This is a genomic window from Microbispora sp. H10670, from assembly GCF_014161385.1.
In the GTDB taxonomy this organism is placed as follows: domain Bacteria; phylum Actinomycetota; class Actinomycetes; order Streptosporangiales; family Streptosporangiaceae; genus Microbispora; species Microbispora triticiradicis.
This window is the reverse complement of sequence record NZ_JABBWW010000027.1, coordinates 57,672-99,559: the sequence shown is the minus strand read 5'-3', so window position 1 is coordinate 99,559 and position 41,888 is coordinate 57,672. Positions and strand designations below refer to the sequence as shown.

The following is a 41,888-nucleotide window of genomic DNA, read 5'->3' as shown; positions in this document are numbered from 1 at the left end:
GATCGAACAACCCCTCGACATCCCAGCCACGATCAGCCGGCCAATCCGAAATCGCGTCCACACCATCGGACACCAGCCGCCACAAATCCTCCGGCGAGGACACCCCACCCGGATACCGGCACGCCATGCCCACGATCGCCAGCGGCTCGTCGACCGAACCGGCCGTGGCCGCCACCGCCGTACGCCTGGTGTCCGCACCGACCACCTCGGCCGCGATGTACTCGGCGACGGCGAGCGCGTTGGGGTAGTCGAAGACCAGCGACGCCGGCAGCCGCAGCCCGACCTGGGCGTTCAGCGCGTTGCGGAACTCCACCGCGGACAGCGAGTCGAAGCCAAGCTCACCGAACGCCCGATCGGGCTCGATCGCCTCCGCCCCGGCGTGCCCCAGCACGGCGGCCGCCTGCGTACGCACGATCTCCAGCAGCGCAGCCACGCGGTCCGCTTCGGACAGCGGCGCCAGTCGCTCGGCCAGTTGCGCCGCCGCCGCGGGAACTCCCGCCGCACTTCTGCGGGCCGGTCGCCGGACCAGGCTGCCCAGCAGAGCCGGCGCCTCCGGGCCGGCCGCGGCGAGCGCGGTGAGGTTCAGCCGGATCGGCACCACCGCGGAGGCGTCCGAGACGCAGGCCGCGTCGAACAGTTCCAGCCCCTGCTCGGCCGACAGCGGTTCCACACCCGTACGGCTCAGCCGCTGCCGCTCGACGGCGGTCAGCTCACCACCCATGCCGCCCTGGGCGTCCCAGAGGCCCCAGGCCAGTGACTGGGCGGTGAGGCCGTTCGCCCGGCGGTGCGCGGCGAGGGCGTCCAGGAAGGCGTTCGCCGCGGCGTAGCTGCCCTGACCCGGCGTCCCGAACACCCCCGACGCCGAGGAGAACAGCACGAACGCCGCCAGCTCACGATCACGCGTCAGCTCGTGCAGGTTCAGCGCCGCGTCCACCTTCGGACGCAGCACCCGATCCACCCGCTCCGGCGTCAGCGACCCGATCACACCGTCGTCCAGCACACCCGCCATGTGCACCACGGCCGAGACGTCCACCCCGGCCAGCAGAGCGGCCAACGCGTCCCGATCGGCCACGTCACACGCGGCCACCGACACCTCGGCGCCGAGGTCCGCGAGCTCTTCGATCAGGTCGGCGGCGCTCTCGGCCGAGGCGCTCCTGCTGGTGAGCAGCAGGTGACGCACCCCGTGCGCCACGACCAGGTGCCGCGCCACCAACCGGCCCAGCATCCCGGTGCCACCCGTGACCAGCACCGTCCCCTCGGCCGGGAACGACGTCACCGGCTCGACCTCGGCGGGCACGCGGACGAGCCGGGCCGCGTACATCACCCCGTCGCGCACCACGACCTGCGGCTCGCCCGACGCCACCACGACCGGCACGTCCACCGAGCCGTCGGTGTCCAGCAGCAGGATCCGGCCCAGGTTCTCCGACTGCGCGGACCGCACCAGTCCCCAGACAGCCGCACCGGCCAGGTCGGTCACGTCCTCACCGGGCAGCCCCACGGCACCCGACGTGACCACCGCCAGCACCGCATCGGCCGGCCGCTCCTCCTCCGGCCACGACTGCAACGCCGACAGCACCGCATGTGTCGCCCCGCGCACCGCATCCGCCGACACACCCGGCTCACCGCGGACCACGACCACCTCGGCCGGGTCGGTGGTGGCCGGTGACGCGCCACCGATCGGCGCCCACGAGAGCCGGAACAGCGGGGCGGCCTGCCGCGAAGCGGCCGTGTCGAGCCCGCCGGCCGGGATCGTCCGTACGGTCAGCGACTCGACCGACGCGACCGGGGCACCGGTGTGGTCGGCGACGGCGATGCTCACCGCGTCCGAGCCGACCGTGGTGACCCGGACGCGCACCGCCTGCGCGCCGGTCGCGTGCAGGGCGACCCCCGCCCACGAGAAGGGCAGCGCCGCCTCCTCGCCGATCACGCTGGTCAGCCCGATGGCGTGCAGGCACGCGTCGAGCAGGGCCGGGTGGATCCCGAACCGATCGGCCTCCTCCTGCACGGACTCGGGCAGCGCCACCTCGGCGAAGACGTCGTCGCCGCGGCGCCATGCCGTCTTCAGGCCCTGGAAGACGGGGCCGTACGTGATTCCGGCCTCGGCCAGGTCGGCGTACAGGCTGCTGAGATCGACCGATACGGCACCGGCGGGTGGCCATTCGTGAGCCGCCGCCACCGGCTCGGTCACGCCGGGGGCCAGCAGGCCGGTGGCGTGGCAGACCCACGGCGCGTCGACGTCCTCGCTCCGCGAATGGACGCTGACCGACCGGCGGCCCGTTTCGTCGGCGGCGCCGACGGAGACGCGCACCGCGACGCCGCTTTCTGGCAGCACCAGCGGAGCCTGCAGGGTCAGTTCCTCAAGCACCTCGCAGCCGACCTGGTCACCGGCGCGGATCGCCATCTCGACGAAGCCGGTGCCGGGGAACACCACGTTGCCGAGAACCCGGTGGTCGGCCAGCCAGTCCTGCGTACGTGAGGACAGCCGCCCGGTCAGCACCACGCCGTCCGACTCCGGCGACGTCACGACAGCGCCCAGCAGCGGGTGATCCGCCGAGTCCAGGCCCGCCGACGCGATGTCGGCCGCCCCCGCGAAGGCCCCGGCCCAGGCCTGCCTCCAGTAGTCGAGGGTGTCGAGCCAGTAGGACTCGCGCTGGAAGGCGTAGGTGGGCAGGTCGACGCGGTTGGCGCCGGTCTCGGCGTAGAAGGCCTGCCAGTCGACCGGGACGCCGGCGGTGTGCAGCTGACCGAGCGCGGCGACAACGGTGTCCGCTTCGGGCCGCTCTGCCCGCATCGTGGCGGTGAAGACGGCAGTGTCGGCCTCGTCGAGGGTCTGCTGGGCCATCGCGCTCAGCACCGCGTCCGGGCCCAGCTCCACGAACCGGGTCACCCCCTGAGCGGCCAGGGTGGTCACCGCGTCGGCGAACCGCACCGCGCCCCGCACCTGGTCCACCCAGTAACGCGGCGTGCCGAACCCGTCGTCGGCCGGCGAGCCGGTGACGGTGGACACGATCGGGATGGACGGCCGCCCGTAGGTCAGCGACTCGGCCACTTCGGCGAAGTCGGCGAGCATCGGTTCCATCAGCTGGGAGTGGAAAGCGTGGGAGACCCGCAACCGGCGCGTCTTCCGCCCCTGCTCCGCCAGCCGCGCCGCCAGGGCCAGAACCGGGCCCTCCTGCCCGGAGACGACCACCGCGCGCGGCCCGTTGACCGCGGCGATGTCCACCCCCTCGGTGAGCAGGGGGGTCACCTCGTCCTCGGTGGCCTGGATGGCGACCATCGCCCCACCCGACGGCAGGGCCTGCATCAACCGGCCCCGCGCCGCGACCAGGCGGCACGCGTCGGCGAGCGACAGCACCCCGGCCACATGCGCGGCGGCCAGCTCACCCACCGAGTGCCCGGCCAGGTAGTCCGGCCGCACCCCCCACGACTCCACGAGGCGGAACAGCGCCACCTCCACCGCGAACAACCCCGCCTGCGCATACGCCGTCTGGTCCACCAGATCGGCGTCGGCGCCCCAGATCACCTCACGCAACGGCCGATCCAGATGCCCATCCAGCTCAGCGACGACCGCGTCGAAGGCTTGGGCGAACACCGGGAACGCCGCGTGCAGTTCACGGCCCATGCCGAGCCGCTGGGCGCCCTGACCGGTGAACAGCACACCGACCTTCCCACCGGAACGGGCGACACCCCGCACCACCCCAGGTGCGGTACGGCCCTCCGCCAGTGCCGCCAGCCCCGCCAGCAGCCCGGCCCGATCCCCACCGGTCACCACCGCCCGACGCTCGAACGACGCCCGCGTCGTCGCCAGCGACAACCCGACATCCGCGACACTCAGGGCGGGACGGTCCTGCACGAAGGCAAGCACCCGCGCCGCCTGCCCGGCCAGCGCATCCGGCGTCTTGCCCGACACCACCCACGCCACCGGAGCCCCGGCCTGGACCTCGCCCTCGGCGACGACGGAGGCCACGCCCTCACCGGACACCGGCTCAACGGCAGCACCGGCGAGCGCCAAGCCTTCGCCCGCCGCTGCGGCGTCGGCGGGCTGACCGCTCTCGGCCAGGACCTGGGCGGTGCCGGCGAGCAGGGCCGGGGAGGGGGCCTCGGTGAGGAGGACATCGGCGGCGAGGTCGGCGGGGGCCTGCTCGATGATGACGTGGGCGTTGGTGCCGCTGATCCCGAACGACGACACACCCGCACGACGGGGGCGGTCCACCTCCGGCCACGGCATCGCCTCGGTCAGCAACCGCACCTGACCCGCCGACCACTCGATGTGCGGAGAGGGCTCGTCCACGTGCAGCGTCTTGGGCAGCACCCCGTGCCGGATCGCCTGCACCATCTTGATGACCCCGCCGACACCGGCCGCCGCCTGCGCGTGACCGATGTTGGACTTCAGCGACCCCAGCCACAGCGGCCGCTCCTCAGGCCGATCCTGACCATAGGTCGCCAAAACCGCCTGCGCCTCGATCGGGTCGCCGAGAGTGGTGCCGGTGCCGTGGCCCTCGACCACGTCGACGTCCTGCACCGACAGCCTGGCGTTGGCCAGGGCCTGGCGGATCACCCGCTCCTGCGACGGACCGTTCGGCGCCGTCAGACCATTCGACGCGCCGTCCTGGTTCACCGCCGTACCCCGCACCACCGCGAGCACCCGGTGCCCGAGCCGACGGGCGTCCGACAACCGCTCCACCAGCAGCACACCGCAACCCTCGGCCCACGCCGTACCGTTCGCGCCCGCGCCGTACGCGCGGCACCGCCCATCGGGCGACAGCCCGCGCTGGCGGGAGAACTCGATGAAGGCCTCCGGCGTGGCCATCACCGCCACACCACCCACCAGCGCCAGCGAGCACTCCCCCGACCGCAGCGCCTGCCCGGCCAGATGCAACGCCACCAGCGACGACGAGCAGGCGGTGTCGACCGTGACCGACGGGCCCTCGAACCCGAACACATACGACACCCGGCCCGAAGCGATCGACCCGGTGCTGCTGTTCGCGGCGTAGTCGTGGTACATCATCCCGGCGAACACCCCGGTCGCCGACCCCCGCAACGAGCCAGGGTCGATCCCCGCCCGCTCCATCGCCTCCCACGAGGTCTCCAGCAGCAACCGCTGCTGCGGATCCATCACCAGAGCCTCGTTCGGCGAGATCCCGAAGAACCCGGCGTCGAACTCCGCCGCCTCGTGCAGGAACCCACCCCGCTTCACATAACTGGTGCCGGGCCGGGCGCCGTCGGGGTCGAAGAACTCCTCGACGTCCCAGCCACGGTTCACCGGGAACTCGGAGATCGCGTCCACCCCGCCCGCGACCAGCCGCCACAGGTCCTCCGGCGAGGACACCCCGCCCGGATACCGGCACGCCATGCCCACGATCGCCAGCGGCTCGTCCGTCGCGTCCGTGGCGGAGCGTACGGCGGTGATCTTCCGGCCCGTTCCGGTGAGTTCGGCGGCGAGGTGACGGGCGAGCGCGGTCGGGGACGGATAGTCGAAGACCAGCGAGGCGGGCAGCCGCAGGCCGGTCTCGGCGTTCAGCGCGTTTCGGAACTCCACCGCGGAGAGCGAGTCGAAGCCGAACTCGCCGAACGCCCGGTCCGGCTCGATCGCGTCGGTCGAGGCGAAGCCCAGCACCTGCGCCACGTGTCCGAGCACGAGCCGCAGCAGCATGGGCTGCCGCTCTTCCTCGGGCAGGTCGGCCAGCCGCCGCGCGAGCGCGCCGTCGGCGGATCCGGCCCCGGCGCTGCGCCGGCGGACCGCGGGGACGACGCCGCGCAGCAGCTGGGGCAGGTTCTCGGCCTGGGCGCGCAGGCCGGGGAGGTTCAGGGTCAGCGGCGCCAGCACCGGCTCGGCCGTCGTGAGGGCGGCGTCGAAGGCGGCCAGCCCGGTGTCGGCGTTCAGCGGGACGAAGCCGCCCTGGGAGAAGCGCGACTGCTCCAGGGTGCCGGCCATGCCGGCCGCCCACGGGCCCCAGGCCAGTGACTGGGCGGTGAGGCCGTTCGCCCGGCGGTGCGTGGCGAGGGCGTCCAGGAAGGCGTTCGCCGCGGCGTAGCTGCCCTGACCCGGCGTCCCGAACACCCCCGACGCCGAGGAGAACAACACGAACGCCGCCAGCTCACGATCACGCGTCAGCTCGTGCAGATTCAGCGCCGCGTCCACCTTCGGACGCAGCACCCGATCCACCCGCTCCGGCGTCAGCGACCCGATCACACCGTCGTCCAGCACACCCGCCATGTGCACCACGGCCGAGACGTCCACCCCGGCCAGCAGAGCCGCCAACGCGTCCCGCTCGGCCACGTCACACGCGACCACCGACACCTCGGCGCCGAGCCCGGCGATTTCGTCGCGCAGTTCGGCGGCGCCGGGCGCCTCCGGGCCGCGGCGGCTCACCAGCACCAGGCGGCGCACGCCGTGCCGGGCCACCAGGTGCCGGACCACGAGTTCGCCCAGCGCGCCGGTGCCGCCGGTGACCAGGACGGCTCCGTCGCCGAACCCGGCGGGCCCGGCCTCCGGAGCGCCGGCCGGCACCCGGACCAGGCGGGCCGCGTACATCACCCCGTCGCGCACCACGACCTGCGGCTCGCCCGACGCCACCACGACCGGCACGTCCACCGAGCCGTCGGTGTCCACCAGAACCACCCGGCCGGACAACTCCGACTGCGCCGAACGCACCAGCCCCCACACCGCGGCACCGGCCAGATCGGTCACGTCCTCACCGGGCAGCCCCACGGCGCCCGAGGTGACCACCGCCAGCACCGCATCGGCCGGCCGCTCCTCCTCCGGCCACGACTGCAACGCCGACAGCACCGCATGCGTCGCCCCACGCACCGCATCCGCCGACACACCCGGCTCACCGCGGACCACGACCACCTCGGCGGGCGACGGCTGGGCCGTGCTCACCGGGAGGGGCGACCACTCCACCCGGTACAGGTTCTCCGGCAGGGCCGGCGACGACGCCTGCTCGGCGGAGATCGGGCGCAGCGTCAGCGAGTCGGCGGACAGCACCGGCCGTCCGCTCGTGTCGGCGACGTCCAGCGTCACCGTCCCGGCGCCGGCCGGGGTCAGCCGTACGCGGACGGCGGGTGCGCCGGCGGCGTGCAGGGTGACCCGTGACCACGCGAACGGCACCACGGCCTGCTGCTCGAACAGCCCGGCGAAGGCCGCGGTGTGCAGGCAGGCGTCCAGCAGGGCCGGGTGGATGCCGAAGTCGGCGGCGGCGGACGCCGCCTGCTCGGGCAGCGCGACCTCGGCGAACACCTCGTCGCCCGAGCGCCAGACGGCACGCAGGCCCTGGAAGACCGGGCCGTAGCCGAGGCCGGCTTCGGCGAGGTCGCCGTACAGGTCGCCGAGCTCGACCGGGACGGCCCCGGGCGGCGGCCACTCGGCCGTCGCGTCCTCGGCGGGGGCGGCCCCGGCGGTCAGCACGCCTTCGGCGTGCAGGGTCCACGGCAGGTCCGTGCCCGGTTCGTCGAGACGGGAGTAGATCGCCACCGTACGCGCGGGGGACGCGGCGTCCTGCGGGCCGAGCACCACCTGGATCCGGACGCCGCGATGGACGGAGTCCGCCTCCGGCAGCGCCAGCGGCGCGTGCAGGGTCAGCTCGTCGAGCACGGCGCAGCCGACCTGGTCACCGGCGCGGATCGCCAGTTCGACGAACGCCGTCCCGGGCACCAGGACCCGGCCCATGACGCGGTGGTCGGCGAGCCACGGCTGCGCGCGGGTGGACAGGCGGCCGGTGAGGACGACCTCCCCGGAGTCGGGCATCTGGACGACCGCGCCCAGCAGCGGATGCCCCGGGGCGTCCAGGCCGGCGGCGGCCACGTCGGCGGTGGGAGCGGCCTCCACCCAGTATCTGCGCCGCTGGAACGCGTACGTCGGGAGGTCCACCCGCACGGCGCCGCTTCCGGCGAAGACGGCCTGCCAGTCCACGGGAAGCCCGCTCGTGTGCAGCCCGGCGAGGGCGGCGATCATGGCGACGGGCTCCTGCCGGTCCTTGCGGAGGGTCGGGAGGAGCGCGCCGGTTCCGACGGTCTGCCGGGCCATCGCGGTCAGCACCGCGTCCGGGCCCAGCTCGGCGAACCGGGTCACTCCCTGCCCGGCGAGGGTGCTGACGGCGTCGGCGAACCGCACCGCGCCCCGCACCTGGTCCACCCAGTACCGCGCGGTGCCGAAGCCGGAGTCGGCGAAGGCGCCGGTGACGGTGGACACGATCGGGATCGACGGCCGCCCGTACGTCAGCGACTCCGCCACCTCGGCGAAGTCGGCGAGCATCGGTTCCATCAGGTGAGAGTGGAAGGCGTGGGAGACCCGCAACCGGCGCGTCTTCCGCCCCTGCTCCGCCAACTGAGCCGCCAAAGCCAGGACCGGGGCTTCCTGCCCGGAGACCACCACCGCGCGCGGCCCGTTGACCGCCGCGATGTCCACCCCCTCGGTCAGCAGCGGCAGCACCTCGTCCTCGGTCGCCTCGACCGCGACCATCGCCCCACCCGACGGCAGCGCCTGCATCAGCCGGCCCCGCGCCGCGACCAGGCGGCACGCGTCGGCGAGCGACAGCACCCCGGCGACGTGCGCGGCGGCCAGCTCACCCACCGAATGCCCGGCCAGGTAGTCCGGCCGCACCCCCCACGACTCCACGAGGCGGAACAGCGCCACCTCCACCGCGAACAACCCCGCCTGCGCATACGCCGTCTGGTCCACCAGATCGGGGTCCTCGCCCCAGATCACCTCACGCAACGGCCGATCCAGATGCCCATCCAGCTCGTCCACGACCGCGTCGAAAGCCTGCGCGAACACCGGGAACGCCGCGTGCAGTTCACGGCCCATGCCCAGGCGCTGGGCGCCCTGACCGGTGAACAGGAAGGCGGTGTCGCTCTCGGCCGCCGTGCCCCGCACGATGGCCGCCGACGGCTCGCCCGCGCTGAGCTCGGCCAGGCCACGCAGGACGGACTCCCGGTCGGTCGCGAGCAGCACCGCCCGGTGCGCGAGCGCGGCCCGGCTCGTCGCCAGGGAGTAGCCGAGGTCGACGACGGACGTGTCCGGCGACCCGTCGAGGTGCTCCAGCAGCCGGGCCGCCTGGGCGCGCAGCGAGTCGGCGTCGCGTGCCGAGACCGGCAGCGGCACGGGCGTCGCGGCCGGCCACACCGGCGCGCTCGCGGGAGTGCTCTGCGTCACCGGCTCGGCGGGGGGCGCCTCCTCCAGCACGACGTGGGCGTTGGTGCCGCTCACGCCGAACGACGAGACGCCCGCCCGGCGAGGCCGGTCACCCGACGGCCACGGCCGCCGCTCGGTCAGCAGCCGGACGTTCCCCGCCGTCCAGTCCACGTGCGAGGACGGCTCGGTGACGTGCAGGGTGCGCGGCAGCACCCCGTGCCGCATGGCCATGACCATCTTGATCACGCCGCTGACCCCGGCGGCGGCCTGCGCGTGGCCGATGTTGGACTTCACGGAGCCCAGCCACAGCGGCTGGTCGGCCGGCCGGTTCTTGCCGTAGGTGGCGAGCAGGGCCTGCGCCTCGATCGGGTCGCCGAGGGTGGTGCCGGTGCCGTGTCCCTCCACCGCGTCGATGTCCGCCGTGGTCAGTTCGGCGCCGGCGAGCGCGTCGCGGATCACCCGCTGCTGCGCCGGGCCGTTCGGCGCGGTGAGGCCGTTGCTGGCGCCGTCGGAGCCGACCGCGGAACCGCGGATGACGGCCAGCACGTGGTGCCCGTTGCGCTGCGCGTCCGACAGTCGCTCCAGCAGGAGCAGACCGGCGCCCTCGGCCCAGCCGGTGCCGTCGGCGCTGTCGGAGAACGCCTTGCACCGGCCGTCCCGGGCGAGGCCGCTCTGCTTGCTCATCCCGATGAACGGGCCCGGCGTGGACATGACCATCACGCCACCGGCCAGCGCGAGCGCGCACTCCCGGTTGCGCAGCGCCTGCGCCGCCAGGTGCAGCGCCACCAGGGACGACGAGCACGCGGTGTCGACCGTGAGGGTCGGCCCCTCCAGGCCGAGGGTGTAGGCCACCCGCCCGGAGATCACCGCGGACGCGGTGGCCGTGCCCAGGTAGGCCTCGGCCACCTCGGGGGCCGCGTCCAGCAGGCCCGCGTAGTCCTGCATGCCGGAGCCGACGAACACGCCGACCCGCTCACCGCGTACGGAGTGGGGGTCGAGGCCGGCGCGTTCGAGCGTCTCCCAGGCGACCTCCAGCACCAGGCGCTGCTGCGGGTCCATGGCCAGCGCCTCGCGGGGCGCGATGCCGAAGAAACCGGCGTCGAATCCCGCCACGTCGGCGACGAAGCCGCCCTCCCGTACGTAGCTGCGCTCGGTGTCGAGGTCCCAGCCGCGGTCGACCGGGAACGGGCCGATGGCGTCGACCTCGTCGGCGACGAGCCGCCACAGCTCCTCGGGTGAGGTGACGCCGCCCGGGTAACGGCAGCCCATGGCGACGATCGCGATGGGTTCGGTGGCATCGGCCTCCACCTGGCGCAGCCGCGAGCGGGTCTGGTGCAGGTCCGCCGTGACCTTGCGCAAATATTCAAGGAGCTTCTCGTCGTTGCCCATCAGCGAGTCCCCAGTTAGTCCTCAGTCGGTGCCACGTTGGTGCTGGTCGGTGCTGGTCGGTGCCGGTCGGTGCTCGGTCAGTGCTCGGTCATCAGTTCGGAGTCGATGAAGGCGAACAGGTCGTCCGCGGACGCCGTGGCCAGCCGCTCGGCCGTGGTCGCCCCCTCCGGCGCGGACGTCAGGCCGTCGAGCAGGGCCTGTAGCTGCGAGGCCACCCGTGCGCGTTCCTCGGGCGGCAGTGCGCCCGCCTGCGCGCCGATCCTGTTGAGGTCGGCGAGCACGACGTCCGCGGACGGCTCCTCCGGCGCGCACAGCGTGGCGCGGAGGTGCTCCGCGAGTGCCTTCGGCGAGGGATGGTCGAACACCAGGGTGCTCGGCAGGTTCTCCCCCGTCGCGGTGTTCAGCCTGGTGCGCAGCTCGACCGCCGCCACCGAGTCGAAGCCCATGTCCTCGAACGACCGGCCGGGCTCGACCTCGGTCGCGTCGCCGTAGCCCAGCACCGCCGCCACCTGCGTACGCACCAGGTCGAGCAGCGTGCGCTGCTGTTCGGCCGGGCCCATCTCGCGGAGGCCGGACAGCGCCGGAGACGGCCCGGCCGGCTGGGAGGCGAGACCGGAGCCGGGCCCGGAACCGGCGCCTGCGTCCGCGCCGGCCGGCGGCAACGCGTTCAGCAGGGGCCGCGGCCGGGCAAGGGTGTAGGCGGGGACGAAGCGCGGCCAGTCGAAGTCGGCGATCACGACCTCGGTGTCGTCGTGGTCGAGCGCCTGGCCGAGGGCCTTGACGGCCCGCTCGGGCCGCATCGCCGGGGTGCCGATCCGGCGCAGCACCGCGCCGAGCTCGGCGTCGACCATGCCGCTCTCCCAGGGGCCCCAGGCGATGGAGGTGGCCGTCAGGCCGCGGGCCCGCCGGTCGCGCGCGAGCGCGTCCAGGTAGGCGTTGGCGCTGGCGTAGGCCGTCTGCCCGCCGCTGCCCCAGATCGCCGCGCCCGACGAGAACAGCACGAACGCGTCGAGCGGCCGGTCGGCGAGCAGCTCGTCGAGGTGCCGCGCGCCCGCCACCTTGGCCTCGCCGACCTCGGCGAACTCGTCGACGTCGAGGTCGGCCGGCGACGCGATCCGCTGCAGGACCCCTGCGGCGTGCACGACGGCGGTGAGCGGCGGCTCGGCGGGCAGGTTCTCCAGCAGGTCGCGTACGGCGTCCCGCTGGGCGACGTCGCAGGCGACGACGCTCACCCGGGTTCCCCGGGCGGTCAGCTCCTCGGCGAGCTCCGCCGCTCCGGGGGTGGCCGCACCCCTGCGGCCGGCCAGCACGATGTGCTCGGCGCCGCGGCCCGCGAGCCAGCGCGCCACGTGCGCGCCCAGCCCGCCGGTGCCGCCGGTGATGAGGATGGTGCCGCGCGGCCGCCACGACCGCGCGGGAGCGGTCCCGCCGAGGCCGGCCGGCACCATGCGCCGGCCGAGAATCCGTCCGGACCTGACCGCGACCTGGTCCTCCCCGGTGGTCCCGGACAGGACGGCGGCGAGCCCGTCGAGGGCCGCCTCGTCGATCGTCTCGGGCAGGTCGACCATGCCGCCCCAGCGCTCGGGGTGGTCGAGGGCGACACCGACGCCGAGGCCCCAGATCGTCGCCTGGTCCGGGCTCGGCGGCGCGTCCGAGGGGCCCGTGCCGACCCCCCGCCGGGTGACGCACCACACCGGCGCGGTCACTCCGGCGTCGCCGAGCGCCTGCACGAGGGTGAGGGTCGCGGCGGTGCCGGCGGGCAGCGCGTCGTGCCGGGGATGCGGGCGTTCGTCGAAGGCCAGCAGGGACAGCACCCCCGCGAGGGGTGTCCCGCCCGCGAGGGCCCGGCGCACGGCGTCGGCCGTCGCGGCGCGGTCGGCGCCGGTCTCCAGCACCTCGACGGTCGCGCCCCGGCCGGCGATTCCGGCCGTCAGCGTCGCGACCGCCTCGCGAGCACCGTCCCCGATCTCGCCGCCGGGCACGGCGACCAGCCACGCGCCGGTCAGCGCGGGAGCGCCTGCCGGCACCTCGTGCCAGTCGATCTTGTAGCGCCACGCGTCCAGGTCGGCGTCCGGCAGGGCCGGGGTCTCCCGCCAGTACTGCTTGCGCTGGAAGGCGTACGTGGGGAGCTCGGTCCGGGTGCCACCGGTGCCCTCGTAGAACGCCCGCCAGTCGATCGCACGGCCGCGCACGTGCAGGGTGCCCAACGCCGAGACGACGTCGTGCGCCTCGCCGGCGCTGCGGGAGGACCCGCGCAGCAGCGGCACGTACGCGCGGTCCTCGCCGGGCGCGCCGTCGGCCGCCAGCGCGGTGAGCACGGCGGCGGGACCGAGTTCGAGGAAGGTGGTGACGCCGCCGTCCGCCAGCCACCGCACGGCCTCGTGGAAGCGCACGGTCTGCCGCGCGTTGCGGAGCCAGTAGTCGGCGTTGGCCAGCTCCGCGGCGCCGACCGGCCCGCCGGTGACCGTCGAGACGAGCGGGACCCGCGGCGGGTGGTAGGTCAGTCCCTGCGCCACGGTGCGCAGTTCTGCGAGCATCGGCTCCATCAGCGGCGAGTGGAAGGCGTGGGACACCCGCAGCCGCCGGATCTTGCGGCCCTTGGCCTCGAACCGCGCGGCGAGCTCGCTCACGGCGGCGTCGACGCCGGAGATCACCACGGCGGACGGCCCGTTGATCGCGGCCAGGCCGACCCGGTCGTCGAGCAGCGGCGCGATCTCCTCCTCGCTCGCCTGCACGCTGATCATCGCCCCGCCGTCGGGCAGCGCCTGCATCAACCGCCCGCGCGCCGCCACGAGCTCGGCCGCGTCCGCGACCGACAGCACGCCCGCCGCGTGCGCGGCGGCCAGCTCGCCGACGGAGTGACCGGCCAGGTAGTCGGGCCGCAGTCCCCACGCCTCCAGCAGCCGGAACAGCGCCACCTCGATCGCGAACAGCCCGGCCTGGGTGTAGAGGGTCTGGTCGATCGCCCCGGTGTCGTCGCTCCAGAGCACCTCCCGCAACGGCCGGGCCAGGTGGACGTCCAGCTCGGCGGCGACCTCGTCGAACGCCTCGGCGAACGCGGGGAACGCGGCATGCAGCTCCTGGCCCATCCCCGGCCGCTGCGCCCCCTGGCCGGTGAACAGGAACGCCGTCCCGCCGCGGGGCTGCGCCACGCCGCGCAGCACGTCGGGGCCGTCGGTGCCGTACACCAGGGCGGTCAGGCCGCGCCGCAGGTCCTCGCGGTCGGCCGCGACCAGCACCGCACGGTGCGGCAGCGCCGCCCGCGCGGTCGCCGAGGTGAACCCGATGTCGGGCAGTGACAGCTCCGGCCTGGAGTCCAGGTGGGTCAGCAGCCGCACAGCCTGCGCGGGCAGCGCCGCACCGGTGTGCGCGGAGAGCAGCACCGGCAGGACCGGCACCGTCGAGGCCGGCGGGCGCGAGAAGACCTGCGGGTCCTCCTCGGCCGTCGGCGGCTCCTCGATGATCACATGCGCGTTGGTGCCGCTGAGCCCGAAGGAGGAGATCCCCGCGCGGCGCGGGCGTCCGGAGGCGGACCAGGGAACCGGCTCGGTGAGCAGCCGGACGGCGCCGGCCGACCAGTCCACGTTGGGCGAGGGCTCGTCGACGTGCAGCGTCTTGGGCAGGACGCCGTGACGCAGCGCCATGACCATCTTGATGATCCCGGCCACTCCAGCCGCCGCCTGGGTGTGGGCGATGTTCGACTTCAGCGACCCCAGCCACAGCGGCCGGCCGGCCGGGCGGTTCCGGCCGTACGTCGCGATGATCGCCTGCGCCTCGATCGGGTCGCCGAGCGTCGTTCCGGTGCCGTGGCCCTCGACCACGTCCACGTCCTGGGCGGACAGCTGGGCGCTGGCCAGCGCCTGCTGGATGAGCCGTTGCTGGGACGGCCCGTTCGGGGCGGTCAGGCCGTTGCTCGCGCCGTCGGAGTTGACCGCGCTGCCGCGTACGACCGCGAGGATCGGGTGGCCGTTGCGCTCCGCGTCCACGAGACGCTCGACCAGCAGCAGGCCGACGCCCTCGCCCCAGGCCGTGCCGTCCGCCGCCGCCGCGAAGGACTTGCACCGGCCGTCGGCCGCGAGCCCCCGCTCCTGGCTGAACCCGACGAACGAGTCCGGCCCGGCCATGACCGTCGCGCCGCCGACGACGGCCAGCGTGCACTCACCGGCCCGCAGCGCCTGGATCGCCCAGTGCAGCGCGACGAGGGAGGACGAGCAGGCCGTGTCGACGGTGACCGCCGGGCCCTCCAGGCCGAAGCTGTAGGCGATCCGGCCAGACGCCACGCTGGCCAGCCCGCCGGCACCGCCGCCCGGCGCGTAGTCGTGGTAGACGATGCCGGTGAAGACACCGGTACGGCTGCCGCGCAGTGACGCGGCGTCGATCCCGGCGCGTTCGAACAGCTCCCAGGTGGTCTCCAGCAGCAGCCGCTGCTGCGGGTCGGTCTCCCGCGCCTCCCTCGGGCTGATCTTGAAGAAGTCGGCGTCGAACTGGCCCGCGTCGTGCAGGAAGCCGCCCATGGTGGTGTAGGTCTTGCCGGGCGCGCCGGGTTCCGGGTCGTAGAGCCCGGACACGTCCCAGCCGCGGTTGACGGGGAACGACGAGACCGCGTCGCCCCCGCTGGCGACCAGCTCCCACAGGTCCTCCGGGGAGGAGACGCCGCCCGGGTAGCGGCAGCTCATCGCGACGATCGCGATCGGCTCCCCCTGCCGCGCCTCCATGTCGCGCAGCAGCCGCTTGGTCCGGCTCAGATCGGCGGTCGCCCGCTTCAGGTAGTCCCTGAGTTTGTCGACGTCAATCATGTCAATCTCCACTGGAAGGGACTGTCGGCGAATCGACGCCGAGTTCGCTGTCGATGGCCGCGAACAGTTCCTCGTCGCTGGCGTAGCTGAAGTCGTTGTCCGCGGCGATGCCGCCCATCACCCGGGAGTCCTGCCAGCGGCGCAGGAGCGCCTCCAGGCGGGCGGTGATCCTCCCGGACTCGTCGCCCATCACGTCGCAGTTCTCCAGGGCCGTCTCCAGCGCGTCCAGCTCCGCGAACACCGGCGAGGCCGAGCCTCCCGCGCCGATCTCGCCGTCCAGGTAGGCGGCGATCGCCTGACACGTCGGATAGTCGAAGACCAGGGTGGACGGCAGCGAGAGCCCGGTCATCGCGCTGAGCCGCTTGCGCAGCTCGATCGCGGCCAGCGAGTCGAAGCCGAGCTCCGACAGGGCGCGGTCGGCGTCGACCGGCTCCTGCGAGGAGTGGCCGAGCACCACGGCGACCTGTTCCTGAACCAGGTCGAGCGCCGCCTGCGCCCGCGCGACCCCCGACAGGCCGCCGAGCCGCTGCCGCAGCGCCGCGGCGGCGTCCTCGTCGATCGGGGGCAGGTCGACCGCCATCCTCCCGACGGTCGGCCGGTCCGCGTCGATCCAGTAACGCTGACGCTGGAAGGCGTAGGTGGGCAGGTCGACGCGGTTGGCGCCGGCCTCGGCGTAGAAGGCCTGCCAGTCGACCGGGACGCCGGTGGTGTGCAGCTGCCCGAGCGCGGCGACGACCGTGCCCGGTTCGGGCCGTCCGGCCCGCATGGTGGCGGTGAAGATCGCGTTGTCGGCCTCGTCGAGGGTCTGCTGGGCCATCGCGGTGAGCACCGCGTCCGGGCCCAGCTCCACGAACCGGGTCACCCCCTGGGCCGCCAGGGTGGTCACCGCGCTGGCGAACCGCACCGCCCCGCGCACCTGGTCCACCCAGTACTCGGCGGTGCCGAACCCGTCGTCGGCGAGGCCGCCGGTGACGGTGGACACGATCGGGATCGACGCCGGAGCGTAGGTCAGCGACTCCGCCACCTCGGCGAAGTCGGCGAGCATCGGCTCCATCAGGTGGGAGTGGAAGGCGTGGGAGACCCGCAACCGGCGCGTCTTCCGCCCCTGCTCCGCCAGCCGCGCGGCCAGGGCCAGAACGGGGGCTTCCTGCCCGGAGACCACCACGGCGCGAGGGCCGTTGACGGCGGCGATGTCCACTCCGTCGGTGAGCAGGGGGGTCACCTCGTCCTCGGTGGCCTGGATGGCGACCATCGCCCCACCCGACGGCAGGGCCTGCATCAACCGGCCCCGCGCCGCCACCAGCCGGCACGCGTCGGCGAGTGACAACATCCCGGCGACGTGCGCGGCGGCCAGCTCCCCGACCGAGTGACCGGCCAGGTAGTCCGGCCGCACCCCCCACGAGGAGACCAGGCGGAACAGCGCCACCTCCACCGCGAACAACCCCGCCTGCGCATACGCCGTCTGGTCCACCAGATCGGCGTCGGAGCCCCAGATCACCTCACGCAACGGCCGATCCAGATGCCCATCCAGCTCGTCCACGACCGCGTCGAAGGCCTGCGCGAACACCGGGAACGCCGCGTGCAGTTCACGGCCCATGCCCAGGCGCTGGGCACCCTGACCGGTGAACAGCACACCCACCTTCCCACCGGAACGGGCGACACCCTGCACCACCCCAGGTGCGGTGCCGCCCTCAGCCAGTGCCGCCAGCCCCGCCAGCAGCCCGGCCCGATCCCCACCCGTGATGACCGCCCGCCGCTCGAACGACGCCCGCGTCGTCGCCAGCGAGTAGCCGATGTCGGCCACGCTCAGGGCGGGACGGTCCTGCACGAAGGACAGCACCCGGGCCGCCTGGCCGGCCAGCGCGTCCGCCGTCTTGCCTGACACCACCCACGCCACCGGAGCCGCGCTCTCGTTCTCGACCGGGACCTGCGCGGTGCCGTCGGTCAGCTCCGGCGTGGCGGGGAGGACGGTGCCGGTGAGCAGGGCCGGGGAGGGGGCCTCAGCGAGGAGGACATCCGCAGGGGCGAGGTCGGCGGGGGCCTGCTCGATGATGACGTGGGCGTTGGTGCCGCTGATCCCGAACGACGACACACCCGCACGACGGGGGCGGTCCACCTCCGGCCACGGCATCGCCTCGGTCAGCAACCGAACCTGACCCGCCGACCACTCGATGTGCGGAGAGGGCTCGTCCACGTGCAACGTCTTGGGCAGCACCCCGTGCCGGATCGCCTGCACCATCTTGATGACCCCGCCGACACCGGCCGCCGCCTGGGCATGACCGATGTTCGACTTCAGCGACCCCAGCCACAGCGGCCGCTCCTCAGGCCGATCCTGACCATAGGTCGCCAAAACCGCCTGCGCCTCGATCGGGTCACCCAGCGTCGTCCCGGTGCCGTGACCCTCCACCGCATCGACGTCCCGCACCGACAACCGCGCGTTGGCCAGCGCCTGGCGGATCACCCGCTCCTGCGACGGACCGTTCGGCGCCGTCAGACCATTCGACGCACCGTCCTGGTTCACCGCCGAGCCCCGCACCACCGCGAGCACCCGGTGCCCGAGCCGCCGCGCGTCCGACAACCGCTCCACCAGCAGCACGCCGACGCCTTCACCGAGTGAGGTGCCGTCCGCGCCCGCGCCGTACGCGCGGCAGCGGCCGTCCGGCGACAGGCCCTGCTGCTCGCTGAAGTCGACCAGCATCTCCGGGGTGGCCATCAGCGTCACCCCGCCGGCCAGCGCGAGGGAGCATTCCCCCGACCGCACCGACTGGACCGCCAGGTGCAGCGCCACCAGCGAGGACGAGCACGCGGTGTCGATCGTGACCGACGGGCCCTCGAACCCGAAGACGTACGACACCCGGCCCGAGGCGATGGATCCGGTGCTGCTGTTCGCGGCGTAGTCGTGGTACATCATCCCGGCGAACACCCCGGTCGCCGAGCCCCGCAGCGTATCCGGGTCGATGCCCGCCCGCTCGATCGCCTCCCACGAGGTCTCCAGCAGCAGCCGCTGCTGCGGGTCCATCGTCAGCGCCTCGTTCGGCGAGATCCCGAAGAACCCGGCGTCGAACTCGGCTCCCTCGTACAGGAAGCCGCCGCCCTGCGCGTACACCTTGCCCGGCGCGCCGCGCTCGGGGTCGTACAGCGCGTCGACGTCCCAGCCGCGGTCGGCGGGGAACTCGGAGATCGCGTCCACGCCGTCGGCGACCAGCCGCCACAGGTCCTCCGGCGAGGACACCCCACCCGGGTACCGGCAGGCCATGCCGATGATCGCGATCGGCTCGTCCGCACCCGGCGTGACCGCCGACGCGGGCACCGGGACGGGGGCGGACGTGGCCGCCGGGGCGAGCAGCTCGGCCAGGCGGTTCGCCGCGGCGCGGCTCGTCGGATAGTCGAAGATCATCGTGGCGGGGAGCCGGAGGCCGGTGGCCGCGTTGAGCCGGTTGCGCATCTCCAGCGCCGTCAGCGAGTCGAAGCCCAGCTCCTTGAAGGCCCGGTCCGGCTCGATCGCGTCGGCCGACGAGTGCCGGAGCACGTCCGCGACGCAGGTCCGCACCAGGTCGAGCAGCGTACGGGTGACCTCGTCGGGCCCGAGACCGGCCAGCCGGTCGGCGAGCGAACCGTCGGCCGTTCCCGAGTCGCGCGCGGCCCTGCGCGGCGGCCTCCGTACCAGGTCGCCGAGCACGGCGGGGAGCGCGTCGGCGGACGCCTGGGCGCGGAGCCCGGCCGGGTCCAGGCGGACCAGGGCGAGATGGGCGTCCCCGGCGGAGAGCGCGGCGTCGAACAGGATCAGGCCCTGCTCGGGAGTGAGCGGCGGAAGCCCGTCGCGGCGCAGTCTCCGCGCGTGCTGGTCGTCGAGCGCGTCGGCCATGCCGACGCCGGTCCACGGGCCCCAGGCCATCGAGGTCGCCGGCAGGCCCGAGGCGCGCCGGTGGGCGGCGAGCGCGTCGAGGAACGCGTTCGCCGTGGCGTAGTTGGCCTGTCCGGCGGCGCCGATGGTGCCGGCGACCGAGGAGAACAGGGCGAAGACGGCCAGGTCGAGGTGCTCGGTCAGCTCGTGCAGGTGCCAGGCGGCGTCCGCCTTGGGCCTCAGCACGGATTCGAAGTCGTCCGGCGTGAGGGTGGCGAGCACCCCGTCGGCGAGCACGCCCGCGGTGTGCACGACGCCGGTGAGCGGGTGCCCGTCCGGGATCGCGTCGATGACGGCGGCGAGCGCGGCCTTGTCGGCGACGTCGCAGGCCGCGATGGTGACGTCCGCTCCCAGGCCGGTCAGCTCCTCGCGAAGCTCCGCGGCACCGGGCGCGGCGACGCCCCGGCGGCTGGTCAGCACCAGGCGGCGCACGCCGTACGCGGTGACCAGGTGCCGCGCGACGCGCCCGCCCAGGCCACCGGTGCCACCCGTGATCAGCACCGTGCCGTCCGGGTCGAGCACCCGACCGCCGGGCACCGCAGCGTCGAGCGCCGCGCCGTCCTGCACAGCACCGTTCTGCACAGCGCCGGCCGGGGCGAGCGAGGCACCGGGGACGCCGTCCGTCTCGGGGACGACCGCCAGGCGTGGCACGAGGAGTTCGCCGCCGCGCAGCGCGAGCTCGGGCTCGCCGGTGGCGGCGGCGCGGGCCAGCGTCTCCGGGGTGACATCGGGATCGTCGGCGTCGACCAGCACGAACGCGCCGGGGTTCTCCGCCTGGGCCGCCCGGACCAGGCCCCACACGGGCGCCTGGGTCAGCTCGACCGGGCCGCCGTCCACGGCGACGGCCCCCCGGGTGACCAGCACCAGCGGGCCGGTCGCGGCCCGCTCGTCGGCGAGCCGGTCGCGCAGCGCGCCGAGCACCTGCTGGACGATCTCCCGCACCTCGCCCGGCACGGCATCGCCGGCCGGGACGGGGCAGTGATAGACGGCGACCTCAATGCTTTCCGCCGGGCCCTCCGCGGGCGCGGAGACCGGCCGCCAGACGATCCGGTACGGCGAGAGCGCCTTCGTCTCCGCCGCCGGGGCCAGTTGCTCGGCGGAGACCGGCCGGCTGACCAGCCCCGCCACGGTCAGCACCGGGCGGCCCGCGGCGTCGGCCGCCTCCAGCCGCACCGCGTCCGGCCCCTCCGGAGTGAGCCGCACCCGCAGTTCGGTGGCGCCGACCGCGTGCAGCGTGACATCGGTCCAGGCGAACGGCAGGACGGTGTCACCCGACCCGGTCACCAGGGCCGTGTGAAGAGCGGCGTCCAGGGCGGCCGGGTGCACCGCGAACCGCTCGGCGTCGCCGTGGGCCTCCTCGGGGAGCCTCACCTCGGCGAACAGCTCGTCGCCCCGCCGCCAGGCCGCCCGCAGGCCCTGGAACACCGGGCCGTAGGCGTACCCGCGCTCAAGGAGCCGGTCGTACGCGCCGTCGAGCGCGATCGCGGTCGCGTCGCGCGGCGGCCAGGTCGCCAGACCGGCATCGGACGGTGTCGCGGCACGGTCCCGCAGCGCGCCGGACGCGTGACACGTCCACGGCCCGTCGGGGTCGTCGTCCCGGCGCGAGTGCACGGCGACCGGGCGGGCGCCGGACTCGTCGGCGGGCCCGACGACGACCTGCACCAGCACGTTCTCGTCGTCCGCGAGGATCAGCGGCGCCTGGATGGTCAGCTCTTCGAGCACCGGGCACCCGGCCTGCTGACCCGCGATCAGCGCCAGGTCGACGAAGCCGGTGCCCGGCATGAGCACCGTGCCGAGCGCGTCGTGGTCGGCCAGCCAGGGGTGGGTGCGCAGCGAGACGCGGCCGGTGAACAGGTGCCCGTCGCCGTCGGCGAGGGTGACGGCGGCGCGCAGCAGCGGGTGCTCGATCGGCTCCTGGCCCAGCGCGGTCACCTCGACGGCCGACTCGGGGTTCTGCCAGTAGCGCTCGCGCTGGAAGGCGTACGTCGGCAGGTCGACCACGCGCGCGGCGGGCCGTCCGGCGGTCCAGTCGACCTTCGCCCCGCAGACGTGCGCGTTCGCGAGGGAGGTCAGGAACCGGGTGAGGTCGCCCTGGTCGCGGAGCAGCGACCCGACCACCGCGGCGTCGGCCTCCTCGGCCTCGAAGGTCGCCTCCACGCCGTGCCGCAGCACGGGGTGCGGGCTGCACTCGACCCAGAGGTCGAATCCGTCCCGCAGCAGCGCCCGGGTGGCCTCGTCGAACCGTACGGTCTCGCGGAGGTTGGTGTACCAGTACTCCGCGCCGAAGGCGGTGGTGTCGGCGAGGTCGCCGGTCACCGTGGAGTAGAACGCGACGGACGCGGGCCGGGGGGTCACCGGGGCGAGGATCTCGATGAGGCTCTCGCGGATGGCCTCGACGTACTGGGAGTGGGACGCGTAGTCGACCGGGATGTTCTTGGCCCGCAGGCCCTCGCCGGTCAGTTCGGCGAAGAGTTCGGCCAGCGCCTCGGGGTCTCCGCAGACCACCACGGAGCCGGGGCCGTTGACCGCGGCCAGGCACAGCCGGCCGCCCCAGCGCTCGATGCGGGCGGTGGCGGCCTCCGCGCCGAGCGGGACGGACATCATGCCGCCCTGTCCGGCGAGTTGCTCGCCGATCAGCCGGCTGCGCAGGGCGACCACCCGCGCGCCGTCCTCCAGGGACAGTGCGCCCGCCACGACGGCCGCGGCGATCTCGCCCTGCGAGTGGCCGACGACGGCCTCCGGGACCACCCCGTTGGCCCGCCACAGCTCGGCCAGCGACACCATGACGGCCCACAGCACGGGCTGCACGACGTCCACCCGGTCGAAGCCCGGCGCCCCGGGCTCGCGCCGCAGCACGGCGAACAGGTCCCAGTCGACGAACGGCTCCAGCGCCCGCGCGCAGGCCGCCATCCGGTCGGCGAACGCGGGCGCCTGGTCGATCAGGTCCGCCGCCATCCCCGCCCACTGCGACCCCTGACCGGGGAAGACGAAGACGGGACGGCGCGTCACCGGCGCGACACCGGTGACGACCTTGGCGTCGTTCTGGCCGGCGGCGAGCGCCGCCAGCCCCGCGACCAGTTCGTCCCGGTCGCCGCCGAGGACGACGGCCCGGTGCTCGAAGCGGGCGCGGGCCGTCGCGAGCGAGTGCGCGACGTCGGCCGCCTCCAGCTCCGGGCGGACGTCCAGGTGGGACCGGAGCTGCCCGGCCTGGGCGCGCAGCGCCTCCGGGCTCTTGGCCGACAGGATCCACGACGTCACCGGGGACGCGCCGGCCTCCGCCGGGGAGTCCGACGGGGTCTCGCCCGTGGCCTCTCCCGGGGTCTCGCTATGGGAAGCGGCCGTGGAGTCGGCCGCCTGTTCGATGATCACATGGGCGTTGGTGCCGCTGACGCCGAACGACGACACCGCGGCACGCCGCGGCCGGTCGACCTCGGGCCAGGGCGTCGCCTCGGTCAGCAGCCGGACGTTGCCCGCCGACCAGTCCACGTTCGGCGTCGGCGCGTCCACGTGCAGGGTCCTGGGCAGCAGCCCGTGCCGGATCGCCTGCACCATCTTGATGACCCCGCCCACGCCGGCCGCCGACTGGGTGTGCCCCAGGTTCGACTTGAGGGAGCCCAGCCACAGCGGCCGGTCGTCCGGGCGGTTCTGGCCGTACGTCGCGATGATCGCCTGGGCCTCGATGGGGTCGCCGAGCTTGGTGCCGGTGCCGTGTCCCTCGACCACGTCCACGTCCGCCGGCGACAGCCCGGCGTGCTCCAGCGCGCGGCGGATGAGCCGCTGCTGCGACGGCCCGTTGGGCGCGGTCAGCCCGCTGCTCGCGCCGTCCTGGTTCGTCGCCGTCGCGCGCAGCACGGCCAGCACGGGGTGGCCGTTCGCACGCGCGTCCGACAGCCGCTCCAGCAGCAGCACGCCGCAGCCCTCGCCCCAGCCGGTCCCATCCGCGGCCGCCGCGTACGACCGGCACCGGCCGTCCGGGGAGAGCGCCCGCTGCTTGCTGAACTCGACGAAGGCGTCCGGGCTCGCCATCAGGCACACGCCGGAGGCGAGGGCCAGCGTGCTCTCCCCCGCGCGCAGGGACTGCGCGGCGAGGTGCACCGCCACGAGGGACGAGGAGCAGGCCGTGTCCACCGTCACACAGGGGCCCTCGAAGCCGAAGATGTAGGACACCCGGCCCGAGGCGACGGAACCGGTGCCCTGCGCGTCGGCGTAGTCGTGGTACATCATCCCGGTGAACACGCCCGTGGCGCTGCCCTTCAGCGTGCCCGGGTCGATGCCGGCGCGTTCGAACGCCTCCCAGGTGGTCTCCAGCAGCAGCCGCTGCTGGGGGTCCATCGCCAGGGCCTCACGGGGCGAGATGCCGAAGAAGGCCGCGTCGAAGTCCCCCGCGTCGTACAGGAACGCACCCTCACGGGTGTACGCCTTGCCGGGTTTGCCGGGTTCCGGGTCGTACAGGTCCTCCGGCCAGCCGCGGTCGGCGGGGAACGCCGACGTCGCGTCGACCTCGTCGACGACCAGGTTCCACAGGTCCTCCGGCGAGGACACCCCGTGCGGGTAACGGCACGCCATCCCGACGATCGCGATGGGTTCGCCGGAGGACCGGTGTTCCAGCTCGGCGAGCCGTCTCTTGGCCTCCCGCAGGTCGGCGGTGGTCCGCCTGAGGTATTCGAGCAGCCTCTCCTCGTTGCCCATTTCTTCTCCGCGAGGTCCCTATGCCGTGGTCTGGGAAACGGCCGAATCAGCGGGCGCGGCGTCGAGGACGCCGGAGAAGCCGGGATACTGCGCGATCGCCTCGTCGGCGGTCAGCGGCGGCAGCTTCGGTCCACGCATCATCGCCACCAGCAGCGGCAACGTCATCATCTTCTTGGGGGTGATCACCAAGGACGCCGCGCTGTAGGTCGCACGGGCCATGGCGGGGTGCTCGGTGACCACGCGGCCCCAGCGGGCGGCCATCTTGAGCTGCGATGGGCCGCCGCGGAGGGTCAGGTTGGTGCGCACGTTGGGGAACCACCGGTCCTGGCCGATCGCGACCTCCCACCAGGGCTCGCCGGCCTTCGCGATACGCTGCTGCGCCCGCCGGGCCAGGCCGTCGGTGAACCCCGTACGCTCCACTTCCTCCCGCAGCGCGAGCGCGCCGAAGGCCGAGATCGACATCCCGGTGGCGTAGTTGGGGTTGAGCGTCATCGCCGCGTCGCCGAGCACGACGAAGCCCTCCGGGACGATCCGCTCGAAGTGCCTGCGCCGGTTGGCCAGGCCGCGGTAGGCCCGGATCTCGCCGAGCGGCGTCGCGCCCGCGAGCAGGTCCGCGATGATCGGGCTCCGCATGCTGCGGGCGAACTCGAGCCAGCCCTCCTCGTCGGTGGGCGGGTGCGCGCCCCTGGTGCCGATCAGCGCGACGATCCAGCGGCCGTCCTCGTTGGGGAGCAGCGCGGCGCCGCGGCCCGGCTCTCCGGTGCTGTTGTCGGCCTGGATCAGGATGCCCGGGAAGTCGTCACCGGCGGACGGCGGCGCCAGGAACGACCGTCCCGCGTACGCGAAGCCGGCGTCCAGCGTGTCCTCGGCGACCTCGGGCAGGCCCAGGTCGGTGAGCCAGCGGGGCGAGTCGGAACGGCGGCCGGCCGCGTCGACGACGAGGTCCGCCTCGATCGTCTCCGCCGGCCCGCCGTCACGCTCGACGCGTACGCCGGTGACCCGGGAGGCGTCACCGGTCAGCCCGACGACCTTGGCCGACTGGATGAGGGTGATCCGGTGATAGCTGAGCGCCTGGCGGCGTACGACGTGGTCGAGCAGCGGGCGGCTGCAGGTGACGACGAAGGGGTCGCCGTCGAAGCGCCGGCTCCAGCCCTGCGGGGACAGCATCGCCATCCGCTCGCCGAGCCGCAGGTGATGCGCCCCGTGCGCGTACAGCAGGTCGGTCGTCTTGGGCAGCAGCGTGTCCAGCGCCATCGCCCCGCCGCCGAACAGCATGTGGTTGTGGTGGCCCTGGGGAAGCCCGCGCCGCTGGGCGGGCGAGGTGGGAAACGTGTCGCTCTCGATGATGGTGACCCGGTCGACGTGGCGAGCGATCGCAGTCGCCGCCAGCATCCCGGCCATCCCACCGCCGATGATCGCCGCGTGGGTCATCGTCGCACTCCCGGTTTCAGACGCTCGCCGCTCGGCGCTGGGCCTCCTGCTCCAGCGCCGCGAAGGTGTGGTGCATGTCGCGTGCCATGCCCTTGGCCCAGAACAGCTTGAAGACCGGCGTGAACCAGCCGGTCAGCTGGACCCGGCGGGTCACTCTGACCTGGCCGGCGCCGATCTGCTCATAGGTGTTGGTGATCGCCATGGCCCCGCCGGGCATCGGCGACTCGGTCGAGTACTCCTTGCCGGGGATCACCGCGACGACCTTGAACGGGCCTCCGGGGGCGCCGCGCGGCTTGGTCCAGCCCTCCGCGCCCGGCACGAAGTCGCCCTCGAAGCGCGACACGTCGACGTGCGGGTCCCAGCTCGCCCACGAGGCCGGGTCCGACACGGTCTCCCAGACTGAGGCGATGTCGCCGGTGATGGTGGCTGACTCCGTAAGGCTCAGCATGAGGTACCTCTTCACTCATCAGGGTTCTTCGGGTGAGCTGGCCGTCGACCACGGCGGCGAACGCTCATTTGCTGATTCATTGAATCGGGATGCAACCCCGAACCGCCAGAGGATTCGCCCCCTATCATTGGCTTAGCAGGGATAGGGGTCTATTGCCCTTTTCAAGGGGAAACGCCCTGAGTGGCAACAGGGTGAAATCGCCTGCAAATGGGGCTAATAGTGGGCGCGTACGCGATATTCATCGCCGGCCGCTCGTCGCCTCGCGCCTGACGCCGGGCGAGGGCGGCCGGGCAGCTCCGTGAGCCGCCGGCTCACACGCGGGGCGGCCGGCCGGAGCGCCACCCCCGGGACGCCACAACCGGGGCACCCCAACCGGGGCGCTCCTCTCCGCGGGGCCGTCGCGCCGCGGTCCGTACGCCGTGGTCTATACGCGGCGGTCTGTACGCCGCGGTCTATACGTCGCGGTCCGTACGTCGCGGTGCTCGCGCGCGGCGCATGCGCGACTCGCGCGGGGTCCCGTCGCGGGCTCGATCCTCATCCGCGCGGCTCGTCCGCATGCCGCTCCACGCGGCCCTCGCATGCGGGACCGTCGTGTGTGCGGCCGGTTCTCGCGTACGGCCGGCGCGAGCGTGGTGGCGGTGCGCGCGTCCGTCGTTCAGGACGCCGGGACGCCGGCCGCTCTGGCGGCCGTGGCCGGGCAGGTCACGGCGCGGGTCACAGCGCGGGGCACAGTGCGGGGCACGGCGCGGGTCACAGCGCGGGGCACGGTACGGTGGCGCCGAGCCCGGTGACGTGCGTGATGCCGAGCCGCATGACGTGCCTGGCGGCACCCCTGGTGACGTGCCTGGTGGCGTCCCGGTTGAGGTGCCTGGTGGTGGATGCGGCGCCGGGTGTGGGGACGGAAGGCCGGTGACTCACACCGGCTCGCGAACCACGACGGCCTCCCTGGCCGGCAGGGCGAAGTCACGCTGGTACCACAGCAGCGGCGTGCCGCCGACGTTCAGTCGCGTCGCGACCATCGACCCGACCAGCAGGTCGTGGTCCCCCACCGCGAGGGTGCCGCTCGACACGCAGCGGAAGGCCGCCTTCGCGTCCAGCAGGCAGGGCAGGTCGGAGTCGGGCCAGAAGCCCAGCTCCCCGCCCGCGAAGCGGTCGACGCCGTGGGTGGCGAAGGTCCTCGCGAGGTCGCGGTGCTGCTCGCCGAGGACGTTCACCACGAACTCCCGGCAGGAGGTGATGGCCTCGTGGCAACTCGATCGGCGGTCCACACCGACCAGCAGCAGCGGCGGCTCAAGGGACCCAGAAGTGACGGAACTGGCAGTGAAACCCCAGCGACGCCCATTCTCGTCCACTGTCGTGACGATTGTGAGCGGTGCCACGAGTTCCGCCATCGCCTGGCGAAAGGCGCCTGCGTCTATAAGTGATTCCACTTGCATTGTCACGATTTGAGTTTCACATCATGCCATCGCCGGGCACATCCCCTGCCGACCCCTAACACCGACCGTTATTCGGTCGCCGACGGCCCGCGGGGAGCCCACGGCGGCAACGATGGCGACGATCAGGCGGACGGACAACCCCTACCGGGATCACCCCTGCCGGACCCTGCAGATGCGCCCGCTCTGCCCCGAGATCGGCCTCCGACGCTTTCTCCCGGGGCGCCGGCCCGCTTAACTGGCACCATGAACGAACCTGCGGCGATCAGGAGCATCCTGCCGCCCGGAGTGGTGGCGGTCGACACCTTTCACGACGCCCACGACGGGATGCTCTTCGCGGCGGAGGAGAAGGCCGTGAGCCGATCCGTGGACAAGCGCCGCAACGAATTCACCACCGCGCGCATCTGCGCGCGCCGGGCGATGAAACTGCTCGGCGTCCCCGAGCAGCCCATCCTGCGGGGCGATCAGGGCGAGCCCAAGTGGCCGGCGGGCCTGGTCGGCAGCATCACGCACTGCGCCGGCTACCGGGGGGCCGTCCTCGCGCCTCGCGGCGAGGTCGTCACCCTCGGCATCGACGCCGAACCCGACGACGCCCTGACGAACGGCGTGCTCGAGGCGATCTCCCTGCCCGAGGAACGCCTGGCCCTGCAGAAGCTGGCCCGCAAGCATCCCGGAGTCGCGTGGGACAGGCTGCTGTTCTCGGCCAAGGAAGCGGTCTACAAGGCGTGGTTCCCGCTGACGAAGCGCTGGCTCGACTTCGAGGACGCGATGGTGACCATCGACCCCGACAACGGCCGCTTCACCGCCGCGCTGAAGGTGAAGGGACCGTACGTCTCGGGGGCGCAGCTCACCGGCTTCTCCGGGCGCTGGGTCGCCACCAACGGCCTGCTGCTGGCCGCCATCGTCGTGCCCGCCCAGTCCCGCTGAGCCGGGCCCACTGAGCCGGGCCCACTGAGCCAGGCCCACTCAGCCGGGCCCACTGAGCCAGGTCACTCAGCCGGGCACCTCAGCCGGGCACACTCAGCCGGGCGCACTGAGCCAGACCCGTTGAGCCGCGGTCTGCTCTGGTTTCGGGCCGCCCACGCGGCCTCGGCACGCGCGGCGGGGTGACCTCGCGCCGGTCCCCCGCCGGTCAGCGGGCCCGTCGCGACACACGGGAAGCCTGTCGCGACACGCGGGAAGACGGCGTGCGGCCACCCCGGTAATGTGCGCCCGCCCATGTGCGCCCGCCCATGTGCGCCCGCCCATGTGCGCCCGGTCGGGGCGCCACCCTTCGGCTCGCCGCCATCCCGGCGAACAGCACGGCGGACATCGCGGCGACCATCACGGCGACCATCACGGTAGGCATGGCGGGGCGGGCCCGTCCGCCGGCGGGGTTGACCGGGCGCGCGCCCGCGCACCCGGTCGTATGATCGCCGCCGACGCGGTGCGGGCCGTCCGCTTCCGGGAGGAGAACCGGCCCACCCCGCCGTACCGCAGTGCTCGGATGAATGTCTCACTCCTGCGGCGTCGCCGGCACCACTTCTGTGCTCGCCGATTCCCGCTTCGCCGCACTCAACGCGCGCGCCCGCCAACCCTCCGCGTGTCCCGCCCGAGGAAATGAGTCATGCTTCTACCAGCCATCACAAGGAGGGAGCGCCGTGACCGACACCCCGCGCGAGGGCGGATACCGGCCGGGCTACGAGGTGGCCGCGGAGCAGGTGCTGGAGTTGATCGCCCGACTTGGCCTGCGTCCGGGTGACCGCATGCCGACGGAGAACGACCTGGCCGGACAGCTGGGCACCAGCCGCACCGTCGTGCGCGAGGCGGTGAAGATCCTGTCGGCGCTCGGCCGGGTGCGCGCCCAGAAGGGCCGGGGCCTGTACGTCGCCGACGACGAGGGAATGCTCGGGGCCGGGCGGCTGGCGTCGTTCTTCCTCCCCACCGACCTCGACCACGTCTACATGCTGTTCGAGTTCCGGCGCGCCCAGGAGATGGAGACCAGTCGGCTGGCCGCCCGCCGCGCCACCCCCGCCGAGCTCAGAGCCGTCGAGGAGGCCGCCGCCGTGTGCCGCCACGGCTTCGAGACCGGACGCGAGGACCTGTTCAACGAGGGCGACGACGCCTTCCACACCGCCATCGCCACGGCCTCGCACAACATGTTCCTCCAGATCGCCGTACGCGAGGCGCGGCGGCTGCAGGTCCAGTCCAACATGATCGGGCTGCGCGGCTCGGTCGGCGGGCACACCGCCAAGGCCGTCGAGGAGCACGACGCCATCTACCAGGCCATCTGCGCCGGAGATCCGGCGGCCGCGGCCCACGCCGCCGCCGCGCACATCGACAACACCCTGGACGACTACCGCAGAGAGATCCAGCATCGCCTCTTCTCCCCGGCCGACCGGCCCGGCCCGGCGGTCAGCACGGGCAGGTCTGGGTGAGCGGGGCGGATACGGGCGACGCGGTTCAGGGCGGACCGGTCGGCACGGGGTTGCTCCATAGGCGCTCCGGTGCGTCGCACGACTGAGTCGCGGAGTCCGACTCTTCGTCCTGGCAACTCGTCGTGACGGTGGTGGTGTGAGGCAGAGCAAATACCACGTGTCCGGAGCCCGTCAAGTAGACGGCATGTGCGGTCCCGCCGCCCGCGCGACCCCACCTGCCCTTATGGAGCGAAGATCACCTCGCCCGGAGAGCGCCGCGTGAAAGTTTCACCGGCGAGGGGATCACGGTCGGCCCGCCGCGACGATCTTCCACTGCCGGCTGGCGCTGCCGCTGCCGGCGTACAGGCCGGTGCTCGCGTTGCGGATCCGCACATAGGCGCCGCCCCGTCGCCCACACCCCAGGCATACCGCAGCCAGGTCACCCGTTTCGACACCGCCCGCGCCGCCTGGGCGGCCAGTCGCCCCATCCGGTCGATCCCTCCGAACCGGCTGGTGGAGGCCTTGGCCGCGGTCGGGACGACGGTTACCGCGCCCTGGCCAGCACCAGCGCAGCCAGAAGTCTGAACATCCGACCACTGCTTTCGGGCGAACGTAGCGGCCGAACGAATCCGGCACCGGGAAGGCCGTCAAGAGCCCGCACTCGGGCCTTTCCGGTGCTTCTCCCGGCCTCCGGACACCGCCCATGCGCTCCCCCTGGGGCTGGTCAGGCCTCCGCCGGAGCCGATCAGTATGAAACATTCATCCGTGACGAACCGGGACGCGGCCGGGCGAGCAGCGGGTCAAGGGTCCGATGACGAGTGTGAAACTTGGGGCTTGACGGACCGTTATGTTCCGCTGATAACTGGTAGCCAGACCTCAGAGGCCGGCCCTCTCCGGACCCCGCCTCGCGGTCCGACCATCACGCCGGGCCCGGGAGCCCCCCGGACCTCCCCGCGGTGGCCGCAAGCGTCGACTGCCCCATGGCAGTCATTGTTAACGCTAACATTGCGAGCCCATGAGGAAGGACCACCTAATGAGCCGGCGAAAAGAGAATCCGGTGCGCGGCGTCATGAGTGTCGTCGTCGCGCTCCTGGCGGTCGCGATGTCCCTGGTGGCCGTCGCCCCGGCACACGCGGCCGTCGGGATCACGATCAACGGCGGTTCCGGCGGCCGTACGTTCGACGGCGTCGGCGCGATCAGCGGTGGCGGGGGCAACAGCCGCCTGCTCGTCGACTATCCCGAGCCGCAGCGCAGCCAGATCCTCGACTACCTGTTCAAGCCCGGGTACGGCGCCTCGATGCAGATCCTCAAGGTCGAGATCGGCGGTGACACCAACTCCACCGACGGCGCCGAGCCGAGCCACCGGCACACCTCCGGCGACATCGACTGCAACCGCGGCTACGAGTGGTGGCTGATGGAGCAGGCCAAGGCCCGCAACCCCAACATCAAGCTGGTGGGCCTCGCCTGGGGCGCCCCCGGCTGGCTCGGCAACGGCAACTTCTGGTCGCAGGACACGATCAACTACCTGGTCGACTGGCTGGGCTGCGCGAAGAACAGCCACGGGCTGACCATCGACTACCTGGGCGGCTGGAACGAGAAGGGCCGCGACACGAACTGGTACATCAACCTCAACTCGGCCCTGGACTCCCGCGGCTACAGCAACGTGAAGATCATCGCCGATGACAACTTCGGCTGGGGCATGGCCGACGACGCGGTGAACAACAGCGCCTTCCGCAACGCGGTCGACGTGTACGGATCGCACTACGTCTGCGGCTACCGCGGCGCCCAGCAGAACTGTCCCAGTTCCACCAACGCGATCAACTCCGGCAAGGCGCTGTGGGCCAGCGAGAACGGCTCCGACGACTACAACGACGGGGCCAAGGCGCTGGCCCGCGGCATCAACCGCGACTACATCGACGGCAAGATGACCGCGTACATCAACTGGCCGGTGATCGCCGCGATCACCCCGAACCTGCCCTTCGCCACGATGGGCGTGGCAGTGGCGCCGCAGCCCTGGTCCGGTTACTACGCCGTCGGCAAGAACGCCTGGGCGATGGCGCAGACCACCCAGTTCACCGCCCCCGGCTGGAAGTACCTCGACTCCTCCAGCGGCTACATCGGCGGCAATCGCAACAACGGCAGCTACGTGTCGCTGAAGTCCACGAACAACACCGACTACAGCACGATCATCGAGACGATGGACGCCACCTCCGCCCAGACGCTGAACTTCAGCGTCACCGGCGGCCTGTCCACCGGCCAGGTGCACGTGTGGGCGACCAACCTCAACTCCGGCAACTCCGCCGACTACTTCGTCCACACCGGCGACCTCACCCCGTCCGGCGGCAACTACTCCCTGACCGTCCAGCCGGGGTACGTGTACTCGATCACCACCACGACCGGACAGGGCAAGGGCACCGCGACCAGCCCGGCCCGGGGCTCGATGGCCCTGCCGTACTCCGACACCTTCGACTCCTACGCCGTGGGCCGGGAGGCGAAGTACCTCATGGACATGCAGGGCTCGTTCGAGGTCGTGGGCTGCGGCGGCGGACGGTCGGGCCGGTGCGTGCGCCAGATGGCCCCGCGCCAGCCGATCCTGTGGACCGGCGGCTCCCACCCGTACGCCCTGCTCGGTGACCTGGGCTGGAGCAACTACACCGTCTCCACCGACGTGATGCTGGAGCAGAGCGGCTACGTCGAGGTCATCGGCCGGGCCGGCGCCCAGCACTCCTTCGGTCCCGAAGGACTCAACGCCTACTACCTGCGGGTGACCGACGGCGGCGCCTGGCAGATCATCCGCAACAACGTCGACAACGCGATGACGACGGTCCGCAGCGGGAACGTCGCCGGGCTCGGCACCGGCCGCTGGCACACCCTGGCCCTGACCTTCTCCGGCAGCACGATCACCGCGAGCATCGACGGGACGCAGGTGGGCTCGGTCACCGACGGCACCTGGGGCGCGGGCCAGATCGGCGTGGGCACCAGCACGACCGAGACCGCGCAGTTCGACAACCTCACGATCACGCCGGGCCAGGGCGGCACCGGCAACGGCAACCTGCTGCGGGGCCTGGCGAGCGGCCGGTGCGTGGACGTGCCGAACCAGTCGCAGACCAACGGCACCCAGGTGGCGCTGTGGGACTGCAACGGCGGCACGAACCAGCAGTGGACCTACACCTCCGGCAAGCAGCTCCAGGTGTACGGCAGCAAGTGCCTCGAAGCCGGCACCACCAACGGCGCCGCGGCCGTCATCAACGGCTGCTCCGGCGGAGCCTCCCAGCAGTGGAACCTCAACGCCGACGGCACCGTCACCGGCGTCCAGTCCGGGCTGTGCCTGGACGCCAACGGCGCCGGGACCGCCAACGGCACGAAGGTCATCGTGTGGTCCTGCAACGGTGGAAGCAACCAGCAGTGGAGCCGTAACTGACCCTGCCCGGTCGCTCGCCCCGGCGGTCCGCCGCCGGGGCCCGGCCGGCCCCCGCTCCCCCGCCCGGCCGTGCTCCGGGCGGGGGCCCGGCGTCTCCTGGACCGCGCCTCCGCAGGTCGAAGCGTTTCGACGAGAGACGTGCCGTCAGGGCGTGTCGGGCGTCGCCCCCTCCCGGCGCTCGCAGGCGGCGGCGAGGATGAGATAGGCGCTGGCCGTCCAGGTGTAGGCGCGGTCGCGGAGACCGGCGCCGCTGCGGGCGTCGAAGTTCTCCGCGAACCCCGACTTCTCGCACAGCATCCGGAAACGGGCGCTGATCTCGTCGGCCTGCTCCGCGTACCCTGCGCGGCGCAGGCCGTCCTCGATCAGCACGGTCGAGGGCGCCCAGATCGGGCCACGCCAGTAGCCGTCGTCCTGGTAGTGCGGGGAGGCGGGCGGCTCGGTGGCGAGCCCGAACTCGGTCAGGTGGGTCTCGATACCGGCGGCGAGCGCCGCGCGGACGGGTTCCGGCAGCTCGTCGCCGAGCACGATCGGCATCAGGTCGAGCAGGCTGGAGCTGGACCAGGTGCGTCCCGACAGGGCGCCCCTGGCGACGAACCGCTCGCCGTCCCACAGCTCCGCGAGCAGCGCCTCGCGCATCCGGTCGGCCTCCCGGGTCCAGGCCGCCGCCTCGTCCGTACGGCCGAGCCGGTCCGCGAGCCGGGCCAGCTCGCGCATCTGCAGGACCAGGAACGCGGCCAGGTCGGCGGTCTCGACGACGCGCTCGGGGTCGAAGGTGGTGGCGTTGTCCCAGCCGCTGTCGTTGCCGTGCTGGTAGTGCGCGAGCGGGCGGCCCGGCGCGCGCCGCTTCGTCAGCCAGAAGCCGGTCCACCGCTCGAGCAGCCGGTACGTCTCCAGCGGCTCCGCCCGCTCCGGCAGGCGGCGCAGCGCCCAGCCGTGGATGGGCGGCTTGACGAAGTTGTAGAGGATTTCGGAGTGGGTGACGGAGTCGGGCAGCGCGCCCGTGGCGTCCTGGTGGTCGAAGGGCACCCGGAACTGGTCCCACGCCAGCTCCGGCAGGCCGTCGGCGAGGGCGATGGCGTTGAAGCAGTGGTCCCAGCTCCAGACCTTGTCCATCCAGTGCTTGGACATCAGCACGGCGGAGCGCGTGACGAACCCGGCCGGGCGCACCGTCGCCGACCACAGGACGTACGCCGCGAGCTCGGCGGCGGGAGTGCGGTCGCTCCGCCAGGGCGCCACCGCCTCGGCGAACGCGTCGAAATCGGCCCGGGCCGCCGCGACCACCTCGTCGAAGTCGCTCACGGCGGCATAGGGGGCGCGGGCGGTCTCGTACTCCTCGACGGCGATCTCCCACGGCTCACCGTCGCCGGGCAGCACGACGCCGCGCTCGGCCGTGCCGAGCGCCTGCGCGCCCGCCGGCTCGGCCCGCCCGGCCAGCAGGGTGATCCGGTAACGGCGCCCGGTCTGGTAGACCGTGAAGACCCACGAGCCGTCGCAGGGATCCTGGTAGAAGTACGGACCGCTGAACGGGGTCAGGACCGGGTCGGCCGCCTGCAGGTGCAGCCCGAGACCGTGCCCGCGCAGCCGTACGGTGTCGGGGTTCTCGTACGCGAGGTCGATCCGGCCGGTGTCGCAGGCCCACGTGAGCAGGTGCGGCGCGGCGGTGACCACGGTCTCGGCGCGGTCGCCCGCCACGGCCGGCACCAGCCGCAGGATCGGGTGCATGCCGGTCTGGTGCGACACGAGATGGACGTCCCGCGCGTAGTTCTTCTCCCCGATCACCGGTGAGAAGCCGAACCAGGATCCGCGGAAGCTGAACGGGATCTCCTGCGGGGAGAACACCGGGCCTGCGGCGACGGTCATGAAGACGATGTCCCTTCTGTCCTGAGGAGAGCCGGCTGCCGGCGAGGAGGGCCGGGTCAGTGCTTCACCGCGCCGGCGGTGACTCCGGCGGCGACGTAGCGCTGGGCGACGACGAGGAGCACGGTGGCGGGGATCGAGGCGATCACGGCGGTGGCCATGATGGCGTTCCACTGCTGGTTGTTGTTGCCGATGTAGTGGTAGATGCCGAGCGTGATGGGCTGGTGGTCGCCGCCCTGGTCGAGGGTGCTGGCGAAGACGAAGTCCGACCAGGCCCACAGGAACGCGAACAGCGACACCGTGATGACGGCGTTCCGGCTGACCGGGAGCACGACCGACCAGAACGTGCGGGTCGCTCCCGCGCCGTCCACCCGGGCGGCCTGCAACAGCTCCTCCGGGATCCCGGACATGAACGTCGTCAGCACCAGCACCGCGAACGGCACCGCCAGCGTGGAGTCGGCCACGATCAGCCCGGGGAGCGTGTTGAGCAGGCCGGTGCTGAGGAAGATGGCGTAGAACCCCATCGCCATGATGATCCCGGGGATCATCTGCGCGATCAGCAGCGCGAACGTCAGCGCCCCGCCGCCGCGCGGGCGGAGCTTGGCCAGCGAGTACGCCGCGGGCGCCGCGACCAGCAGGGTCAGCGCCACCGTGCCGAGCCCCACGACCAGGCTGGTCGCGAGGTACGGCAACTGCCGGTCGAGCACCTCGCGGTAGCCCTCCAGGGTGCCGTCGACGGGGAACCAGTTCGGCGGCGACTTGCGCATGTCCTGGTCGCGGGTGAAGGAGACGTTGATCATCCAGTAGACCGGGAACAGCATCAGGCCGGTGAGCGCCAGCCCGAGCGCGGTCTTCGCCGGGCCGCGGGAGCCCCTCATCAGAAGGCCTGCCTTCGCTGGAGACGGATGTAGACCAGCCCGAACACCAGGGCCATGACGATCAGCAGGTTGCCGACCGCGGCGCCGGGCCCGAACGCCGGGAGCAGGTTGCCGAACCCCAGCCGGTACGACCAGGTCGCGAACGTGGTGGACGACCCGCTCGGCCCGCCCCTGGTCATGATCCAGATGATGTCGAACACCTTGAGCGTGTAGACCAGCCCGAGCAGCAGCGTGATCGCCGAGACCGGCCGCAGCAGCGGGAAGGTCACCCGCCAGAACCGCTGCCAGCCGCTCGCGCCGTCCAGTTCGGCCGCCTCGTAGATCACCGGGTCGATGGCCTGCAGGCCGGAGTACAGCACGACCAGGTTGAACGGGATGCCGATCCAGATGTTGGCGATGACGACCGACCACAGCGACCAGTCCGGCGAGGTCAGCCAGTGGACCGGAGCCGCGCCGAACGCGCCGAGGACGGCGTTGACGACGCCGGAGTCGCTGTTGAGCATCCACGACCAGGTGGAGGACGACACGATCAGCGGCAGCAGCCACGGCACCAGGAACAGCGCCCGCAGCGTCGCGGACAACCGGAAGTTCCGGTGGAAGAACATCGCGAGGGCGAGCCCGATGGTGAACTGGAAGGCCAGCGACACCACGGTGAACACGACCGTGTGCCAGAGCGCCGGCCCGAACGTCGGGTCCGCCACGACCTTCGCGTAGTTGGCCGTCCCGGTGAAGGGCGCGTCACCCCGTACGAACGACCGCACGGTGTAGTCGCGCAGGCTCAGGTCGAGGTTGCGGTAGAGCGGGTAGGCGTAGAAGACCGCAAGGTAGACGACGACCGGAGCGAGGAAGGCCCACGCCGCCCACTGCCGGGACGGGGGCCGCGCCATCGCCCGGCGGCCGCGCCCCGCGGCCGGTGCGCGCGCGGCGGCGGGCGGCGCGGGCGCCTGTGTCACGTGATTCATGCTGTCCTTCGTCCGACGGGAGGCCGCGAGAGGATCTCGGAAAGGGGCCCCGGGGCGCCGATCCCCGGGGCCTGTCCATCCGCCCCCGCAGCTGACTCCTACTGCGTGGCGCTCGCCGCGGCGGTCTGGGCGTCGGCCATCGCCTGCTGCGGGCTCTTCGAGCCGCTCAGCGCGGCCTGCACCGCGTTCCACATCGGCTCGGAGATCTTCGGATACTTGGTGCCGAGGTCGTCGCTGGTGCGGCCCTTGGCCGCCTTGACCGCGTCCACCCACACCTTCAGGCCGGCGTTCTGCTCCACCTGCTTGGCCTGCACCTCCTCGGTGGGCGCGATGTACGACAGGGTCGTCGTCGTGCTCAGGGAGTTGTCCGTGCTGGTCAGGCAGGCCACCAGCTTCTGGGAGACGGCGTAGCGGGCGGTGTCCTGCTGCACCGGGATGCTCACGAACTCGCCGCCGGTCGGGGCGGGCGCGGTGCCACCGTCCTTCGAGGGAACGGGGATGATGCCGTACTCGAACCCGGCCTTCTCCGCGTTGGCGAGCTGCCAGGTGCCGTTCTCGGCGAAGGCGAAGTCGCCGCCGGCGAACTCCTGCCAGCTCGTGGTCTGGGTGTTGTTGATCACCGAGTTGGGGGCGTACCCCTTCTTCAGCCAGTCGGTCCACAGCGCGACCGCCGAGACGCCCTCGGGTGAGTCGAGCTTGGTGAGCTGCGCGCCCGAGCCCCAGAACCAGGGCAGGAACTGGAAGCTGCCCTCCTCGGTGCCGATCGCGGAGAACGTGATCCCCTTCTTGCCCGCGGCCTTGACCTTCTCCAGGGCGGCGGTCAGCGACGCCCAGTCCTTGACCGACCCGATGTCCACGCCGGCCTTCTTCAGCACTCCCTTGTTGTAGTAGAGCGCGAGGGTGTTGGCCCCGATCGGGACGCCGTAGGTCTTGCCCCCGCTCTGCCCGGCCGCCAGCAGGTTCGGCGCGATCGTGGAGGTGTCGAGCTTGTTCTCCTCGGTGCTGGTGAGGACCCCGGCCTCGGCCAGCGTGGAGACCACCGGGTTGTCGACGATGAGCACGTCCGGCGCGTTGCCCTGCTGCGCGGCGAGCAGCGTCTTGTTCGTCAGGTCGGTGGTGTCGTACGCGGTGCGCTCGACCGTGACGCCCGCCTGGGTGCCGCATGTCTCCAGCAGCTTGACCCAGTCGGAGCTCTTGTCGTGCTGCGGGTAGGGGTCCCAGATCGTGTACGTCCCGCCGCCGGCGGCCTGGCTGCCGGACGCCTGGGCGCCCGCACCGGTCGAGTCGCCGGGCTCGTCGGACGAGGAGCATCCCGCGAGCCCCGAGGCGACCGCAAGGGCCGCAATAGCCAGACCGGCCATGTGCCGGCCCGGTGCCGCTGATCTCATGATCGTAACCTCCGCTGACGCGCGTTACGCGGCTGTTTCGTTGGATATCGAATCGGTTCGCATGAACATAGGCCTACATATCGCCGACGTCAATGGATACCGCCGAATCCACCCGCCGAGTGGCAGGCTCATCGGTTCGACCTAGGATGGACGCGGTCGGTCGGATCAGCGGTTGGTGGGATCAAAGGGGGCGCCGGTGAACATCGGGGAGATCGCCAGAAGGTCGGGCGTGGCGCGCAGCACCGTCTCCTACGCCCTGAGCGGCAAACGCCCGGTGGCCGAGGAGACCCGCCGCCGCATCCAGGCGGTCATCGACGAGCTGGGCTACCAGCCCAACGCCACCGCCAAGGCGCTCAAGGAGGGCAGGACCCGGACCATCGGCCTGGTCGTCCCCCCGGCCAGCCGGCGTCTGACAGACCTGCAGCTCGGGTTCGTCGCCAGCGTCGTCGACGCCGCCGCCCGCGCCGACCTCGACGTCCTGCTGTCGCCGTCCGGCGGGGAGCACGACCGTTCGTTCGAACGGGTGGTCAGCGGCAGGCGGGTGGACGGCGTCATCCTGATGGAGATACGGCTGGAGGACGACCGGGTCGCCCGCCTGCGGCGGAGCAGGCTGCCGTTCGTCGGCATCGGCCACACGAGCCGCCCCGACGAGATGTCCTGGGTGGACGTCGACTACGAGACTCTGATCTCCGGATGTGTGCACCACCTGGCCGACCTCGGCCACCGCCGGATCGCCCTGGTGAACCGGTCCGCCGAGCTGGTGGCCGCCGGATACGGCCCCGCCCATCGGGCCCAGGCCGGTTTCACCCGCGCCGCGGCCGAACGCGGGGTGGAAGGTGTGGAGGTGTGCTGCGCCGACGACGCCCGATCCGGGCAGTCCTGCGTCGAGCGGCTACTCGCCGAGGACCCCGGTCTCACCGCCATCGCGACCATCAACGAGGCCGCCATGCCCGGGATGTACCGCGCGATCGAGCGGGCGGGCCTGGCGGTGCCCGGCGACTTCTCCGTCACCGGCGTCTCGGCGCGCCTGTGGGCCGAGAGCCTGCACCCGCCGCTCACCGCCGCCGACATGCCCGCCGACGAGCTCGGCGCGCACGCCGTCGAGATGCTCATCCAGCGCATCGCCGAGCCCGCCACCCCCCACCGTCATCTCCTCGTCGCCCCGCCCATCTCCCTGCGCGGCACGACCGGCCCCGTACGTCTCCGGGAGCCGCGCGACCAGGTCTAGGAGAAGGTCGGGTAACCGTTGCAGTTGTAGCTGTTCAGCAGCTGGACCGAAGAGATCTTGTCGTTGAACTTCCACTGCGGCGCGCCGAGGACGTCCACCTTCTCCCACGGCCGGATACAGTAGCGGCGGTCCCTGAAGTCCCTGTCGTCGTAGACGACCCAGGCGAGCCAGGTGTTGTTCACGATCGAGCTCGCCCGGTCGGAGAACCCGATGCTGCCGTTCGAGTACGTGAAGACGCGGTGCTCTCCCTCGTACCACGAGTCGTCGTAGAGGTAGAGCCCCGCCATCTCGCCCGGCTTGAGTTCGGCGTGTGCGGCGGGGGCGGCGGTGATCGTGCCGGCGACGGCGGCGGCCGCCGCCAGGCAGGTGATCGTCCTGGTCAGTCTCGACATGGTCTTCTCCCAGACAGTCGTCGTTTCCGTGTCTGGGAAGAGCCTGCCGGTCGCCGATTGGCCGCTACTTGGACAGCGCTTGGCGCCCGCTGGGCGGGCACTCGTCACGTGTCACAGGGCCCACTCCATCGGCGCGGGCGGGGTGAAGTCCGAGGTCAGCTCGACCGGCTTGCCCGTCTCGTACGACTCCCGGGCGGCGCAGAGGATCTCCACCACGTGCGCGGCCTGACGGCCGGTGGCCCGGTGGGGACGGTCCTCCCGGATCGCCGCGGCGAGGTCGCGCACCGCCCTCCCCCACTCCACCCCCTTCCACGGCTCCCGCAGCGGGGGCACCGGCTCGGGGTCGCGGCCCGGCGCACGGACCTCCACGGACGGGTCGAAGTCGTGCCAGCTCTCCAGCAGCAGCGAGCCGTCGTCCCCGTGGAACTCCACCCCCTGCTGCCGGGTGGAGCCGTTGGGCACGTAGAAGGAGCAGGTCAGGCGGAGCAGGACGCCGCCGTCGAACTCCACGTTGGCCACCACGTAGTCGGGCGTGCTGATCGTGAACTCGCTGCCGTCCAGGCGAGTGCGGCGGGGCCAGACGACGGAGGAGAACGCGGTGACCCGCCGGGCCGGTCCGAGTGCCGTCGTCACGATCGTGAGCGGGTAGACCCCGACGTCGAAGAGCGGCCCCACAGCGTAGAAGCCGTCGGGCTCGGGATGCCACGCCTCGATCCTGCCCCAGTTGACCTCGGCGAAGACGAGCCGCACCGGTCCGACGCGGCCCTCCCTGAGCAGCTTGAGCGTGGTCTGCTGGGCCTCGCCGAGGAAGGTCGCCGGGGCGCAGCCCAGTCGCAGGCCGCGGCTCTCCGCGATCTCCACGAGCCCGGCCGCCTCCTCATGGGTCAGCGCCAGCGGCTTCTCGCTGTGCACGTGCTTGCCGGCCTCCAGGCTGCGGCGGATCACCTCGTAGTGCGCCCGGTGGACGGTCAGGTTCACGACGATGTCCACGTCGTCGTCGGCGAGCACCTCGTCGAGCGTGCCGTACACCCGGCCGCCGTGCGGGGCCGCCAGCGCCTCGGCCCGCTCCGGCAGCACGTCCTGGGCGCCGACCAGGCGCATCTCCGGATAACGGGCCAGGTCGGCGGCGTACCGGGCCGCGATGTTGCCGCAGCCGACGATCGCCACGCCGGTGCTGTCGGAAGCCACGATCGCTCTCCTCTGATTTCAGTGAAACCACGACATCCCGCATGAAGCTACGCCGCTGTCACACGGGGGTCAATGAGCGATTAAGACCGATAAATGACCCCTTGACGGGTGATGCGGCAACGGCCTAACGTCGCGAGAAGGACGAAATTTCACTGAAATTTCAGGACATACCCTGAGATCGGCCCCCTCGTGGAGGGCGTATGCGGCGGACGACGCGACGGTCCACCCTCAAGGAGGTGGCCGAGCGAGCCGGCGTCTCGATCGGCACGGCCTCCGCGGTCTTCGCCGGCAAGACGTGGGTCTCGCCCTCCACCGGTTCCGTGGTCCGCCAGGCCGCCGAGGAGCTCGGCTACCGCCCGCGAGCCCGCCGACCGGCCGAGACCGGCATGATCGGGTTCGTGTCGTGGGTGAGCGAGCTGTTCTCCCCCGGCAACCTCTACTACGCCCCCGTCGTGTACGGCGCGCAGCAGGCGTGCGCGGAGCTCGACCTCTCGATGACGTACGAGGTGATCCAGCCGCAGGGGGACCGGCTGCCGCTGTGCGTCGAGCGCGGCCAGGTCGCCGGGCTGCTCGTGCTCAACGTCGGCGCGAGCCGCGACCACCTGGCGAGGATCCTCGACGCGGGCGTGAGCTGCGTCCTGCTGGAGCACGCCGTCATCGACCTGCCGGTGGACTACGTGCGCCACGACGACGAGACCGGCGGATACCTCGCCACCCGCCACCTCATCGGGCTCGGTCACACCAGCCCGCCACCGGCGATCATCACGGCGGGAGCGCACATCGTGCCCGCCGCCCGGCGGCTGGCGGGCTATCGCCGGGCCTGCGCCGAGCACGGCCTGGCCCCCGACCCGGCGTACGTGCGGCCCGGAGACTTCACCGCGCGGACCGGGTACGAGCAGATGACGGCGCTGCTCGACCTGCCCACGCCGCCCACCGCCGTGTTCTGCGCCAACGA

Annotated in this window: 18 protein-coding genes (1 of these 18 only partly in view); 5 read left to right on the top strand and 13 right to left on the bottom strand. The window is 72.8% G+C overall.

The window, feature by feature from the left end; all coding sequences use genetic code 11:
* From HHX33_RS28910 to HHX33_RS28880, 7 genes are all read right to left on the bottom strand, one after another.
* Window positions 1-10,522: type I polyketide synthase (locus HHX33_RS28910; RefSeq protein ID WP_182877370.1), on the bottom strand; the 10,522-nt coding region annotated here is incomplete at its 3' end.
* A gap of 77 nt (window positions 10,523-10,599) precedes the next feature.
* On the bottom strand, window positions 10,600-15,318 hold the full coding sequence (locus HHX33_RS37470; RefSeq protein ID WP_182877369.1) for a type I polyketide synthase: 4,719 nt from the start codon (window positions 15,316-15,318) through the stop codon (window positions 10,600-10,602).
* 1 nt (window position 15,319) lies between these two features.
* Window positions 15,320-23,911 carry a type I polyketide synthase gene (locus HHX33_RS28900; RefSeq protein ID WP_182877368.1) on the bottom strand — a complete coding sequence of 2,864 codons (8,592 nt, stop codon included), beginning with the start codon at window positions 23,909-23,911 and terminating at the stop codon, window positions 15,320-15,322.
* Between the two features lie 18 nt (window positions 23,912-23,929).
* Window positions 23,930-25,342, bottom strand: coding sequence for an NAD(P)/FAD-dependent oxidoreductase (locus HHX33_RS28895; RefSeq protein ID WP_182877367.1), 1,413 nt, complete (start codon window positions 25,340-25,342; stop codon window positions 23,930-23,932).
* A 16-nt stretch (window positions 25,343-25,358) separates the two neighbouring features.
* Window positions 25,359-25,790 (bottom strand): SRPBCC family protein, encoded by a 432-nt coding sequence (locus HHX33_RS28890; RefSeq protein WP_117408109.1) that lies wholly within the window; start codon window positions 25,788-25,790, stop codon window positions 25,359-25,361.
* 750 nt (window positions 25,791-26,540) lie between these two features.
* Window positions 26,541-26,708, bottom strand: coding sequence for a hypothetical protein (locus HHX33_RS28885; RefSeq protein ID WP_182877366.1), 168 nt, complete (start codon window positions 26,706-26,708; stop codon window positions 26,541-26,543).
* Window positions 26,705-27,181, bottom strand: coding sequence for a flavin reductase family protein (locus HHX33_RS28880; protein ID WP_259402965.1), 477 nt, complete (start codon window positions 27,179-27,181; stop codon window positions 26,705-26,707). The genes HHX33_RS28885 and HHX33_RS28880 overlap by 4 nt, the downstream gene beginning before the upstream one ends.
* Before the next feature lie 288 nt (window positions 27,182-27,469).
* Here HHX33_RS28880 and HHX33_RS28875 point away from each other — a divergent pair, with 288 nt between their 5' ends.
* The 3 genes from HHX33_RS28875 to HHX33_RS28865 all read left to right on the top strand — a co-directional run bounded on the left by HHX33_RS28875 (window position 27,470) and on the right by HHX33_RS28865 (window position 33,040).
* Window positions 27,470-28,150 carry a 4'-phosphopantetheinyl transferase family protein gene (locus HHX33_RS28875; RefSeq protein ID WP_182877365.1) on the top strand — a complete coding sequence of 227 codons (681 nt, stop codon included), beginning with the start codon at window positions 27,470-27,472 and terminating at the stop codon, window positions 28,148-28,150.
* 713 nt (window positions 28,151-28,863) lie between these two features.
* On the top strand, window positions 28,864-29,640 hold the full coding sequence (locus HHX33_RS28870; RefSeq protein ID WP_220502325.1) for a FadR/GntR family transcriptional regulator: 777 nt from the start codon (window positions 28,864-28,866) through the stop codon (window positions 29,638-29,640).
* 1,048 nt (window positions 29,641-30,688) lie between these two features.
* Window positions 30,689-33,040 carry a ricin-type beta-trefoil lectin domain protein gene (locus HHX33_RS28865; RefSeq protein ID WP_220502324.1) on the top strand — a complete coding sequence of 784 codons (2,352 nt, stop codon included), beginning with the start codon at window positions 30,689-30,691 and terminating at the stop codon, window positions 33,038-33,040.
* A 144-nt stretch (window positions 33,041-33,184) separates the two neighbouring features.
* Here the strand turns inward: HHX33_RS28865 and HHX33_RS28860 are convergent, their stop codons facing one another.
* The 4 genes from HHX33_RS28860 to HHX33_RS28845 form a co-directional block, all read right to left on the bottom strand.
* Window positions 33,185-34,900, bottom strand: coding sequence for an amylo-alpha-1,6-glucosidase (locus HHX33_RS28860; protein WP_182877362.1), 1,716 nt, complete (start codon window positions 34,898-34,900; stop codon window positions 33,185-33,187).
* Window positions 34,901-34,956: 56 nt separating this feature from the next.
* Window positions 34,957-35,775: a carbohydrate ABC transporter permease gene (locus tag HHX33_RS28855; RefSeq protein ID WP_111700070.1), complete on the bottom strand. Its 819-nt coding sequence runs from the start codon at window positions 35,773-35,775 to the stop codon at window positions 34,957-34,959.
* Window positions 35,775-36,728: a sugar ABC transporter permease gene (locus HHX33_RS28850; RefSeq protein ID WP_310741570.1), complete on the bottom strand. Its 954-nt coding sequence runs from the start codon at window positions 36,726-36,728 to the stop codon at window positions 35,775-35,777. The genes HHX33_RS28855 and HHX33_RS28850 overlap by 1 nt, the downstream gene beginning before the upstream one ends.
* Window positions 36,729-36,835: 107 nt before the next feature.
* Window positions 36,836-38,125 (bottom strand): sugar ABC transporter substrate-binding protein, encoded by a 1,290-nt coding sequence (locus tag HHX33_RS28845; RefSeq protein ID WP_182877360.1) that lies wholly within the window; start codon window positions 38,123-38,125, stop codon window positions 36,836-36,838.
* A 196-nt stretch (window positions 38,126-38,321) separates the two neighbouring features.
* Here HHX33_RS28845 and HHX33_RS28840 point away from each other — a divergent pair, with 196 nt between their 5' ends.
* Complete coding sequence (locus HHX33_RS28840; RefSeq protein WP_182877359.1) at window positions 38,322-39,353, top strand: LacI family DNA-binding transcriptional regulator; 1,032 nt, start codon at window positions 38,322-38,324, stop codon at window positions 39,351-39,353.
* Here HHX33_RS28840 and HHX33_RS28835 read toward each other — a convergent pair.
* Window positions 39,350-39,745 (bottom strand): peptidase inhibitor family I36 protein, encoded by a 396-nt coding sequence (locus HHX33_RS28835; protein ID WP_182877358.1) that lies wholly within the window; start codon window positions 39,743-39,745, stop codon window positions 39,350-39,352. The genes HHX33_RS28840 and HHX33_RS28835 overlap by 4 nt on opposite strands.
* 111 nt (window positions 39,746-39,856) lie before the next feature.
* Entirely contained in the window at window positions 39,857-40,933 is a 1,077-nt protein-coding gene (locus HHX33_RS37465; RefSeq protein ID WP_182877357.1) for a Gfo/Idh/MocA family protein, read from the bottom strand.
* Between the two features lie 200 nt (window positions 40,934-41,133).
* Here HHX33_RS37465 and HHX33_RS28825 point away from each other — a divergent pair, with 200 nt between their 5' ends.
* Window positions 41,134-41,888, top strand: the 5' portion of a protein-coding gene (locus tag HHX33_RS28825; protein ID WP_182877356.1) for a LacI family DNA-binding transcriptional regulator. It continues 268 nt past the right edge of the window; 755 of the gene's 1,023 nt are visible here — the first part of the coding sequence; it begins with the start codon at window positions 41,134-41,136; the stop codon falls past the right edge of the window.

Coding starts and splice junctions, on each gene's coding strand:
- HHX33_RS37470 (WP_182877369.1), bottom strand. CDS start 15,318: ATGATTGACGTCGACAAACTCAGGGACTACCTGAAGCGGGCGACCGCC.
- HHX33_RS28900 (WP_182877368.1), bottom strand. CDS start 23,911: ATGGGCAACGAGGAGAGGCTGCTCGAATACCTCAGGCGGACCACCGCC.
- HHX33_RS28895 (WP_182877367.1), bottom strand. CDS start 25,342: ATGACCCACGCGGCGATCATCGGCGGTGGGATGGCCGGGATGCTGGCG.
- HHX33_RS28890 (WP_117408109.1), bottom strand. CDS start 25,790: ATGCTGAGCCTTACGGAGTCAGCCACCATCACCGGCGACATCGCCTCA.
- HHX33_RS28880 (WP_259402965.1), bottom strand. CDS start 27,181: ATGGCGGAACTCGTGGCACCGCTCACAATCGTCACGACAGTGGACGAG.
- HHX33_RS28875 (WP_182877365.1), top strand. CDS start 27,470: ATGAACGAACCTGCGGCGATCAGGAGCATCCTGCCGCCCGGAGTGGTG.
- HHX33_RS28865 (WP_220502324.1), top strand. CDS start 30,689: ATGAGTGTCGTCGTCGCGCTCCTGGCGGTCGCGATGTCCCTGGTGGCC.
- HHX33_RS28860 (WP_182877362.1), bottom strand. CDS start 34,900: ATGACCGTCGCCGCAGGCCCGGTGTTCTCCCCGCAGGAGATCCCGTTC.
- HHX33_RS28855 (WP_111700070.1), bottom strand. CDS start 35,775: ATGAGGGGCTCCCGCGGCCCGGCGAAGACCGCGCTCGGGCTGGCGCTC.
- HHX33_RS28845 (WP_182877360.1), bottom strand. CDS start 38,125: ATGAGATCAGCGGCACCGGGCCGGCACATGGCCGGTCTGGCTATTGCG.
- HHX33_RS28835 (WP_182877358.1), bottom strand. CDS start 39,745: ATGTCGAGACTGACCAGGACGATCACCTGCCTGGCGGCGGCCGCCGCC.